General features: G+C 67.6%; 36 protein-coding genes, 1 tRNA gene and 1 pseudogene. 19 read left to right on the top strand and 19 right to left on the bottom strand.

Annotated elements, in window-relative coordinates; genetic code table 11:
• Positions 1–82: 82 nt before the first annotated feature.
• The 5 genes from dop to AC1D1W_RS10825 all read right to left on the bottom strand — a co-directional run bounded on the left by dop (position 83) and on the right by AC1D1W_RS10825 (position 6,813).
• Complete coding sequence (gene dop, locus AC1D1W_RS10805) at positions 83–1,756, bottom strand: depupylase/deamidase Dop (protein ID WP_476943663.1); 1,674 nt, start codon at positions 1,754–1,756, stop codon at positions 83–85.
• Positions 1,753–3,564 (bottom strand): proteasome ATPase, encoded by a 1,812-nt coding sequence (gene arc, locus AC1D1W_RS10810; RefSeq protein WP_476943664.1) that lies wholly within the window; start codon positions 3,562–3,564, stop codon positions 1,753–1,755. The genes dop and arc overlap by 4 nt, the downstream gene beginning before the upstream one ends.
• A gap of 84 nt (positions 3,565–3,648) precedes the next feature.
• Positions 3,649–4,746, bottom strand: a complete 1,098-nt coding sequence (locus tag AC1D1W_RS10815; protein WP_028275577.1) for a tRNA (adenine-N1)-methyltransferase — start codon at positions 4,744–4,746, stop codon at positions 3,649–3,651.
• Positions 4,747–4,847: 101 nt separating this feature from the next.
• Positions 4,848–6,035 carry a site-2 protease family protein gene (locus tag AC1D1W_RS10820; protein ID WP_028275576.1) on the bottom strand — a complete coding sequence of 396 codons (1,188 nt, stop codon included), beginning with the start codon at positions 6,033–6,035 and terminating at the stop codon, positions 4,848–4,850.
• On the bottom strand, positions 6,028–6,813 hold the full coding sequence (locus AC1D1W_RS10825; RefSeq protein WP_476943665.1) for an HAD family hydrolase: 786 nt from the start codon (positions 6,811–6,813) through the stop codon (positions 6,028–6,030). Before AC1D1W_RS10825 ends, AC1D1W_RS10820 begins: the two co-directional genes overlap by 8 nt.
• 153 nt (positions 6,814–6,966) lie before the next feature.
• Here AC1D1W_RS10825 and AC1D1W_RS10830 point away from each other — a divergent pair, with 153 nt between their 5' ends.
• Complete coding sequence (locus AC1D1W_RS10830; RefSeq protein ID WP_018772914.1) at positions 6,967–7,872, top strand: PAC2 family protein; 906 nt, start codon at positions 6,967–6,969, stop codon at positions 7,870–7,872.
• A gap of 113 nt (positions 7,873–7,985) precedes the next feature.
• Positions 7,986–8,504, top strand: coding sequence for a DUF1269 domain-containing protein (locus AC1D1W_RS10835; protein WP_476943666.1), 519 nt, complete (start codon positions 7,986–7,988; stop codon positions 8,502–8,504).
• Positions 8,505–8,579: 75 nt separating this feature from the next.
• Here AC1D1W_RS10835 and mshC read toward each other — a convergent pair whose 3' ends face one another.
• A complete protein-coding gene (mshC, locus tag AC1D1W_RS10840) occupies positions 8,580–9,860 on the bottom strand; it encodes a cysteine--1-D-myo-inosityl 2-amino-2-deoxy-alpha-D-glucopyranoside ligase (protein WP_476943667.1) in 1,281 nt (426 codons plus the stop codon).
• Between the two features lie 15 nt (positions 9,861–9,875).
• A complete protein-coding gene (locus AC1D1W_RS10845) occupies positions 9,876–10,709 on the bottom strand; it encodes an undecaprenyl-diphosphate phosphatase (RefSeq protein ID WP_476943668.1) in 834 nt (277 codons plus the stop codon).
• Positions 10,710–10,759: 50 nt separating this feature from the next.
• Here AC1D1W_RS10845 and AC1D1W_RS10850 point away from each other — a divergent pair, with 50 nt between their 5' ends.
• Positions 10,760–11,695 carry an aldo/keto reductase gene (locus AC1D1W_RS10850; RefSeq protein ID WP_243177614.1) on the top strand — a complete coding sequence of 312 codons (936 nt, stop codon included), beginning with the start codon at positions 10,760–10,762 and terminating at the stop codon, positions 11,693–11,695.
• A gap of 24 nt (positions 11,696–11,719) precedes the next feature.
• Here AC1D1W_RS10850 and AC1D1W_RS10855 read toward each other — a convergent pair whose 3' ends face one another.
• Positions 11,720–11,992, bottom strand: a complete 273-nt coding sequence (locus tag AC1D1W_RS10855; RefSeq protein WP_223916379.1) for a hypothetical protein — start codon at positions 11,990–11,992, stop codon at positions 11,720–11,722.
• A 39-nt stretch (positions 11,993–12,031) separates the two neighbouring features.
• Between AC1D1W_RS10855 and AC1D1W_RS10860 the strand changes: the two genes are divergently transcribed.
• A complete protein-coding gene (locus AC1D1W_RS10860; RefSeq protein WP_018772920.1) occupies positions 12,032–12,265 on the top strand; it encodes a DUF5703 family protein in 234 nt (77 codons plus the stop codon).
• A 71-nt stretch (positions 12,266–12,336) separates the two neighbouring features.
• Here AC1D1W_RS10860 and AC1D1W_RS10865 read toward each other — a convergent pair whose 3' ends face one another.
• Together AC1D1W_RS10865 and AC1D1W_RS10870 are read right to left on the bottom strand one after the other, a co-directional pair.
• Entirely contained in the window at positions 12,337–13,500 is a 1,164-nt protein-coding gene (locus AC1D1W_RS10865; RefSeq protein ID WP_476943669.1) for an acyl-CoA dehydrogenase family protein, read from the bottom strand.
• A 16-nt stretch (positions 13,501–13,516) separates the two neighbouring features.
• A complete protein-coding gene (locus AC1D1W_RS10870) occupies positions 13,517–14,833 on the bottom strand; it encodes a M20/M25/M40 family metallo-hydrolase (protein WP_028275570.1) in 1,317 nt (438 codons plus the stop codon).
• A gap of 164 nt (positions 14,834–14,997) precedes the next feature.
• Here AC1D1W_RS10870 and AC1D1W_RS10875 point away from each other — a divergent pair.
• The 5 genes from AC1D1W_RS10875 (at position 14,998) to AC1D1W_RS10895 (ending at position 18,639) form a co-directional block, all read left to right on the top strand.
• Positions 14,998–15,080 (top strand) — tRNA-Leu (locus AC1D1W_RS10875).
• A gap of 690 nt (positions 15,081–15,770) precedes the next feature.
• Positions 15,771–16,244, top strand: a complete 474-nt coding sequence (locus AC1D1W_RS10880; RefSeq protein WP_476943670.1) for a hypothetical protein — start codon at positions 15,771–15,773, stop codon at positions 16,242–16,244.
• A gap of 64 nt (positions 16,245–16,308) precedes the next feature.
• Positions 16,309–16,794, top strand: coding sequence for a hypothetical protein (locus AC1D1W_RS10885; protein ID WP_476943671.1), 486 nt, complete (start codon positions 16,309–16,311; stop codon positions 16,792–16,794).
• Complete coding sequence (locus AC1D1W_RS10890) at positions 16,791–17,756, top strand: hypothetical protein (protein WP_476943672.1); 966 nt, start codon at positions 16,791–16,793, stop codon at positions 17,754–17,756. The genes AC1D1W_RS10885 and AC1D1W_RS10890 overlap by 4 nt, the downstream gene beginning before the upstream one ends.
• 25 nt (positions 17,757–17,781) lie before the next feature.
• The gene (locus tag AC1D1W_RS10895; protein ID WP_243177624.1) at positions 17,782–18,639 is read left to right on the top strand and encodes an oxygenase MpaB family protein; all 858 of its coding nucleotides are present in this window, start codon (positions 17,782–17,784) and stop codon (positions 18,637–18,639) included.
• 116 nt (positions 18,640–18,755) lie between these two features.
• Here AC1D1W_RS10895 and AC1D1W_RS10900 read toward each other — a convergent pair whose 3' ends face one another.
• The 3 genes from AC1D1W_RS10900 to AC1D1W_RS10910 all read right to left on the bottom strand — a co-directional run bounded on the left by AC1D1W_RS10900 (position 18,756) and on the right by AC1D1W_RS10910 (position 23,544).
• The gene (locus AC1D1W_RS10900) at positions 18,756–20,735 is read right to left on the bottom strand and encodes an APC family permease (protein WP_476943673.1); all 1,980 of its coding nucleotides are present in this window, start codon (positions 20,733–20,735) and stop codon (positions 18,756–18,758) included.
• A 121-nt stretch (positions 20,736–20,856) separates the two neighbouring features.
• Positions 20,857–21,996 (bottom strand): AI-2E family transporter, encoded by a 1,140-nt coding sequence (locus tag AC1D1W_RS10905; RefSeq protein ID WP_476943674.1) that lies wholly within the window; start codon positions 21,994–21,996, stop codon positions 20,857–20,859.
• Between the two features lie 30 nt (positions 21,997–22,026).
• Positions 22,027–23,544 (bottom strand): CYTH and CHAD domain-containing protein, encoded by a 1,518-nt coding sequence (locus AC1D1W_RS10910; protein WP_476943675.1) that lies wholly within the window; start codon positions 23,542–23,544, stop codon positions 22,027–22,029.
• A gap of 240 nt (positions 23,545–23,784) precedes the next feature.
• Between AC1D1W_RS10910 and AC1D1W_RS10915 the strand changes: the two genes are divergently transcribed.
• On the top strand, positions 23,785–24,054 hold the full coding sequence (locus AC1D1W_RS10915; protein ID WP_476943676.1) for a hypothetical protein: 270 nt from the start codon (positions 23,785–23,787) through the stop codon (positions 24,052–24,054).
• 130 nt (positions 24,055–24,184) lie between these two features.
• Here AC1D1W_RS10915 and AC1D1W_RS10920 read toward each other — a convergent pair whose 3' ends face one another.
• The gene (locus tag AC1D1W_RS10920; RefSeq protein WP_476943677.1) at positions 24,185–25,243 is read right to left on the bottom strand and encodes an alkaline phosphatase family protein; all 1,059 of its coding nucleotides are present in this window, start codon (positions 25,241–25,243) and stop codon (positions 24,185–24,187) included.
• A gap of 120 nt (positions 25,244–25,363) precedes the next feature.
• Positions 25,364–27,607, bottom strand: a complete 2,244-nt coding sequence (gene malQ, locus AC1D1W_RS10925) for a 4-alpha-glucanotransferase (protein ID WP_476943678.1) — start codon at positions 27,605–27,607, stop codon at positions 25,364–25,366.
• A gap of 156 nt (positions 27,608–27,763) precedes the next feature.
• Between malQ and AC1D1W_RS10930 the strand changes: the two genes are divergently transcribed.
• The 5 genes and pseudogenes from AC1D1W_RS10930 to AC1D1W_RS10950 all read left to right on the top strand — a co-directional run bounded on the left by AC1D1W_RS10930 (position 27,764) and on the right by AC1D1W_RS10950 (position 32,322).
• Positions 27,764–28,117, top strand: a complete 354-nt coding sequence (locus AC1D1W_RS10930) for a TraR/DksA family transcriptional regulator (RefSeq protein WP_476943679.1) — start codon at positions 27,764–27,766, stop codon at positions 28,115–28,117.
• A complete protein-coding gene (locus tag AC1D1W_RS10935) occupies positions 28,114–28,902 on the top strand; it encodes a M50 family metallopeptidase (protein ID WP_476943680.1) in 789 nt (262 codons plus the stop codon). Before AC1D1W_RS10930 ends, AC1D1W_RS10935 begins: the two co-directional genes overlap by 4 nt.
• Positions 28,903–28,911: 9 nt before the next feature.
• A pseudogene (locus AC1D1W_RS10940) lies at positions 28,912–29,971 on the top strand (glutathione S-transferase family protein).
• Positions 29,971–31,089, top strand: a complete 1,119-nt coding sequence (locus AC1D1W_RS10945) for a serine hydrolase domain-containing protein (RefSeq protein WP_476943681.1) — start codon at positions 29,971–29,973, stop codon at positions 31,087–31,089. Before AC1D1W_RS10940 ends, AC1D1W_RS10945 begins: the two are co-directional and overlap by 1 nt.
• 81 nt (positions 31,090–31,170) lie before the next feature.
• The gene (locus tag AC1D1W_RS10950; protein WP_253906684.1) at positions 31,171–32,322 is read left to right on the top strand and encodes an FUSC family protein; all 1,152 of its coding nucleotides are present in this window, start codon (positions 31,171–31,173) and stop codon (positions 32,320–32,322) included.
• Positions 32,323–32,403: 81 nt separating this feature from the next.
• On the opposite strand, the gene AC1D1W_RS10955 is transcribed toward AC1D1W_RS10950, so the two are convergent.
• The 3 genes from AC1D1W_RS10955 to AC1D1W_RS10965 are packed head-to-tail and all read right to left on the bottom strand — an operon-like array spanning position 32,404 to position 36,051.
• Entirely contained in the window at positions 32,404–33,318 is a 915-nt protein-coding gene (locus tag AC1D1W_RS10955) for a MaoC/PaaZ C-terminal domain-containing protein (RefSeq protein ID WP_476943682.1), read from the bottom strand.
• Positions 33,315–34,655, bottom strand: a complete 1,341-nt coding sequence (locus AC1D1W_RS10960) for a 3-oxoacyl-ACP reductase (protein ID WP_476943683.1) — start codon at positions 34,653–34,655, stop codon at positions 33,315–33,317. Before AC1D1W_RS10960 ends, AC1D1W_RS10955 begins: the two co-directional genes overlap by 4 nt.
• A gap of 10 nt (positions 34,656–34,665) precedes the next feature.
• Positions 34,666–36,051: an acetyl-CoA C-acetyltransferase gene (locus tag AC1D1W_RS10965; RefSeq protein ID WP_028275556.1), complete on the bottom strand. Its 1,386-nt coding sequence runs from the start codon at positions 36,049–36,051 to the stop codon at positions 34,666–34,668.
• Positions 36,052–36,112: 61 nt separating this feature from the next.
• Here AC1D1W_RS10965 and AC1D1W_RS10970 point away from each other — a divergent pair, with 61 nt between their 5' ends.
• Both AC1D1W_RS10970 and AC1D1W_RS10975 read left to right on the top strand, forming a co-directional pair.
• Positions 36,113–36,856 (top strand): TetR family transcriptional regulator, encoded by a 744-nt coding sequence (locus tag AC1D1W_RS10970; RefSeq protein WP_476943684.1) that lies wholly within the window; start codon positions 36,113–36,115, stop codon positions 36,854–36,856.
• A 75-nt stretch (positions 36,857–36,931) separates the two neighbouring features.
• Positions 36,932–39,109 (top strand): acyl-CoA dehydrogenase family protein, encoded by a 2,178-nt coding sequence (locus tag AC1D1W_RS10975; protein ID WP_476943685.1) that lies wholly within the window; start codon positions 36,932–36,934, stop codon positions 39,107–39,109.
• 125 nt (positions 39,110–39,234) lie between these two features.
• On the opposite strand, the gene glgA is transcribed toward AC1D1W_RS10975, so the two are convergent.
• On the bottom strand, positions 39,235–40,440 hold the full coding sequence (gene glgA / locus AC1D1W_RS10980) for a glycogen synthase (protein WP_243177650.1): 1,206 nt from the start codon (positions 40,438–40,440) through the stop codon (positions 39,235–39,237).
• 102 nt (positions 40,441–40,542) lie between these two features.
• Between glgA and glgC the strand changes: the two genes are divergently transcribed.
• Positions 40,543–41,958, top strand: coding sequence for a glucose-1-phosphate adenylyltransferase (gene glgC / locus AC1D1W_RS10985; RefSeq protein ID WP_476943686.1), 1,416 nt, complete (start codon positions 40,543–40,545; stop codon positions 41,956–41,958).
• 61 nt (positions 41,959–42,019) lie between these two features.
• Complete coding sequence (locus AC1D1W_RS10990; protein WP_243177652.1) at positions 42,020–43,528, top strand: SDR family NAD(P)-dependent oxidoreductase; 1,509 nt, start codon at positions 42,020–42,022, stop codon at positions 43,526–43,528.
• Positions 43,529–43,710: the final 182 nt, after the last annotated feature.

The following is a 43,710-nucleotide window of genomic DNA, read 5'->3' on the forward strand; positions in this document are numbered from 1 at the left end:
CCTTCATGTCCGTCCCTTTTCTCCTAAGGGACATCCTGTAGCAATAGTGCCACGCCCGGGGCGCCCGCGGGGGGCTTTGTTTTCAGGAACCGGGGCTGAGTCCGAGCAGTTCTGCCAGGAACGTCCCGGCCTCCCGGTGCCGGGCAAACAGGCCGCCGGTGAGGGCTTCGGTCCCGCGCAGCGGCTCGCGGGTTGGGACCCGCTGGAGCCTGCCGCGGCCGGGGACATCGAAGATCACCGAGTCCCAGCTGGCCCCCGCGAGGTCTGCACCGAACCTGCTGACGCAGCGCCCGCGGAAGTACGCCCGCGTGTCCGACGGCGGTTCGGTCACCGCACGGGCGATCGCGGCGTCGTCGACGATCCGGCGCATCCGGTCGCGGGCCAGCAGCCGGTAGTAGAGCCCTTTTTCGGGGCGGATGTCGGCCCACTGCAGGTCCACGAGGCCCAGCCGTGCGTTGTCCCAGCCCAGGCCGTCACGCTGGCGGTAGCCCTCGAGTAGGGACAGTTTGGCGAGCCACTCGACTGAAGAAGCGGCCGCTGCCCGGTCACCGCCGAGTTCGCTCAGCGTGGCGGACCACCGCTCCAGGACCTCGTGGGTGTGGCCGTCACCGTCCACGGCGTCCGCGACGCCGGTGTCCTGCGCGTGCTTGGAGGCGGCCTCGAAATAGATCCACTGGAGGTCCAGGGCGCTGATCCGCCGGCCGTCGCCCAGGCGCAGCAGCCCGGTGAGCGAGGTGTCGTGGCTGACGGCCTGCAGCGCGGCGACGGGCTCATGGACTTCGATCCGCGGCGCCAGCCCGGCCTCGATCAGGCTCAGGACCATCGCGGTGGTGCCGAACTTGAGGAAGTTGGAGGCCTGGCTGAGGTTGGCGTCGCCGATGATGACGTGCAGCCTGCGGTATTTGTCCGCGGTGGCGTGGGGCTCGTCCCGGGTGTTGATGATGGGGCGGCGGATGGTGGTTTCCAGGCCCACTTCGGTTTCAAAGAAGTCAGCGCGCTGGCTGATCTGGTAGCCGGCCCGGGCGCTGTCCTGCCCGAGGCCCACCCGCCCGGCACCGCAAATGATCTGCCGGGTGACGAAAAACGGCGTGAGGCCGCGCACGATTTCGCCGAAGGGCACCGAGCGGGGCATCAGGTAGTTCTCGTGCGAGCCGTAGGAGACCGATTTGTTGTCCGTGTTGTTCTTGTACAGGTTGATCGGCGGCAGTTCGGTATCCGCGGCGAGGCGCCGGACCGCGGCCAGTGCCACGAGGTCGCCGGCGGCGTCCCACGTGACGGCGGCGCGGGGGTTGGTCACCTCGGGGCTGGAATACTCCGGATGGGCGTGGTCCACATACAACCGTGCGCCGTTGCCCAGCACCATGTTCATCAGCAGCGTGCCGGACTCGTCCTCGCCGTCGGCCTCGAGTTCCTGCCGCCCGTAGGCGAGGGCGATCGCCTCGGCGTCGAGAACGGGAGGCTGGTCGGTGAGTTGTTCCGGGTCCGCGCTGCTGCGCTCCAAGGTCCAGCCGCGGGCGTCGTGCAGCGGTTCCTCGTCCGTGTAGTCCCACCGGGTCTCGGCGCCGCCGGCGGCGCGCTGCCGGGTCACCTGGGCATACGCCTGAATGACCCGGGCTGACATCATCGTGGCGTTGGCTCCCGGGGCCGAGGGCGCGTGGATGCCGTATTCGGTCTCCGATCCCATGACCCGCATCGCCCCGCCGACCGGCAGCCCGCCCGCAGTGTCGGCGGGCTTGCCTGGGACAACAGCCGTCACAGGTACTGGCCTGTGCTGGGCATCGTCTCGATGGACTTCCCGGGCTCCTGGCCGGCCTTGCCCTGGACGATGGTGCGGATGTACGTGATGCGCTCGCCCTTCTTGCCGGAGATGCGTGCCCAATCGTCCGGGTTGGTGGTGTTGGGCATGTCCTCGTGTTCACGGAACTCGTCCACGACCGCCCGGAGCAGGTGGTCGATCCGCAGGCCCTTCTGGCCGATGGTCAACAGGTCCTTGATGGCGTACTTCTTGGCCCGGTCCACGACGTTCTGCACCACGGCGCCGGAGTTGAAGTCCTTGAAGTAGAGCATTTCGGTGTCGCCGTTGGCGTAGGTGACCTCGAGGTATTCGTTGGACTTCTCGGTGGAGTACATCGCCTCGACGGTGCGTTGGACCATGGCGTCCACGGTCGCCTGCACGTCGCCGTTGTGCTCGCCGAGGTCGGACTCGTGGAAGGGCAGGTCCGTGGTGATGTACTTGTTGAAGATGTCGGCCGCGGCCTCGGCGTCGGGGCGCTGGATCTTCACCTTCACGTCCAGGCGGCCCGGGCGCAGGATCGCCGGATCGATCATGTCTTCCCGGTTCGAGGCGCCGATCACGATCACGTTGTCCAGCCGTTCGACGCCGTCGATCTCGCTGAGCAGCTGCGGGACGATGGTGGTTTCGACGTCGGAGGAAATGCCGGTGCCACGGGTGCGGAACAGCGAGTCCATTTCGTCGAAGAACACCACCACCGGGCTGCCCTCGGACGCCTTTTCCCGGGCGCGCGCGAAGATCAGGCGGATGTGGCGTTCGGTCTCGCCGACGTACTTATCGAGCAGCTCGGGTCCCTTGATGTTCAGGAAGTAGCTCTTCATGTCCGTCTTGCCGGCGCGCTCGGCGGCCCGGGCGGCCAGCGAGTTGGCCACGGCCTTCGCGATCAGGGTCTTGCCGCAGCCGGGCGGGCCGTACAGCAGGATGCCCTTGGGCGCCTTGAGCCCGTGCTCCCGGTACAGGTCCGGGTGCAGGAAGGGCAGTTCGACGGCGTCGCGGATCTGTTCGATCTGCGGGCCCAGTCCGCCGATGTCCTGGTAGGTGATGTCCGGGACTTCCTCGAGCACGAGGTTCTCCACCTCGGAGCGCGGGATCTTTTCCAGCGCGTACCCGGTCCGGGAATCAATCGAGAGCGCGTCGCCGACCCGGAGCCGCTGGGCGAGCAGGGCGCCGGAGAGCCGGATGACCCGCTCCTCGTCGGCGCGGCCCACTACCAGGGCACGGTCGGGCCCCAGCATTTCCTTGAGCGTGACGAGGTCGCCGGCCCGCTCGTAGCCGAGTCCGGCGACCACCATCAGGGCCTCGTTGAGCAGGACTTCCTGCCCGACGGCGAGCTGGCTGATGTTGACCAGCGGGCTGATTCCCACGCGCATCTTGCGGCCGGCGTTGAAGATGTCCACGGATTCCTCCGTGGCCGCCTGGCCGCTGTTCCCGGCCGTCGGCTGCCGTTTCGGGTTGAGCTGGAGGATGGTGCCGAAGCTGTACGGCGGCTGTCCTTCCTGGTCGAGGGCGTTTTTCAGCCGCAGGATCTCGGCCTTGGCCGTTTCCAGCATGCTGACCAGTTTGGAGTTGTTCTGCGTCGCGGCGGCGAGCTGGCGGTCAATGTGGCGGAGCTTGTCCCGGAGGATGTTGACCTGCCGCTCGGCGACGGACAGTTCATTGGTGGCATACCGGTCACCCTCGCCGGCTGCGGCGCGGGCCGCATCCGTGCGGGCGGCAGCATCCGCTGCGTCCTCGGCCGGTGTGCGGCCCGGGTCAGTATTCGGAGTCTCCATCGTGCATCAGCCCCTTCCTGCTCTTCTGTTAAGACCATAGCCCTAAGAAGGCGGGTGCCGCTGGAGACATCCGAAATATGCTGCCTAGTTCGTTATCTCCGGGGCGTCGACGACGTTCGTTCCGGCGATTGCGTCGCGGGCGGCGCGGCGCAGCTTTTTGTCCGAGACCGCACGCTCGCCCACAGCGCCCGGGGTCCAGGCGTTGACGTCTTCTTCGTTAAAGTCGGTCTTGGAGGGGCGGCGCTTTACCGAAATTCCCGTGACGCCGTCGGCGAGGCGGCGGGTTACCAGCAGGAAGCCCGTGTGGGCGACCATGCGGTGGTCCGGGCGGACGGCCAGGCCTTCGAGATGCCAGCCGCGGACCATGGATTCCCACGCGTCGGGTTCGGTGAAGCGTCCGTCCGCGCGGATGGCTTCGGCTGTCCGCGAAAGCTGCGTCACAGTCGCGACATAATTGATCCACACGCCGCCGGGGGCCAGGACGGTGGCGACGGCGTCGAGGCACTCCCACGGCGCGAGCATGTCCAGGACCACGCGGTCCACGGAGCCTGGTTCCTCGGTGCGCACCACTTCCTCCTGGAAGTCGCCAAGGGAGATCTTCCAGGCCGGGTGCGGTCCGCCGAAGATGGTCTCGACGTTGCCGCGGGCGATGTCCGCGAACTCCTGGCGGCGTTCGAAGGAATGCAGGTAGCCGTTGTCCCCCACCGCGCGCAGCAGGGAGATGGACAGGGCGCCCGAGCCGACGCCGGCTTCGACGACGCGTGCGCCCGGGAAGATGTCCGCCATGGTCACGATCTGGCCGGCGTCCTTCGGGTAGACCACGGCCGCGCCGCGGGGCATCGAGAGCACGAAGTCCGAGAGCAGCGGACGCAGGGTCTGGTATTGCTGTCCGACGTTGTTGACCACGACTGAGCCGTCGGGCTTGCCGATGATCTCGTCATGGTTCAGGAAGCCCCGGTGGGTGTGGAAGGCCCCGCCGACTTCGAGGGTGATCGTGTTCATGCGGCCGCGCTCGTCCGTGAGCTGGACGCGTTCGCCTTCGCGGAAGGGTCCGCGGCGGCGCGCCGCGCCGGTGGCACCATTCGCGCCGGCGGCACTGCTGGCCCCGGCGGTGGGAGTGTCGGTGCCTGCGGCGGCGGTGGTGTTGGCAGTGTTAGTGCCTGCGGCGGTGTCGCTGCTCATGAAGATGTTCCTCGCTCCTGTAAAGCTGTGTGGCCGCGGACATGCCGGCGGGCACCGGTCCTTGCGCGTGGGGGCCGGAAATTCACGACCGCCCAGTAACTCTACCGGTTCTGCCCCTGGTTCTGGCGTTCGTTCCGGTACTTGCCCGTTATGGCCCGGACGACGGCGGACTGGCGCAGCAGCCCGGTGACGGCGCCCTCGCGGTTCACCACCGCGTACTCCTGGCCCTCAAGCTGGGCCAGGTACTGGACGAGCTCCTGGCCCTTGGACCATTCGGGGACATAGGCGCCCGCGCCAAGGGGGTAGGAGACCGCGGTAAGGGCGGTCGCTGCGGCCAGTCCGGCAGGCACGCTGGCGGCGGCGCCGGCGTCGACGATGGCCACCGGACGGCCGTCCCGGTCGCACAGCACCACGGCGGGCTTTCCGCCCGGCGCCCGGTCCAGGAGGTCCGCGACCGTCGCGGTTTCCGGAAGGCCGAGGGCGGGTTCGGCGAGGGCCGCGGCGTCGACGAGGTGCAGCCGGCCCCGCAGGCGGGCCTGCTGGATCGAGGCAGACGCCCCCATCCACAGGAAGCTGCCCACGAGGGCGGTGATGAGGGTGAAGGAAATATCCGGCCGCGCGCCGCTGACCAGCGGCAGGACAATGAACCACAGGGCGAGGGCGATCACGATGATGCGGCCCGCCCAGCCTGCCGCAATTGTGCCCTTCTCCTGGCTGCCGGTGGCTTTCCACACGGCGGATTCGACCAGCCGGCCGCCGTCCAGCGGCAGGCCGGGAAGGACGTTGAAGATGCCGATCAGCAGGTTGGCCCAGACGAAGATGTTGGCCAGGATGTCGGCCACGCCGTTCAGGTCGCCGTAGGCAAGCGGGAGCCAGCCTGCGCCGGCAAGGACGAAGTTCGCGGCCGGGCCGGCCATCGCCACCAGGACGGAGCGGCCGGGTGAGGCCGTGAAGCTCTGGAACTGGGTGTGGCCGCCCCAGAGGTTGAGGACAATTTTCTCCGTGGGCCAGTGGAACAGCTTCGCGGTCAGCGCGTGAGCGAGTTCATGGGCCAGCACGGAAATCAGGAGCAGCAGCGCGTAGGCGAAGGCGACGAAGAAGGCGGTGACGCCGAGGCGCGGATTGTTGCTCTGCAGGACCGGCCCGTAGGCGATCACAGTGAAGGCCGCGATGATGAACCAGGAATACGCCAGAAATACCGGAATGCCGGCGATCCGGCCCAGCGGGATCCCTTCCCGGCGGTTAGCCGGAGTCTTTCCGCGTTGCCCCTGGCTGCCGGTGTCAGCCACGGGAGTGGCCCGCGGTCGAGAGCGTGGTCGAGAGCGTACTTAAGCGGCCGGTTGGGTCCGCGGCGGCGCCGAAGGTGGCGTCGGGGAAGTCGTGCCGCAGGGCCACGAGCTCCTCCAGGTCAGCGACTGTCCGGCCTTCCAGGGTGTTCCAGGTGGCGCGGCGGGGATCGTGCGGGAGGGGCAGGATGTGCGGGATGGCGACCGTGACGACGCCGGAGGCCACGGCGGCGGCGACGCCCGGCACAGAATCTTCCAGGGCCACGCAGTGATGCAGGCCCAGCTCGGGATCCTGCTGCTGCAGGAGCTCGACGGCCGTGAGGTAAGCCTCCGGGTGGGGCTTGCCCTGGGTCACAGTGTCTCCCGTGACGAGGAACTCGAAGTAGGGCTCGGGCAGGCTCGCAACGATCTCCCGGGCCAGCGGGGCCTCGGACATGGTGACGAGGGCGCAACGGACGCCGGCGTTGTAGAGTTCGTCGAGCAGTTCGCGGGCCCCGGGGCGCCAGGGAATGGAACTCCGGACCTGGCTGATCACGTGGCCCGTGAGGGTGTCAATGATCTCGCGCCGTTCCAGGGCCACGCCGGCTTCCTGCAGGATTCCCGCGGAAAACATCAGGGACTGTCCCACGAGCTGCATGGCCTGTTCGTGGGACCATTGTCCGCCGTGGGCTTCGACGAGTGCGTGTTCGGCTGCGATCCAGTAGGGCTCGGTGTCGACAATGGTGCCATCCATGTCCCAGAGCGCTGCTTTAAGGAGGGGCCGGGAAGCTGAGGATCGCATGCCTTCCAGTCTACGGGGAAGCCCGCGGCCGGGCGCCCGCGCTACGCCTACGGCGAATTCCACGCGCCCGACCGTGGGATTCCGGGCGGAAATTGCGGTTCCTTGGCGCGCGATTGCCTGCGCTCGGCGGGTTCTTGGACGTAGGGTGATGGCATGAACAGCTTCGAGGCAGACCCCACCGAACCAGGCGCCGTCTCCGAGCCGGAGCGGCTGCTGCAGCCAGTCCCCGAGGGCCGGCGCATCACCGTCATGCTCGCGGCCTTCGAAGGCTGGAACGACGCCGGAGAGGCCGCCAGCGATGCCCTGCGCTACCTGAACAAGCTCTGGGGCGGCAAGAAGGTCGGGGCGATCGACGCCGACGAGTACTACGACTTCCAGTTCACCCGGCCCACGATCCGGCGGACAGCGGCCGGTGAGCGGAAGATCAAGTGGCCGTCCACGCGGATCTTCAAGGCCAGCGTCCCCGACTCGAACGTGGACGTCATCTTCGTCCAGGGCACCGAGCCGTCCTACAAGTGGCGTGCCTACACCGCGGAACTGCTGGTGCACGCCGAGGCCCTGCATGTCGACTACGTCATCCTGGTCGGTGCGCTGCTGGCTGACGTGCCGCACAGCCGGCCCATTCCGGTCAGCACCTCCACGGACGACGCCGCACTGCGTGAGCGGATGGACCTGGAGGCCTCGCAGTACGAGGGCCCGGTAGGGATTGTGGGCGTGCTCGGCGAGGTGGCCCTGCTGGCCGGGCTCCCGACCGTGTCGCTCTGGGCGGCCGTGCCGCACTATGTAGCCCAGGCCCCGTCGCCGAAGGCTCAGCTGGCCCTGCTGCACCGGGTCGAGGAGCTGCTCCAGGTCCCGCTGGACACCACGGAACTCGTGGAGGAGGCCGACGCGTGGGAACGCGGCGTGGACGAGCTCGCTACAGAGGATCCGGAAATTGCGGCGTATGTGCGCCAGCTCGAGGAGGCCAAGGACACCGCCGACCTCCCGGAGGCCAGCGGCGAATCGATAGCCCGAGAATTTGAGCGCTACCTCAAGCGCCGGGGCAAGGACAAGCCCTAGCCCGCGTCCCGCTTTCCCCGGACCAGAGTCTTATGACCCTGACGGCGGGCGCCTGTCGCGGCGAGAGTTGGACCTGGCCGCGACGCCGGCCAACACCGAGTGGAGGGCACACCATGACAGATCACAACTACATCTTGTTCGTGTCGTCGTACGCCGACGAGGGCTCGGCGGCAGAGGATTTCCAGGCGATCAAGGGCATGGACGACGCGGCCGTCGCGGCTGCCGTCGTCCTGTCGCGAGACTCCTCGGGCAAGACCGAGGTCAAGGAGCACGGCGGCGGACTGGTCGCCGGCGGCACGAAGGCCGGCGCAGTCGGCGGCCTGGTGGTCGGACTGTTCGCTCCGCCACTGCTGCTGTCCGGCGTGATCGGTGCCGGGATCGGCGCTGGTGTGGGTGCCATCAGGAAGCGGCATGAGGAAAAGTCCATCGGCGTCAACGCGGAGGAGTTTCTGCCGCCGGGCTCCTCGGCGATCGTTGCCATCGTCGATGACCTCTACCTCGACCGCGTCGACAAGGCGATCAGCAAGGCCACCAAAAAGGTCAGCAAGGCTGTCGAAAGTGGTGACTACGACGCCGTCGTCAAAGCCGTGAACGAGGGCGACGAGAAAATCATCGAGGCCGCTTCGTCCTGACCGGCCGACGCTCCCACCGTGGAGACGGCAGCTGGGTTTTGGGATCTTCTCCGGCCGGGGCCGATCGAAATCCGGTTAGAGTTCGACGCCGAGCAGGGCGTCGACCGCGTCGCTGACCAGCGCGGCGTCCGCGGCCGAGGCCTCCCCCGGGGCGGCCAGGGCGGCCTTGGCCCAGGCATCGACAGCGGCGAGTGCGCCGGGCGCGTTCAGGTCGTTGGCGAGTTCGGTCCGCAGCCCGCCAAGCAGGGCCGCGGCGGAGCCTTCCGGCGCCACGGCGAGGGCCTCGCGCCACGTGCGGAGCCGGTCTTTGGCCTCGGCGAATCCGGCGGCGGTCCAGGACCAGTCCGTGCGGTAGTGGTGGGCCAGGATCGCGAGGCGGATCGCGGCAGGTTCTTCCCCGTCAGCCCGGAGCCTGGAAACCAGGACAAGGTTGCCCTTGGACTTGCTCATCTTTTCCCCGTCGAGGCCCACCATGCCCGCGTGCGCGAAGTGGCGGGCCAGCGGCACGCCCGCCAGCGAGTACGCGTGGCCGGCGCCCATTTCGTGGTGCGGGAAAATAAGGTCCGAGCCGCCGCCCTGAACGGTAAACGGCCTGGGCAGGTACTCCTGGGCGATCACGGTGCATTCGACGTGCCAGCCGGGCCGGCCCTCCCCCAGCTCGCCACCGGGCCAGCTGGGCTCGCCTTCGCGGGCAACCCGCCAGAGCAGCGGATCCAGCGCCTGGCGCTTCCCGGCCCGGCCAGGGTCGCCGCCGCGTTCGGCGAAGAGTTCCAGCATTTCGGCGTCGGAGAGTCCGGAAATGGATCCCAGGGTCCAGGCGTCGACGTCGTCCGTCGAGTGCTTCCCGGCGGCTTCGACGTCGTAGTAGACGTCGCCGTCGGGCTCGCCGCCGGTGCCGGGGACGCGGTACGCGAGTCCGTTGCGCAGCAGGCGTTCGATGGCGGGAACGATCAGGGCAACGGCCTCGACGGCACCGATGTAGTGGTCCGGGGCGAGGACGTTCAGGGCCTCCATGTCGGTCTGGAACAGCTCGATTTGGCTCGCGGCGAGGTCGCGCCAGTCGACGCCGGTGGCCGTGGCGCGCTCCAGGAGGGGATCGTCGACGTCGGTCACGTTCTGGACGTAGGCGACGTGCTGCCCGCCGTCCCGCCACGCGCGGTTGAGGAGGTCGAAGGCGATATAGCTGGCCGCGTGGCCCATGTGCGTGGCGTCATAAGGGGTGATGCCGCAGACATACATGGACTGCTCACCCGTGGCCTCCAGGGTGACAATTCCGCCCTTGGCGGTATCGAAGAGGCTCAGGGCGGGCATGCTGCCGGGGAGCTGGGCAACAGGGCGGGAGGTCCAGGATTTCACAGACCAAGCCTAGTGCTAGGCGCTGATGACATTGAAACCGAGCAGCAGGAACAGCGACATTCCCAGGATGATCCGGTACCAGACGAAGAGCCGGTAGCCGCGGGTGGAGACGTATTTCAGGAACCAGCCGATGATGACGTAACCCACAATGAAGGCGATCACGGTGGCCAGGGCAGTTTCCGGGAGCCCGTACGGGCCGGTGATGCCGTCCTTGGAGACCACTTTGTACAACTGGTAAAGGCCGCTGCCGAACACGGCGGGGATGGCCAGCAGGAAGGAGTAGCGGGCCGCCGCCTCACGGGTGTAGCCCATCAGGAGCCCGGCGCTGATCGTGCCGCCGGAGCGGGACACACCGGGGAACAGCGCCAGGGCCTGCGCCAGTCCGTAAAAGAGGCCATGTTTGTAGGTCAGCTGCGTCAGTTCACGGTCCTGCCGGCCGATGGTGTCGGCAACCGCGAGGACCATGCCGAAGATAATCAGCATGGTCGCGACGCCCCACAGGCTGCGGAGTACCGATTCGATCTGGTCCTGGAACAGCAGGCCCAGGACGATGATCGGGATGCTGCCCAGGATCACCAGCCAGCCCATGCGCGCATCCGGGTCCTGCCGGGAGACTTTGCCGGTCAGCGAACCGGACCAGGCACGGATGATCCGCAGGATGTCGCGCCAGAAATAGACGATCACCGCCGTCTCGGTGCCCAGCTGCGTGATGGCCGTGAAGGCGGCGCCGGGATCGGACGCTTCCGGGAGGAAGGCGCCGACAATCCGCAGATGGGCGCTCGAGGAAATCGGGAGGAACTCGGTCAGCCCCTGTACCAGGCCCAACAGAGCCGCTTGTATCCAGTTCACGTTTATAGACCCTACGTTACGAAGCAGCCCGACCCCGTAAGCTAGCTGACATGCAGCAGCGTTATGTCGGCAACAGTGGGTTGCGCGTGTCCGCCCTATCCCTCGGCACCATGTCCTGGGCCAGGGAAACTGAGGAACAGGATGCCGCCGCCCTGGTGCGCACCTTCGTCGATGCCGGCGGAACCCTGATCGATACGGCGGCGTCCTACGCCGACGGGCAGGCCGAGGCGATGCTCGGCGGAATACTGGGCGACGTTGTGGCGCGCTCCGAAGTGGTGATCTCCACGAAGGCCGGACTGACGACGGCGGACGGTCGCCGCAGCGTCGACACATCCCGCAACGGCATGCTCTCCGGGCTGGACGCGAGCCTGGCCCGGATGGGAACCGATTACGTGGATCTCTGGTTCGCGCACGCCTGGGATCCGAATGTTCCGCTGGAGGAAACCCTGTCAGCGCTGGACCACGCGGTGCGGTCCGGCCGGGCGCGTTACGCCGGCGTCTCCAATTTCAACGGCTGGCAGACTGCAAAGGCCGCCGCAATCGCGGGCTTCCCCCTCGTGGCCAACCAGTCCGAATACTCGCTCCTGCAGCGCAACGCGGAGATTGAGCTCATTCCGGCCATCGAGGACGCGGGGCTGGGCCTGATGGCGTGGGCTCCGATGGGACGCGGCGTCCTGAGCGGCAAATACCGCGGCCACATCCCGGCTGATTCCCGGGCCGCCAACCAGCGGTTGGCGACGTACGTGGAACCCTATCTCGAGGGACCGGCGTCCAGCGTGGTGGAAGCCGTCGCCATGGCGGCGAAGGGGCTCGGCCGGACTGCCCTGGATGTGTCGCTGAGCTGGCTGTTGTCCCAACAGGGGGTGGCAACCGCCGTCGTCGGCCCCCGGACACCGGTTCAGCTCAAGGAGATCCTGGATTCGGCGCTCGCGCCGCTGCCGCCGGAGATCGCGCAGGCGCTCGAAGACGTGTCCGACCCCGGCTGAGGCCGCGGAGATCCGCAGGTCCCCCTAGTTCTCGGAATTCTCGAGGATCTCGAGGTCCTCTTCGTCGTCGACATCGTCTTCGTCGCCGTCTTCGTCGCCGTCGATCACTTCGAGCGGCGTCACTTCCCCGTACGCCTCATACAGGGCATCGTCGTAGACTTCAAAGGCATCGGCAACGGCGAAGAACGCCGCCTCGACCGCGGGATCCCCGTCACTTCTGCGGGCGGAGGCCGCCGCCAGGTGTTCTTCCAGTGCAGAGGTCAGGGACTGAAGCGCGACACGCGGATCGATGCTCATGACTTCACGTTAGTCGGAAAAAGACGAAAATGGAGAGCAATGAAAGAACATTTTCTGAGCAGCTCGGTCCGGCGGGAACGGGACTATGTCAAGCAGTACGAGTACCTCGTTCTGACGGTCGGTCCTGAGGATTCGCTCCCCGAGGCCCGCCGCCGGCTCGTGGAGCATTCCGAGTACGGCAAATGGGAACTGGAACGCAGCCGCCTCTACGTGGGCGGTGGGCGGCGTTTCTGGCTGCGCCGGAAAGTCATCCAGGTCCAGCGCACCGTCTAGGCCGCACACGGATCCCGGCCGCGCATCGGCCGGGATCGGCAGCCGCGAACGCCGCGGGGAGTCCTGGGCCCCTAGGCTGTCTCCAGCGGGCCCAGCCAGGCGTTCGCCACGGTATTGTGCGCCGATTCGTCATCTGATGGGTGGAACATGCCGGCGAGCACGTCCCGGTACAGCCGCTCGAGCTCGGAGCCGCGGAAGTAGCTGGAGCCGCCGGATACCCGGATGGCGAGGTCCACCACGATGCGGGCCGTCTCCGTGGCCCGGACTTTGAGCCCCACGAGCCGGGGGAACCATTGGCTGCCGTGGTCCGCGAGGCCGTCGACGTCGGCCGCTACGGAGGACAGCTGCGGGTAGAGCGCATCCATGGCCATCGCCGCTTCCGCCACCTTCCAGCGGATGTCCGGGTCCTGGGCGTAGCTGCGGCCGCCGTTCTTGAACGATGTCCGGCGCTGCACGGCTTCCACCCCGAGCGTGAGGGCCCGTTCGCCGATTCCGGTGTACACCGCGGCGAGGAGGGTCTCGAAGCAGGCGAAGATCGCGAAGATCAGGGGGTCGGCGTTCGGGCCCACCGGCAGTTTCCGGAAAATCCGTTCGGCCGGGACGACGGCGCCCTCCAGGAGGGTCGTGTTGGACTGGCTGGCCCGCATGCCGAGAGTGTCCCAGTCGGGCAAAATCTCGTAGCCGGGGGTATCCCGGGTGATGAACCCGTGGACCAGTTCCCCGGCGCCGTCCGCGGCGTTGGCGTCCTTCCCGAAGATGCCCAGCCGTGTCCACGCCGGTGACAGGCTGGTGAAGATCTTGCGGCCCGTGAAGCTGTAGCCGCCGCCGGGCAGCGGGACGGCCTCCGTGCGGGAATCGAACAGCACGGAGTCGTTGCCTGCCTCCGAATTGCCGAAGGCGAAGACCTCACCCTGGGCCGCTTCCTGAAGGATGAAATCCAGCGAGGAGTCACCGCGGGCGGCAAGGACGTGGGCGACGCCGGTCCACACCAGGTGCATGTTGACGGCCAGGGCCGTGGCCGGCGCCGCGGTCGCCAGCCTGCGTTGCAGCTGTGCCGCTTCCGCCAGCCCGAGTCCGAGCCCGCCGTCGATCACCGGGACGAAAATTTTCAGGTAGCCGGCCGCCGTGAGATCCGCGAGGTCCTCGTGGAAGAAGGCGTTGTCGCGGTCGTAGCCGGCGGCACGGCCGCGGATCCGTTCCAGCAGCGGCCCGCTCAGGATGTCCTCGGGCGTCATGGCAGGCGGTGTCCGCTCAGTAGTTGGTGAGCAGGGTGTCCAGCACCCGTGCGCCGAATTTCAGGGAATCCGCCGGGACCCGTTCGTCGACGCCGTGGAACATGCCGGTGAAGTCGAGCTCGTCCGGCAGCATCAACGGGGCGAAGCCGTAGCCGGTGATGCCGAGCCGGCTCAGGGACTTGTTGTCGGTCCCGCCGGAGAGCGTGTACGGCAGCACCTTGGCGCCCGGATCCTCGGAATGCAGGGCATCGATCATCGAATCGACGAGGTTGCCGGCGAACGGCACCTCCAGCGAGACGTCGTTGTGCACGTAGCTGATGTCCACTCCGGTGCCGGCGAGTTCGCGCACGATTTCCAGCACCTGCTGTTCCTGCCCGGGCAGGGTCCGGCAGTCGATGAGGGCCTCGGCCGATTCCGGAATGACGTTGTGCTTGTAGCCGCCTTTGAGCAGGGTGGGGTTGGTGGTGTTCTGCAGTGTGGCGCCAACAAAGCGGGCTACGGTGCCGAGTTCCTTCAGGATCTTCTCCGGGTCATCGGGGTCGAATTCGACCCCGGTGAGTTCGGTGACGCCGTCGAGGAACTGCCGGGTGGTCGGCGTGAGCTCGATCGGCCAGTTGTAGGCACCAATCCGGGAGACCGCGCCGGCAAGCCTGGTCACGGCGTTGTCGGTGTTGATCTGGGAGCCGTGGCCCGCGCGGCCGTGGGCCACCAGGCGGAGCCAGGAGAGGCCCTTTTCCGCCGTCTGGAGCAGATAGGTGCGCTGGCCGCCGATGGTGGCGGAGAAGCCGCCGACTTCGGAGATCGCCTCCGTGGCGCCCTCAAAGAGTTCGGGCCGCTTCTCGACGGCGTAGCGGGCGCCGTAGGTGCCGCCGGCTTCCTCATCGGCGAAGAACGCGAAGATGAGGTCGCGCTTGGGTTTGCGTCCCGTGCGGGCGAAATTGCGCAGCACGGACAGGATCATGGCGTCCATGTCTTTCATGTCCACGGCGCCGCGTCCCCAGATCAGGCCGTCCTTTAGTTCGGCGCCGAAGGGGTCAACCGACCACTGTTCGCGCAGGGCCGGGACGACGTCCAGGTGGCCGTGGACCACCAGGGCGCTGGCGGAGGGGTCCTCCCCCGCCAGCCGGGTGACTACGCTGGCTCGGCCGGGTGCTGCTTCGAAAATTTCGGCGTCCAGCCCGACTTCGGCCATGAGCCCGGCGGTGTATTCGGCGGCCGCGCGTTCACCGGGGCCGGAGCCGTCGCCGTAGTTGGACGTGTCGATCCGGATCAGCTCCTGGCAGATCCTGACGACCTCATCCTCTGGCCTGGTTTCGGTCCGGTTGTCAGTCATAGCGGCTCCTCGTGGCGGGTGGCTCAATTGCTTGCTTCAGCCTACCCACACCACCCCCGCGGACCCCGATTATTTGTTTCCGGAAAAGTCGTGCTAGAGTCTTTCTCGCTGCTTCCGAGAAAAGCAAAACGCTGAAAGGCGAAACGAACTCGGAATTATCACCTGCGCGGGTGGCGGAATGGCAGACGCGCTAGCTTGAGGTGCTAGTCCTCGAAAGGGGGTGGGGGTTCAAGTCCCCCTCCGCGCACAAGGGAAAACCCCTGGAATCCACGGATTCCAGGGGTTTTTTTCTGCTTCCCCRCAGACGGGCTACGGCGTCGCCCCCGCTGCCGCTGAGTAGCAATACCCGCTGCCCCGGCCAGGAGCCCACCGGACGTTCCCGCCAAAGGATGGCCGCACAGCGTTCTCGCCTCGTGGTCGCCGGCGTAGAGTCTGCGCAAAAGACTTGCAAGCGGATCGAGGGATGACAAATGACAGTTAAAGGCTGGAACCCGCTGGTGCTTTTGCCCGTCGCGTTCATCGTCGTCTTCGTGGTTTGGGCAGCTCGACGGGCCCGAGGCCGGACGCCCAAGGACTAACCACCCGCAGACCGGGGAGCGCATCGTCTCCCGTGGCGGCCGCCGTCGACAGTAACACTGGGACCTCACCCCGCGGCCGGGCCACCAAAAGACCGCATCCCTGCCGGCCCCCCAAAAGCTCCTGCAGGAATGCGGCCGTCGTGGCGTCAGCCGGAGCGCGGCTCCCCTGACGGGCAACCCTTAGGCTGCGTGCCTCCACTATGGAGGCGGTACCGGAGGCGTGGCCCGGTACCCCTCCGGTGCAGAAATAGACATGTCCAATTCTGTTTTCAGAGGGTAATGCAAAATTATTGGACATGTCCAATCGGATGATATCGTCTTCTGGATCCACCCTTCGACCGCAGAAAAGGAGCCGCGCGATGAACGACGCGTCAGTCGATTCCGGGCCGGGCGCTGCACTCGCAAGGAAGCTGAACCTTCTCCTTGATTCCTCGGAAGCCGCCGGGAAGAAGATCACCTTCAACGACGTCAGCGCCGCCATGAAGACGGCCGGCACCCCGATCTCCCGCGCCCGCTGGCACGACATGCGCACCGGGTCCGGGCCCGAGGTGAAGAAGACCGAGCTCCTGCAGAACCTCGCAACGTTTTTCGGCGTGAACCGCGACTACCTGCTGCACGACCAGGACGAGCTGCCCCAGAAAGTCGAAGCCCAGCTCGACCTCCTGGCCAGCATGCGGGCCAACAAGGTCCGCAATTTCGCTGCCCGGCAGCTCGGCGGCCTGTCACCCGAGACGCTCCTTCAGATCCGGGACCTCATCGACGAGCAGCTGGCGGAGACGAACGTCACTTCTTCCGACACGCCGGGCGCCGGAAAGGCCCCTGAACAGGGCTGATACGCTCCTCCTTGGAGTCGGAGGGACTCCGGCCCCTTATCGGACCATCCCAAGGACCAGCTCCATGGATTACAGCGACGCCCGAGCGCGGGCCCGGACCGCGGAAGAAGGCCTGCGGGTGCAGGAACCGGTCTCCATGAGTTCCATCCAGACCCACCTTGAGACCGCGAGCGGGCGTCCGATTGTCATCAAGCCGATCGACAACACCCCCACCGACAAGGTCTGTGGCCTGTGGTTCGGCCTGGACGGCCTGGACCTCATCCTCCACGCCAAGGCGGCGTCAGAGGTGCACCGCCAGCAGATCGTCCTGCACGAGTTCGCCCACATGATCCTCCGGCACGAGCAGGAAGTCCTCTCGCACGACTACGCCCAGGTCTTCTTCCCGGACCTCGACCCGGAGCGCGTCGTCTCGGCCCTGAAACGCACCGATTTCGCCGACGAGCTCGAGGTAACGGCCGAACTCCTTGCCGACCGGCTTGCCTCCCGCATCCGCCGCTCCTACCGGCAGCCGGACGCGGAGCCGGGCAACTTCGGGGCGGTCTTCGGATGATGCAGTTCCTGATGGCCGCGGCGCTGTTCCTGTTGGCCGGTGCCCGCATTCCCGCCCTGCTTCGCAGCCGGAGCGACCTGGTGTTCACCTGTGCCGTGTACGGAGGCGTGGGCTCTTTGCTCATGTCCCCGGTTGTCTACGTCCCCGTCGATACGGCCCTGGGCGGCATGAACCTGGTCAAACTGGTCCTGAACTCCCTGATGATTGTCTCTCTCTGGTATCTGCGCCTCGCCGCATACGCCGCCATCGCCCCGGAAGCCGGCGGCCGCCGGTCCTGGTGGACACGCACACTTCCGTTGACGCTCACGCTGAGCCTGCAGACCGCGTTCTTCCTCCTCACAGGACCCACCGTCACGACCCCCGCCTGGGGCATCTACGAGGACCGTTTCCCGGCTCTCCTGTTCTCACTGATGCTCACCCTCTTCATCTGTTCGATGAGCGCGGAAATTGCCGTGATCTGCTTCCGCTACGTCCCGCGGATGAGCCGCCCGTTCCGCGTCGGTTTCTCCATGCTGGGCGCCGGCTGCATCATGGGCTTCCTGGTGATGGCCGAGATGTGTCTGTCCCTCTTGGCCCGGCACCTGACATTCCTGGCCGTACTGGTCAGACCTGACTTCCCGTACCATCAGCTGGAACTGGTCGCGACCGTCCTGGCCGGCGCCGGACTCACGATCCCGGCGGTTGCCGGCAGGGCTGCCCGCAAAAACCTGCACCGCCTGAACACCGAAACCCTCGCACGCGTCGAGGCCATCTGGTCCAAGGCGCTGCAGAGCACGTCGCTTGACCGGACCCTTGAGGCCGACCCCCAGGCGCCGGTACAGGACAGGCTGCACCGGATGGTTGTCGAAATCCGGGACGCTGAACTCGCTGCGGGCACTTCGGCGGCCTTCCTGACCGCGGAGGAGCGCAGCTACCTGCTCTGCGTTGAAGCAAAGCTCCATAACTCCCCTGCCCCGGCATAGCCTGCGACAGCTACGGAAAGCCCCCATGCAACTCCTCACGCACCCGACCCGCCGAACACGCCCGAGCGGTACGGACATGTACGGGATCTACCGGAACATGGTCCTCTTCGATTTCAAGTCTGAAATCCATTCGGGCTTCTTCGTCGCCTACTACCGCAACTTCGCCATCCCCTCCACAGCAAGGACCCTGGCGGCGACCGGGGAGATGAAATCCCGGCCGATGAAGCGCTCCTACGACACCGGCATCGTCCTCCACGAGATCATCGCCAACGGGTTCGAGCACGAACGCAGCCAGGCCATGATCAACCTGCTCCGCCGGGTCCACAAGGGGGTGCCCGGTACCCCGGACGACTTCGTCTACGTCCTCATGACCTTGCTTGTGCTGCCGCTGCGCTGGACCGAACGTCACGGCTGGCGCCGGCTGACGGAGCTGGAGAAGCGGGCCGCCACGGACTTCTACGCCGAACTGGGCCGGCAGATGGGGCTCGAGGGCATCCCGGCCACCTTCGCGGAGGCGGAGCGGTTCCTGGACGAATACGAGGACCGGAACATGGGCCCGAGCCCCGAGGGTTCGATGCTGTTCAATGCGACCGTCGCGGCCTTCGCCAGCCGTATCCCCGCCCTGCTTCGCCGGTTCACCCCGACCATCCTGGCGCTGATGATGGACAAAACCCAGGTCGCTGTGGCCCTGGGCCTGAAACCTGCCCCGGCAGTGCTGCGCGTGCCGTTCAATGCGGTGCTGCGGTTCCGCTCCCTCAAGGCCAGGCTGCGTCCGTTGCCGACGGAGCCCATATTTGTGCCGGGAAAGATGAACGTCGTGGCATACCCGGACGGATACACCCTGGACCAGATCGGCCCGTGGGGGAAATCAGCCAACGTCTGAGGCCCGGGTACCGGGTGTGAGAGCAGATACGGGTCGCAGGACACGGAGAGCCCCGCCGGAATCTGAACTGCTCAAATCCCGGCGGGGCTGATTGTTGTGGTGAGAGTTCGCCTTGCCTAGCCCACGTGGATGGCGGGCCGGAGTGCCTGGTCGGGCTCTGTCTCGCGGAGGATTTCGCGCACCAGCGGCGCGGTGTCGCCCTCACCCAGGAACAGGTACCGCATGAGGTGGCCGACGGGGTTGCCCTCGGACCACTCGAAGTAGCACTGGGGCTTCGTGCCGGTCGAGTCGCGCATGGCCAGCAGGACCGCCGCGATCGCGTTCGGCACGGCCGGGGACTTCACCCGCAGGACCCGGTAGCCCTCCACTTCGATGCCTTCGACCCGGAGCGTGTGGCTGAACGCCGAAGGATCGGAGATTTCCACTTCCAGGAAGATGACATCCGCCGGGCCCGGAACGGGATTCAGCCCGCGCTGTTCGTACTCTTTGTCCGCGTACTCAGCCTTGTCACCGGCCTGGCGTTTGTTGGCGATGACGTTCAGTTGCCCGTCGAAGGCAATCGAATCGGTGATGAACTTCCGGGCCGCCTCGTCGAACTCGATGGTTTCCAGCCGCAGTTCGGTGGTGCGCTGGACCMGGGAGATGAGCGAGACGACGATGATGCCGGCGATGAAGAAAGCCGAGATCGCAATGCCGTCGGGCTTTTCGATGACATTGGCGGCCAGYGCGTACAGCAGGACCAGGGTCAGCGCACCGAAGCCGATGGTGCCGGCGCGGCTGTGCCGGCGGATCGCGGAGACTGTCACGGCGACGGCTCCGGAAACCATCATGGCCAGGATGCCGGTGGCGTAGGCACCTGCCTGGGCGTTGACGTCGGCGTTGAAGGCGATGGTGATGCCGACGCTCAGCACGGTGTAGACGATCACGACCGGGCGGACGGCCCGGCCCCATTCCGGCGCCATGCCGTAGGCCGGCAGGTACCGGGGCACGATGTTGATGAGCCCGGCCATGGCGGAGGCTCCGGCGAACCAGAGGATCAGGGCGCTGGAAATGTCGTATACGGTGCCGAACCCGGCGCCGAACAGGTCGTGGGCGAGGAACGCCAGGGCGCGGCCGTTGGCCTGTCCGCCCTCCTCGAACTCCTTGGCCGGGATCATGACCGTGGTGAGGAAGCTGGTGGACATCAGGTAGACGCTCATGATGGCCGCCGCCGTGGTGAGCAGCTTGCGGGTGTTCCTGACCCGGGACGCCATGACCTGCTCGGGGCTGTCGCCGGTGGCCTTGATCAGCGGCATCATCGAGACGCCGGTCTCGAACCCGGACAGGCCCAGGACCAGCAAGGGGAAGGCGATGACGGCCGGGCCGATCAGGTCCATGGGGCCGCCGCCGGCGCTGGCGAGCAGCCGGTCGGTCCAGCCGGCGATCAGGGACGGATCGGAGAAGACGTGCATGAACCCGGCGGCGACGACGACGGCGTTCAGGAGCAGGTAGACGGCCACAAGCGGAATGGCGACGCCCACGGCCTCATTGAAGCCGAGCAGGAACACCCCGCCCAGGATCAGCAGCAGGATCACCGTGATGATCACGGCACTGCCTTTCAATCCCGCCGGGACGATCGGGTTCTCGAGCAGGTGCACCGTCGCGTCGGCTCCGGAGAGGGTGATGGTGATGATCCACGAGGTCGCCACGAACCCGAGCAGCAGCAGCACGAAGAACTTGCCGCGCCAGAACGGAAGCAGCTTCTCCAGCATGGCAACCGAGCCCTGCCCGTGCGGGCTCTCCTGCGCGACCCGGCGGTACATGGGCAGCATGCCCAGCAGGGTCAGGGCCACAATGAGCAGGGTGGCCAGCGGCGACAGGGCACCGGCGGCCAGGGCGGCGATACCGGGAAGGTAGGACAGGGTTGAGAAATAGTCGACGCCGGTCAGGCACATGACTTTCCACCAGGCGTTGGGCTTGTGATCTTCCTCGGCTTCGGGGCCGGCGGGTGCGACCTGGTTGGCCAGTAGCCAGCGGACCAGGGGCTTGCGGTCCGGGCGGTCGGCCTGCTTCAGGTCAACTTGCGCCGGGACGGCGTGGTCAGAAGTGGTCTGCATCGGATCTTTCTGTTGGTGGCCGGGCGTGTGCCGGGCAGGAGCAAGTCCTGGGAACCGGTCAATTGTAGTGCCGGGCCCCCTTTGCGGCGGCCAGCTGCAGGCCGCGTCCGGAACGGCGAGCCTACCGCGGCTCCGGTCCGGGCAGCTCCGGTCCGGACATCTCAGGTCCGGCCAGCTCCGGACCGGGCGGCTCAAGTCCGGGCAGCGGGTCCTTGCCGGTCCATGTCTTCACGACCGTCCACGTGACGGCGGTGATCGGCACGGCCAGCAGCGCGCCGACAATGCCGGCCAGTATGGTGCCGGCAGCCAGGACGAGCAGTATCGCCAGGCCGTGGATGCTGAGGACCCTGCCCATCAGGACCGGCTGCAGGAAGTGGTGTTCGAGCTGGTTCACGCCGATGACCACGGCCACAACAATGAGCGCCTGGACCAGTCCGTTGGAGACCAGCGCGACGACAATGGCGAGGGTGCCAGCGACGGTAGCGCCGACGATCGGGATGAATCCGCCGATGAAGATGAACACTCCCAGCGGCAGGGCCAGCGGCACTCCCATGATGGCGAGGGTGATCCCGACGACGAGACCGTCAACCGCGGCCACCATGGCCGTGCCGCGGACATACCCGCCCAGGACGACGGTACTGCGATCCGCCGCCAGCCGTGCCTTGGCGCGCTGGTCGGCCGGCAGCATGCCAATGAGAAAGGCCCGGATTTCGGGCCCGTCCTTGAGGAAGAAGAACAGGGTGACGGCCATCAGCACCGCGCCGGTGAAGATTTCCACCGCGGTGCGGGCACCGGTGAGGGCTTCTGCACTGAACGTGCTCGAGGTGAAGAACTCCCGCACCGAGTCCATGACGGCGGTGATCTGTTGGTCGCTGACAGGGACAGGTCCGTGGTTCAGGAATGAGTGCAGTTGTTCGACTCCCGCAGCGGCCCGGGCCGTGAGCTCGCCCCACTGGTTGGAGACCAGAATGACGATGCCGGCGATGACGCTGCCGAAAACGGCGAGAATGGCCACGAACGAGGCAACCACCGCGAGGGCGCGCGGCCACGCGTGCCCGGTGAGCCAGCGGACCAGCGGGGAGATCGCTGCGGCCAGGATAACGGCGATGAGGACGGGGATGATGACGAGCGGGATGCGGCTGGCGGCCCAGATGATCGCCCATGCGAGGGCGGACACGGCGAGGACCTGCACGGAGCGGATGCTGGCGCGGCCCAGTCCGTCCGACCAGATGGCCGGCATTGCGCTGCGGGGTTCGATCATAGGGGTTCTCCCGGCGTTCGGACGCGGTGGCTAGGCCCAGCGCAGGGGTTTCGGCCTGGACTGTTGCCACGCATAGTAGAACCGCAAGCGGGCTTCGTTGCCGCGCTGCTGCTCAAGGGCGTGCAGGCGCCCGAAGGTAAATCCGGCGCCGGGGCCAGCCGCGGCCTGCCCCGCCAGCACCAGTAGGGTTTCCCGGGTGACGACGCTGTCCTGGAAGTCTCCGAGGATCTCCTGGATGCCCTCCGCGGCCCGGGCAACGTTCGTTGCTTGAGTGCCGAAAATGGGGGCAGCCGCCTCTGCGGCATAGCGCAGCCGCTTCGCAGCCTTCCGAACTTCATGCAATGCGGCATCTTGCGGTGTCCCGCCTGCGCCGCCGTCAAGGGACCGGACCGCCGCCTTGAGGCGTTTTCGTTCCGCGGAGACGAGCCGTCCAACCGTCCCCGGCGCATCGTTGCCTGCCCCGCCGCTCAGCGGAGGTACCGCAAGGAAGGCATCGAGGGCATCGAGGAGGCGGAAGTAGCGGGTGCTGTCCAGCGCGGCCAGGCCGGTGGCAAGGCCCTGTTGCTGGACGGTGCCGAGGTGCTCCTGGATCTGCTGCGCGACTGGTCCGATTAACAGCTCCGGAGGTTCGGCACTGATCATGTCCTTTAGCCGGGCACGGATGACCTCGGCGTCCCGGGCCCGGCCCACGTTGCCGGCGAGCCACTGGAGCTCGCCCCTAAGAAATCTGGCCGACGTCGTATCTGTGAGCGTTCGAAAGGTTGCCAGTGCCGACCGCAACCGGCGGGCGGCCACCCGGAATTGATGCACGGCATCGGGCGCATTGACCCGGACGCGAGGATCATTCAGCTTCACGGCGCGTACCTGTTGGGATACGTATGAGAGCATGACGTCCGAGGCCGGACCGTCCCGGCTCGGCTTTGGAGCCGTGGCCGGATTCTCCGGATAGTCCGGTCCGAGCGCCCGGGCGAGCTTGGACGGGTGCGTGGCGATGGTGACTCCCTCTGCGGCGCACAGAGCGTCAGCGTCCTGGAGCAGCCGACGGGGGCCGTCGGCGAGTTCCAGTTCCCATTCCCGCCACCGCGACGGTCCCGCGCAGGTTAGCAGGGATTGGGCCTCGACACGGTCGTCACTGAAGTTGGGAAGGACTGCGCCGTCGGCGGCGTATAACGGCGTCAACCTCCGGCTGGTCCGGATGTGTGCAACCGGAATCAGCGCGTGGCAGCGGCTGTGGACGAGGACCAGCTGCCGCAAATTTTCCGGCACGGCATCCTGATCGCCGCCAAGCGGCTCCTGTATAGCCCGGCGCTCCCCCACGGCGACCGGCAGTTTGAGGTGCCATCCTGGATCCGGACCGGCGGACCGCCGGCACAGGGTGATCCGTTGCCTGGCCAATGACAGTGCTTTGGTATCAAAGTAGACGGCGTCCAGCATTTCGTTGACGGGCTGCCCGGCGCGATCCACCCCTGGGATTGATGCCAGTGGCGGGAGGGCGTCGGATTCCGAAGGGCTGTACTTGCGTTCCACCTCGATCGCGTCGGCGGCCATGCTTCATTTTAGGAACTCCTGCACGCGCCGGGCGTGTGCCCAAAGGCCCCTATCGGAGGAGATTGTCACGGGAACCGGGTGCTGGGGACGGGTGGCCGCCCAGTTCAGGCCACGGCCCCGCGGAAGGCGCACAGACGCGGCGGTATGAGGCTGGAAAAATGACTTGCCCGGGCATGCGGCGGCGAGTAACTTTCGGAGCAGTGGGCCGGCGGACCGCTGGCCCCCTGCGAGAGGACCGCCATGCCAACCATAATCGGCCACCACGATGTCAAGGACAAGGATCACTGGCTTGCCTCGCCGAAGCGCGAAGAGGTGTTCGGCCCACTGGGGATCACCAACATTCGTACGTTCGTCAACCCCCAGAACCCGACGCAAGTCGCAGTGATGATGGATGTCCCTGACGTGGATGCCCTCATGGCCGCGATGCAAAATGACGTAATGGGCGAGGCGATGGCCTACGACGGCGTACTGCCCGAGACCCTGGTCATCCTGGTCGAGGCCAAGCCCTAGCTTCACCCGGGCGGACACCGCCGGCGGTGCAGGCGGATGTGGCGAAGCTCCGGTCAAATAGCGGTTGACCGGAGCTTCGGGTCCATTATGGGCAGTGGTTCCTGTGTATTGGCCGGGAATAGGCTGACCGCTAGTGGTTCAGCAATTCGCCCATGAGGGGCGCATTGCGGACATCGTCGGTCAGGGGGCTCAGCCCCCACACGTCCTCGATGGTGTGCAGCAAGGAATAGTGCGAGTAGGCGGCGTTGGATGTGAAGTGCTTCCGCGCTGCCGGGCCGGCAAAAACCGTAGCCACCCGGTTGTCGTCTTTGCTGCCTTCATCCCACGTGAGCACCAGCAGGGAGTTCTGCGTCGTGAAGGCCGGGGATCCCAGGATCCTGGGCACTTCGCGGGCGAGCCAGTCGTCTCCGGTGCCGATGGAGCAGTCGTGGGTGTCGTGGCACATGTCCGGGCTGATGAAAGCGTAGTCCGGCAGGGTCGACGGCGACTGCAGGTCCTGCCCCAGCCGGTCATACGGAACAACATGGTCCGAGCAGGAGGCCACGTCGTCCGTCACGGCAGGGTAATACATGAACGGATTATGCTTCACCGCATACCGGCGGGAGTCATGCGCGGCGCAGGGCGCGGGCATGCCCTCGGCATACATTTTCCAGGTCCGTCCGGATTGGGTGATCTCATCGGCGATCGAACGCACATCGGCGGTGCACGAGTCCGGTTTGCAGTCGCTGGTGATCCCCGCGCTCGTTCCGCTCGTGAGGGCGAGATAGTTGGGCAGGCTCGGGTGGGTGATGGCCCGGTAGTTGGCGGCCACCGAGAATTCCGCCGCAAGCTTGTTGAAGTAGCCCGCTTCGCTGGCGCCCATGATCTGCGAGGCCGCCTTGTTCTCCTGGACGATGACCACAATGTGCGCGATTCCGCTGCTGGCCTGCCCGCCCGGGGCGGGGTGCGGGGCCGGCTGCGCGAAATACGGGGATGGTGGTGGGGCCGCGGCGGTCGGGTCCTGGCCGGGGGACGCGGGCGGCGATTCGGTCCCGGCCGGCCCGGCAGGCAGGGACCCGGCCGGTGGGGACTCGGCAGATGGGGACTGAGAAGGCGGGCCGGCCTGGAAGGGGTGCACCGACGTGCACCCCGCCAGCAGCATCGCCAGCGCCCATCCGCCGGCCAGGGAGAGTCGGCCGATCCGCGTCATCGGTCCATGCTAGCGGCCGGTATTGGTGCGGCCAATGCTGTCTGCATTCCCGGCCTCAGGCCAGGCTCAGGTCAAGAAACTGCCCGCACCCGGTCCAGGGCCCGGCTCCCCCGTGTCCGGTCACCCTCCGGGATGCAGCGCGCCGCGGACGGTGCCCAGCAGGGACAGGAACCGCTCGTTGTCCGGCAGGTCATCGATCAGCACCACACCCTCGGGAGCGGCCAGCGGAATGCGCCAGTTCGGGTATTCGGTGCTGGTGCCCGGCTGGTTCTGGGTCCGGGTCTCCCCCACGGCGTCGACCAGCGCCACCCCCAGCAGCGCTGACGGGGCCAGCGCCGTGTAGGCGTACAGCGCCTCCACCGTGGTCCGGACGTCCGTGCCGTTTTCTGCCAGCAGGCCGCGTGCCCGGACCCGGGCCAGCACGGCCTCCTGCTCGGCCGCGGCCTCGGCGCGTTCTTCCGCCACGGGCCGCCGCAACAGCCCGAGCGATTCGCGCAAGGTGACGTGTTCACCGGCGAGGTAGCCCGCCGTCGGGGGGAGATCGTGGGTGTTGACGCTGGTCAGGCACTGCTCGCGGTAGTGCTCCGGCGGAATCGGGCCATCGGCGTCGTGTTCGAACCAGAGAATCGACGTGCCGAATATCCCCCGCTCGGCCAGGTAGCCGCGGACCCACGGCTCGAACACCCCCAGGTCTTCGCCAATCACGATCGCCCCGGCCCGTTGCGCCTCGAGGGCAAGGATGCCGATGAGCGCCTCGTGGTCGTAGTGCACATAGGTGCCGCTCTCCGGCCCCCCGCCCTCGGGGATCCACCACAACCGGAACAGGCCGAGGATATGGTCCACCCGGATGCCGCCGGCGTGCCGCAACACGGTGCGGAGCATGTCCCGGTAGGCGGCATAGCCGGATTCGGCGAGCCGGCCCGGATGCCATGGCGGCTGCGACCAGTTCTGGCCCAGCTGGTTGAACATGTCCGGGGGCRCACCAACGCTCACGCCCCGGGCAAGAACGCCGGAGAGAGTCCAGGCGTCGGCACCGCCGGGTTTTACCCCGACAGCGAGGTCATGGACGGCTCCGATCCCCATCCCCGACTGGCGTGCCGAACGCTGGGCCGCCTCGAGCTGCTGGTCGCAGAGCCACTGCAGCCAGCAGTGGAATTCGATCCGGGCTGCCAGCCTCGGCCGCTGCTCGACACAGTACGGCGACGCCGGGGATGCAGCCGCTCCGGCCCATTCCGGCGCCGACGGCGGCAGCTCTTCGGCGAGCGCAGACCACAGCGCAAAGTCCTCTAGCCCCTGCCCCTGCTCGGCGCGGAAGTCGGCGAACTGCCGGGTGCGCGCCGGCCCGCGGCGGACCGCAAACACGCGTTCCAGCGCCGAGAGCTTTGCCGCGTAACTGGCGTTGCGGTCCAGGAGGTCCCGGGAACGGTTGGCCGCCTGCTGGCCTTCGGCCAGGCGTGCCACCTCGGCCCGGCCGGCTGCGTCCAGGTAACCGTATTCCGGGATTTCCTCCACCCGCAGGTAGAGCGGGTTGAAGAAGCGCCGTGTGGTGGGCAGGTACGGGGAGTCCTCGACCGGCGGCACTGGTTCGGCGGCATGCAGCGGATTGACCAGCACAAAGCCGGCCCCCTGCTCCCCGGCAACCTCGGCGAGGTCCCCGAGATCGGCGAAGTCGCCAATCCCCCAGGACCGGGAGGACCGCACGGAGTACAGCTGGGCCGTCAGTCCCCAGGTGCGGCGTTCCTTGAGCAGGGCCGAGGCCCGGAGCCGGCCGGGCGTAACTACCAGCGGACACTGCGCCGCCGTGCCCGCGGCGTCGGCTCTCAACGTGTGCCAGCCGAGACCGAGGCTGCCGGGTATGGCGAACGTGGCACGTCCCGTGAGGACGCCGTCGACGTCGACCGGCTGGTCCCAGTTCTCCCGCTGGGCGGCCTCATAGCTGCTGCCGTCTTCGGCGTCGATCCAGACGCGGACTTCGCTTCCGTGCGGGACGTGGACCTCGACGCGGGACTCCTGTCCCTCCCTCACTACAAGGACCGGGGGCAGGATGCGCCGCCAGTGTGCCAGCCGGGACTCGGCCAGGGAGCGTTGCTGCTCCTGGGGCCCGTTGGCGGGGACCCCGAGGGCCGACAGCACGTCCTGCAGGGTCCCGGCGGCCACGGAACGCTGCACTCCGTCCCAGCCCCAGTAGCTGGTGTCGACGCCATAGGCTGCGGCGAGTTCGCGCAGGAGCGTGTCGGCCGTATCAGTGTCCCCGGTCTGCCCGGGACTTCCGGGGGCCGCGGCGTTGCCGGCGTCTGCAGGATGATTGGGGTTTGGACGGTCCTCGGGGTTTGCGGGGGTCTCGGGGTGCGTCTGGTCCACCATGCGCCCACTCTAGACGCTGCCCCTACCGCCCGCCGCCCTTTCCGTGGATGTGGGAGTCATCTACCAGTTCGTTGAGTCCTTGGCCGGTTCCCGGCGCGGACGGCTCCTTCGGCCCGTTTAGGCGCCGCTACAGCGGCCGCGCTAGCCTTGAAGCCTATGGTTGACATCGAACGGTTCCGGATCCTCCTGCGCGAGGAACGTGACCGGAAGCTTGCCCTCCTRCCCGCCCTCCGCCGGGACATCACCTCGGTCAATGCCGCCCGCCTCGACTCCAACGTCGACGACGAACACGACCCCGAGGGCACGACGATCGCCTTCGAACTATCCCAGGCCTCCGCGCTCCTGGAACAGAGCAGGGCTTCCCTGCTGCAGATCGATGCCGCCCTTGCGCGGATGGACGAGGGCACCTACGGAATCTGCGCTGTATGCGCCACCCCGGTCCCCGAGGACCGGCTGGAGGCCAGGCCCTGGACCGCGTACTGCATCGCGCATGCCTCGGGCAAGGCATGAGTCCGCCCGGCCTGCTGGGGGAACCKAACCTCGCCCTGACATGGTGGGAGCGGATCGTTGCCGGATTCACCCACGCCCCCAGCCCGCACGTGAGCAGTATTGAGCTCGTGGCGGTGATCCTGCTGGCAGTGGCCGTCTCCCTGCCCCGCCTGTCCTGGCGCTACTTTGGCCTGCTCGCCACCGTGACCCACGAACTCGGCCACGCGTTTGCCGCCCTCACCACCGGCCAGCGGCTCGGCGGCATCCGGCTGGGCCTGGACCACTCCGGCACCACCACGACGTACAGCAGGAGCCGCCTCTCCGCCGCCTGGTCGACGTTCTGGGGCTACCCCGTGCCCGCCGTCGTCGGGGCGGCGATGGTCTGGTGCGGTTTCAACGGCTGGGGGCCGGCCGCGATGTCGGTGGGCACGCTCATCCTCCTGGCGTCCTTCCTGTTCCTCCGCAACGGCGTGGGCCTCCTCATCACGGCCGCCGCCGTACTGGCCGCGGCGCTCCTGGTGCTGTTCGTGCCGCCGGTGTTCAACGGCCACGTGATGATCGTGCTGGGCCTGGCGCTGCTGGTCGCTGCCGTCAGGGACCTCGGCAAACTGGCCAACGTCCATTTGCGGCACCGGGACAGGCTCCCGACGTCGGACGCGTACCTGCTGGCCAGGGCCACCTCCATCCCCGCCGCGGTGTGGATTGCCCTCTTCGCCGTGGTTGTGGCCGGGGCATGGTGGTTTGCCTGGCAGCCGATGGCCCCTGTGTTCGCGGCCGCGTTGGGGCCGTTCCCTTCCCGGCCTTAGGCTGGGACCATGAGCCTGAGTACCCACACCGACGATCCGGGATTCAGCACCAAGGGCGCGTATGTGACCGGCGGCGAGGAATTCACCCGGGATACCAACTACATTGAGGACCGGATCACCCGGGACGGTGCCACGGGCGCCCACGGCGAGCCCGGCTGGCCCGTGGAACCTGGCCGCTACCGCCTCATCGCAGCGCGCGCCTGCCCGTGGGCCAACCGCACGGTGATCGTGCGCCGGCTCCTCGGCCTGGAGGCGGTCATCTCGCTCGGCCAGCCCGGCCCCACCCATGACGCCAGGTCCTGGACGTTCGATCTCGACCCGGACGGCAGGGATCCCGTCCTCGGAATCGAACGCATCCAGGACGCCTACTTCCGCCGCTTCCCCGACTACCCCCGCGGGATTACCGTCCCGGCAATCGTGGACGTCCCCAGCGGGCAGGTAGTCACCAACAATTTCCCCCAGATCACGCTCGACTTTTCCACGGAGTGGACCCAGTACCACCGCGCCGGAGCTGTACCCGGAGCACCTCAGGGAAGAAATCGACGCCGTCAACAGGCGTGTCTTCACCGAGGTGAACAACGGCGTCTATCGCTGCGGCTTTGCCGGTTCCCAGGAGGCCTACAACGCTGCCTACGATCGGCTCTGGACTGCCCTGGACTGGCTCGAGGAACGCCTGGCGGGCCAGCGGTACCTGGTGGGCGACACGATCACGGAGGCCGACGTCCGCCTGTTCACCACACTGGCCCGCTTCGACGCCGTGTACCACGGCCATTTCAAATGCAACCGGCAAAAGCTCAGCGAGATGCCGGTCCTGTGGGCCTACGCGCGCGACTTGTTCCAGACGCCAGGGTTCGGCGACACCACCGACTTTGTGCAGATCAAGCAGCACTACTACATCGTGCATGAGGACATCAATCCCACCGGAGTGGTCCCGCGCGGACCGGAACTGGGCAACTGGCTCTCGGAGCACGGCCGCGAATCCCTCGGCGGCCGGCCGTTCGGCGTCGGAACGCCGCCCGGACCGGTCCGGGCCGGCGAAGAGGTCGCCCCGGGACACGGCGCAGCCTGATGCCGACAGCGGCCGGTGCGGCCGGGTTTGCCGCGCCCGGATTTGCGGGTGTGCGTGAGCTCTTCGACTCTTTCCTTTCCGAGGATCCGGGCTACAGCGCTCAGCTGTCGGCCTACCACCACGGCACCAAGGTGCTGGACCTCTGCGGCGGACCGGGATTCGTCCCCGGCGACATCACGGGCACCTACTCCTGTTCCAAGGGAGTCGCCGCCTTCGTCATCGCCCTCCTCGTCCAGGACGGCCGGCTCGACCTTGACCGGACCGTCGCGTCCTACTGGCCCGAGTTCGGCGTCCACGGCAAGGACCGGCTCACGGTGCGGCAGGCCCTATCCCATCAGGCGGGGCTGCCCGGCGTCGCCGGCGGGTTTCCCCTGGCGGAGTTCGCCACCCCGGCCGCGGCGCGGCGTCTCGCGGCCTCGGCGCCGTTGTGGCGCCCGGGCACGGCCTTCGGCTACCACGCCCTGACCATAGGGATCCTGATGGAGGAGCTCTGCCGCCGCGTCACGGGGATGACGCTGCAGGGGCTCTACGACGAACGCATCCGCCGCCCGTGGGGCATCGACTTCTTCCTGGGCCTGCCCGAGGACCAGGAACCCCGGTACCGCGAGGTGCTCTACGACCCTGACCCGGCCCAGCCGTGGCTGGACCCGCTCAGCCTCGACGGGCTGAACAGCAACGCGCCGGTCAGCACCATCATGGAACTGCCCAACCACCGCTTGGTGCGCGCCTCGGGTATGAGCAGCTCAGGTGGTGTGGGGTCAGCCGAGGGGCTGGCCAGGCTCTACGCCGCCGCCACCACCGGAGTGGACGGCGTTCCCGCTTTCCTGAACCCCGCCACCATCGAGGTCATGGCCGCTGAGCAGGTCTGGGGACTGGACCGGTGCTCCGGGCAGGACAACGCCTTTGCCGTCGTGTTCATGAAACCCCAGCCTGGGCGGAACTTCGGCAGCCAGCTGGCCTTCGGGCACGAGGGAGCGAACGCGGCCCTCGGCTTCGCGGATCCCGGCTACGGCCTCGGGTTCGGGTATGTGCCCCGCCGCAGCGAGGAAGGCCGGACCGAGGGGCGGGCCCAGCGGCTGTCCGCGGCGGTGCGGCGGGCCGCCCACGCGGCGTCCTGACCGGCCCCGTTTCGGCTTGGGCGGCCCGCTCCGGGGTTCGTCCAGTTGTCGCACGAGCCTCCCGGCCATAGGGTGAGCCGAATGGCCATTCCCGAAAAGCAAGCCGGCAGCCCGCCCTCCCTGTTGCGCCGATGGACCCGCACCGCGGGCAGCGCTGTCGCCGCGGCGGTGCTGTGGCCCCGGCTGCAGCTGGCCCTGAAAGCCGGGCTGGCCGCGGGCGTCGCCTTCGCGATCGCACCCTTCATGCCGGGCTCAGCGGCCGACTATCCGTACTACGCCCCGCTGGGCGCCTTGGTGGCCATGTACGAGAACGTTGCCGGCTCCATGCGGCAGGGCGTCCAGACGCTCGTCGGACTGGCGATCGGGGTGGGCCTTGCGTTCATGCTGTTCAGCCTCGGCTCGCCGTCGCCGTGGACGGTCGCGGTGGTCATGGGACTGGGCGTTATCCTCGCCGGCCTGCCCAAGATCGGTTCGGGCCGGGACTGGATCCCGACGGCGGCGCTCCTGGTGCTGTTGGTCGGCGGGCATAATCCGGACACGTTCTCCTTCGGATACCTGTTCCAGATGGGCGTCGGCGTCACGGTGGGCATCGTCGTGAACCTGCTGGTCTTCCCGCCGCTGCACTTCCGGGCGGCAGAGCTAAGTATCGCGGAACTGCGCCAGGCCCTCGCCCAGCAACTCTGGGACATGGGAAAGGCGCTGAAGGAAAGCTGGCCGCCGGAGCATGTTGACTGGTCTCGCCGCTCGGAAGCGCTCGCAGCCCACGCCCGCTCCGTGCGGCTCGCCGTCGAAAAAGCCGACGCCAGCCGCCAGGCAAATCCCCGACGCCACCTGCATCCGCGCGACCTGAACCTCGACTACCGGAACCTGCGGGATCTCGAGCGCCTGACCTTCCACGTCCAGGACGTGACCCAAGTGCTCTCGGATGTCATCTGGGCCGAGGACACCCCCTTTGTGGTGCCCGACGAATACGCAGTGCCCCTCGGGGACGCCATGGCTTCCGTCGGCGACGTGCTGCGGGCTCTGGAAGAGGAACAGCCCGAACGCCAGACCGAGCTGGCGGCTGCCGCCGATGCGGCGATCAGCGAACTGACCGCCCGGATTGGCTCCGAGCAGCACAGCACGGACGCCCCGAGCGCGGTCGAATCCATCCTCTTGAGCCTGCACCGCATGCTGCGCGTGGCCACGCCCGGGCGGCCGGAGGCCAAACCGGCCACGGCGCCGGCAGACTAGGAAATACTTTCCGTCTGCCGGCGGGGCGGGCCGGTCTGACCCGGTCGGTCTGTCTGTCCTGCCCGGCTGTGGCAGCGCCGGCTATGGCAGCGCCGCGACAGAGCCGCTGAAGTGCCGGCGCCCGGACAGCGGGTTCCATGCCACGTAGGCCGAGCGCTCCCACCCGCCGCCGTCCGCCTGCACGGTGCTGATGTCGAGCGCCACGCGGGCCGGCAGGAACACGGGGGCCTCGAAGGCCACCTCCCAGGTGAACGAATCCCCCCGGACGGCACCGACGTCGGCCAGCGCCCGGGACGCCAGGTACATGCCGTGGGCAAGGGACCGCCGCTGCCCGAGGGCCTTGGCGGTCAGGACGCTCAGGTGGATGGGGTTGAAGTCCCCGGACACAGCCGCGTAGGCACGCCCGGTATCGACGCCCAGCTGCCACAGGGCCGTGGGATCCGGCACGGAGAACGGCGGCGGCGGCACGGCCACCGAGGCCTTGTCGATCCCCGGAAGGAACACCCCCTTGGCCAGGTAGGTCGAGACCCCACGCCAGCGGACTTCATCTTGGCCGGCGGCACGGACCTCCGCGACGACATCGAGCTGCGTGCCGGCGCGGTGCCCGCGCAGGTTCTCCACCCGGGCCCGGATATCCAGGGCCTGGGTGAACAGGACCGGCGTGGACTGCACCACGGTGTTCGTCAGATGGATCATGCCCAGCAGGGGCAGCGGAAAATCGTCCCGGTTCATCACGCTCATGGCCAGCGGAAACGCCAGGGCATGGATGAAGCCGGCGGGCAGGACGTCGCTCGCGCTCTCGCCGATCAGGTGCTGGAAGGCCGTCAGGTTGGCGACGTCGGCCTTCACGCCACGGACCTCGTGGGTGTAGGCCGGCAGTTCGGTGCCGCCGTGGGTGCCCAGGACCCGGCGCCGTGCCGCGGCGGCCGCTGCGTTGACGTAGAGCTTGGACAGTGCGGGCATCTCGCCCAGGATGACGGTCTGGGGTCCGCTCATGCGCCGACCAGGTTCTGCCCGCAGACGCGCAGCACCTCCCCGGAAATCCCACCCGCGGCGTCGCTGGCCAGGAACGCGATGGCCTCGGCGACGTCGCCCGGCCGGCCGCCCTGCTGCAGGGAGTTGAGCCGGCGCGCCACTTCGCGGGTGGCGAACGGGATCCTGGCGGTCATCTCCGTTTCAATGAAGCCGGGCGCAACGGCGTTGATGGACCCCCCGCGTTCGCCGATCAGCGCCGCCGTGGCGCGGACCATGCCTATCACGCCGGCCTTGGACGCGGCATAGTTGGTCTGGCCGCGGTTCCCGGCGATCCCGCTGGTGGAGGCCACGGACACGATCCTGGGCGAGTCGCGGAAGTGCTCCGAGGCCAGCAGGGCCTCATTGATCCGCAGCTGCGCGGCGATGTTGACCGCGAGCACGGAGTTCCAGCGGCCGGCGTCCATGTTGGCCAGGAGCTTGTCCCGGGTGATCCCTGCGTTGTGGATCATGATGTCCAGCCGGCCATGCCGTGCCGCGGCGTGGTCGATGATCCGCTGGCCGGCGTCGTCGCGGCTGATATCCAGCTGCAGGGCCGTCCCATGGACCTCGTTGGCCACTGCCGCCAGATGCTCTCCCGCCGCCGGAATGTCCACGAGGATGAGTGTGGCGCCGTCGCGGTAGAGGGTGCGGGCAATTGCGGCCCCGATGCCGCGCGCTGCGCCGGTCACCACGGCCACCTTGCCGGCCAGCGGCTTCTCGACGTCGTCGGGCAGCTGGCCGGCGCCGGAGCTGACGGTCAGGAACTGCCCGTCTACGAACGCCGAGCGGCCCGAGAGGAAGAACCTCAGCGCCCCCAGTGCTGCCGGGCTCGTGGTCCGGGCGCCGTCGGCGAGCAGGATGCCGTTGCCGGTGGCGCCGGCACGGAGTTCCTTCGCCAAAGACCGCAGGAGACCGTCCACGCCCTGCCTGGCAGCCGCCGTTGCCGGTTCCGTGGCCGAGCCCGCCGTGCGGGACATAGTGATGACGCGGGCGTTCGGGGCGAGGTCACGCAGCGACGCGGCGGCGGTGAGGACCGGCTTCTCAAGATCGCCGGGGTGGGCCAGCTCGTCCAGCACCAGGATGATGGCGCCGAGCTTCTCCTTGGGTATCGCGTGTCGACGGACATCGAGGTCCCAGTCCAGCAGGGTGGCGGCGAGCTCGTCGGCGCCGCCGGTTGATCCCTGGACCAGGACCGGTCCGTCGATGAGGGGGCGGCCGGGCTCGTGCCGCCGGAGGACCACTGGCTGCGGGAGGCCGAGCCGCTTGGCGAGGTCTTTGCCGATTCCGTGGCTGACCAGCCGGGTGTACTTGTCGCTCATCCGGTTCTCCCTAGAGTGCTTCGAGGATTGCGACGACGCCCTGGCCGCCGGCGGCGCAAATGGACACGAGGCCGCGGGCCGGACGCCCGTTGACGTCTCCCTTTTCGTGCAGCATTTTGGCCAGCGAGGCCACGATCCTGCCGCCCGTGGCCGCAAACGGGTGTCCGGCGGCCAGCGAGGAGCCGTTGACGTTCAACTTGGCCCGGTCGATGCTGCCGAAGGCGCCGTCCAGGCCCAGGCGGGTGCGGCCGAATTCGTCGTCCTCCCACGCCGCGAGGGTACTGAGCACCGTGCCGGCGAAAGCCTCGTGGATCTCGAAGAAGTCGATGTCCGCGAGGCTGAGATTGTGGCGTGCGAGAAGCCGCGGCACCGCGAAGGCCGGGGCCATGAGCAGCCCGTCTTTGCCGTGGACAAAGTCGACGGCGGCAGCCTCGCCGTCGATCACCGCGGCGAGCTTGGGGAGGTCGTGGGCGTCGGCCCATTCCTCGGACGCCAGCAGAACGGTGGAGGCGCCATCGGTCAGCGGGGTGGAATTGCCGGCCGTCATGGTCGCCTCGGCGCCCAGGTTCTTGCCGAAAACGGGCTTGAGGGTGGCCAGTTTCTCCGGGCTCGTGTCGGCGCGCAGGTTGGAGTCGCGGCTCAGTCCCCGGTAGGGGGTCAGGAGGTCATCGAAGAAGCCTGCGTCGTAGGCCGCGGCCAGGTTCCGGTGGCTGTTGAAGGCCAGTTCGTCCTGGGCCTCGCGGGTGATCTTCCACTGCGCCGTGGTCAGCGCCTGGTGCTCGCCCATCGACAGGCCGGTGCGCGGCTCCCCCGTGTTCGGGGCGTCGGGCGCCAGATCCTTGGGACGGAGCCGGCTGAGGACCTGCAGTTTCCGGGACATCGTCTTGGCGCGGTTGAGGTCAAGGAGCACCTCGCGGAGTCCCTCGCTGACGGCGATGGGGGCGTCAGAGGCGGAGTCGACGCCGCCGGCGATCGCGGAATCGATCTGGCCCAGCTTGATCTTGTTCGCCAGGCCGAGCACCGTTTCCAGGCCGGTGGCGCAGGCCTGCTGGAGGTCATACGCCGGGGTCTCGGCGGAGAGGGCCGAGCCGAGCACCGCTTCCCGGGTGAGGTTGAAATCCCGGGAGTGCTTGAGGACCGCCCCCGCAGCCACTTCCCCGATCCGTTCGTCCTGCAGGCCGAAGCGGGCGATCAGGCCATCAAGGGCGGCCGTGAGCATGTCCTGGTTGGAGGACTTCGTGTACGCGCCTCCGGTCCGGGCGAACGGGATGCGGTTGCCGCCCACGACCACGGCCTTGCGGAGTTGTGCCGGGCCTGCGCCGGCGTGCTGTGTCTTCCCGGCGGCGGATGCGGCGGCTGGCTGGGGGCGGGGCACTGACTGTCCGTTGACGGACATGGGCTGTCTCCTTCGATCAAAGCGATTACCGATACCCAGCGTACCTGATACGCTGGGTATCGTGAACATCCCCAAAGCCACCGTGCCCGCCGGGCAGGCCGCCGTCGACGGCCGCGCTTCCCGCTGGCAGTCCCACCGCGAGGAACGGCGGCGGGAGCTGATCAAGTCGGCCCGGAAAGCGGTGCATGCCCTCGGCAGCGATGCGTCCATGGAGGACATTGCCGCAGCCGCGGGAACGTCGAAGTCCGTGTTTTACCGCTATTTCGGCGACAAAGCCGGACTCCAGCAGGCCGTGGGCGAGGTGGTCCTGAGCCAGATGCAGCGGCGCATCCAGGAGGCGGCCCAGAGCGCCCAGACGCCCCGCGAAGGCCTGTTCGCCATGGTGTCCGCGTACCTCCAAATGGCCGAGACCAGCCCGAATGTCTACACGTTCGTCACGCGCCATGCTTCCGGCGAGCCCGAAACGGCCGGCCCGTCCATGTCCACTGCGGGAGCCTTGAGCCACTTCTTCGCCGCCATCAGCGACATGATTGCCCGGCCGATGCGCAGCCATCTGGGCGGCGGCCAGGACAAGGAAGCCGTGATCGGCTACTGGCCCAACGCCGCGATCGGGCTGGTCCGGAATGCCGGCGAACAGTGGCTCGCCAGCCCGCCCGGACCGGCGAAGCCCGGCCAGGAGGCCATGGCGCGGCAGATCACGGATTGGCTCTGCTTCGGCATCGCCCCCGAGCTGCAGGCACGTCGTCCCGAAGAAGAAGCAGCACAAACGGAAGCAACAGACCCGGCAGGCCAGGGCGCGCCGTAGCAGCGGCACACCGGCCCACGTCCGCGACCTGAACTGTCAGCACCAAAGATTGTCAGAACCACAGAAGGAAACGACATGACTGAACTAGCCGACCGCACTACCGGCAACGCACTCCGCCGGCCGCAACCACAACAGCCGGCGGCAACCACGGCAGCCGGCCGTTCCGGCCAGCCCGGTTCCCCTGGGGCCCCCGCCGTCGACGTCGCGGCCCTTGGCGAACAGCTGCTCGGCAAGTGGGCCGACATCCGGCTGAAGTCCAGGGGCCTCGCCGGCCGCCCGGAACTGCACAAGATCGAGGGCCAGACCCACACAGAACACCGCCAACGCGTCTTCGGGCAGCTCAGGATCCTGGTGGACAATGGCGCCGTCCACCGCGCATTTCCGGAGTCCGTGGGCGGCTCCGATGACCACGGCGGCAACGTGGCCGGCTTCCAGGAACTGGTCATCGCCGACCCGTCGCTGCAGATCAAGGCCGGCGTGCAGTGGGGCCTGTTCGGCTCCGCAGTGAACCACCTCGGCACCGCGGAACACCACGAGAAATGGCTGCCCGGCATCATGAGCCTGGAGATCCCAGGCTGCTTCGCCATGACCGAGACCGGGCACGGCTCGGACGTGGCCAGCATTGCCACCACCGCCACCTACGACCCCGCCGCCGGAGAGTTCGTGGTCCACACACCGTTCCGGGCAGCGTGGAAGGACTACATCGGCAACGCCGCCACCGATGGCCTGGCCGCCGTCGTGTTCGCCCAACTGGTGACAAAGGGCGTCAACCACGGCGTGCACGCGTTCTACATGGACCTCCGGGACCCCGGGACCAAGGAGTTCCTGCCGGGCATCGGGGGCGAGGACGATGGTGTCAAGGGCGGCCTGAACGGCATCGACAACGGCCGGCTGCACTTCACGAACGTCCGGATCCCCCGCACCAACCTCCTGAACCGCTATGGCGACGTCGACCCCGAGGGCAACTACACGTCCCCCATCGCCAGCCCGGGCCGCCGCTTCTTCACCATGCTCGGCACGCTGGTCCAGGGCCGGGTCTCCCTCGACGGCGCCGCCGTGACGGCGTCGAAGCTGGCCCTGAAAACCGCCATCCAGTACGCCACCGAACGCCGGCAGTTCAATGCCTCCTCGCAGACCGACGAGGAAGTGCTGCTGGACTACCAGCGGCACCAGCGCCGGCTCTTCACCCGGCTGGCCACCACGTACGCCGCCAGCTTCGCCAGCGAGCAGCTGCTGCAGAAATTCGACGACGTCTTCTCCGGCCGCCACGACACCGACCAGGACCGCCAGGACCTCGAAACCCTGGCCGCGGCCCTGAAGCCGCTGAGCACCTGGCACGCCCTGGATACGCTGCAGGAATGCCGCGAGGCCTGCGGTGGTGCGGGATTCCTGATCGAAAACCGGTTCGCCTCCCTCCGCGCCGACCTCGACGTGTACGCCACGTTCGAAGGCGACAACACGGTCCTGCTGCAGCTGGTCGCCAAGCGCCTGCTGGCGGACTACGCCAAGGAATTCCGCACCGTCAACGTCGGCGTGCTGGCCCGCTATGTCGTGGGCCAGGCCACCGGTGCTGCGATCCACCGCACCGGACTGCGCGGCGTCGCCCAGTTCGTGGCCGACACCGGATCAGTACAGAAGGCAGCGCTGGCGATCAAGGACGAAGCAAGCCAGCGGACTCTGCTCACGGACCGCGTCCAGACCATGGTCGCGGAGGTGGCCACGGCCCTCAAGGGCGCGAACAAGCTCCCGCAGCAGCAGGGCGCCGCCTTGTTCAACGCCCACCAGCACGAACTCATCGAAGCCGCCCAGGCCCATGCGGAACTGCTGCAGTGGGAGGCCTTTACCGAGGCCCTCGGCAAGGTGACAGACCCGGGCACGCACAAAGTCCTGACGTGGCTGCGCGATCTCTTCGGCCTGTCCCTGATCGAGAAGAACCTGTCCTGGTACCTCATGAACGGCAGGCTGTCGATGCAGCGCGGACGCACTGTGGGCGAATACATCAACCGCCTGCTCGTGAAGATCCGCCCGCACGCCCTGGACCTGGTGGACGCGTTCGGGTATGGCCCGGAGCACCTCCGCGCTGAGATCTCCACCGGCGCGGAGAAGGTCCGCCAGGACGAGGCCCGGGACTACTTCCGCAAGCAGCGGGCCAGCGGCCAGGCGCCCCTGGACGAAAAGATCCTGCTTGCCCGCGCCGTTCACGGCACAAAAGCTCACGGCACCAAGGCCCAGGGCACCAAAGCCCGCAGCTGACCCAGCCGAAATGCGACGACGGCGCCGCCCCCTCAGCCGGGGCGGCGCCGTCGTCGAAGTGCAGTGACGCTGAAGTGCAGTGACGCTGAAGTGCAGTGACGCTGTGGTGCTGTTCCGTCGCGGGGTCAGGAGCCCTGCTGGAGCACCGCGCGGTAGACCTCGAGCGTGGTCTCCGTGATGGATTCCCAGGAGAAGTGCTCCTCGGCCCTGCGCCGGCCGGCTTCGCCCATGGCGCGCGCCCGGGCAGGATCAGACACCACTTCGATGAGGGCCTCGGCAAAGTCGGTGACGAACTTCTCCGGGTCCAGAGGGATTCCCGTGCCGTCCGTGACCTGCTCGATCGGAACAAGCAGTCCGGTCTTGCCGTGCTCGACGACCTCCGGGATACCGCCGGTGGCGCTGGCCACCACAGCGGCACCGCACGCCATCGCCTCAAGGTTGACGATGCCCAGCGGTTCGTAGATGGACGGGCACGCGAACGCCGTCGCGTGGCTGAGCACCTGGATGACCTCGTTGCGGGGCAGCATCCGCTCGATCAGGATCACGCCGCTGCGCTGGCTCTGCAGCTCCTCGATCAGGCGTGCCGTCTCGGCCGCCAGTTCCGGGGTGTCCGCGGCACCGAGGCACAGCACCAGCTGGACGTCGGCCGGGAGCTTGGCGGCGGCCCGCAACAGGTACGGCACGCCCTTCTGCCGGGTGTTCCGGCCCACAAAAACAACGCTGGGGCGCTCCGGATCGATTCCGAGCGGACGGATGATGTCATCAGCCTCGTCCCGGTTCCACTGGCTGACGTCAATGCCGTTGTGGACCACCTTGACCTTGGTCGGGTCAACGTCCGGATAGCTGCGCAGGATGTCCTGGCGCATGCCTTCCGAAACGGCGATGATGGCGGCGGCGGCCTCGTAGGCGGTCTTTTCCACCCAGGAGGACACCGCGTAGCCGCCACCAAGCTGCTCGGCCTTCCACGGGCGCAGCGGCTCCAGGCTGTGCGCGCTCAGTACATGCGGGATGCCGTGAAGCAGCGACGCGATGTGTCCGGCCATGTTGGCGTACCAGGTGTGGGAGTGGACCAGGTCCGCGCCGGCGATGTCCGGAACGATCCTCAGGTCCACCCCGAGGGTCTGGATGGCGGCGTTTGCGGAGCCCAGGTCTTCGGGCACGGAATACGACGTGACAGTCGCTCCGTGGTACCCGGGCTCGCGGGGCGCGCCGAAGGCACGCACCTGAAGGTCCACGCGTTGGGCCAGCACTCGGCTGAGCTCGGCCACATGGACACCGGCGCCGCCATAAATTTCCGGCGGGAATTCTTTGGTCACAATATCTATTCGCACATGCACCAAGGTAGTCGTTACGGTGGAACTGATCTAGTGTGAAGACGTTCGGGCATGCCGGACTGTATTGGGGAGTAACGAAGGCGTTCAGGAGCTATCACCATGCCGCATCAAAAGAGAGTTTTGGCAATTGTCCTCGCAGGTGGCGAGGGAAACCGGCTCATGCCGTTGACGGCGGACCGGGCCAAGCCTGGTGTCCCGTTTGCCGGAAGCTACCGGCTCATTGACTTTGCCCTTTCAAATCTTGTGAATTCCCGCTATCTGCAAATTGTGGTGTTGACGCAATACAAGTCCCACAGCCTTGACCGGCACATTTCCGAAACGTGGCGGATGTCCACCCAGCTGGGCAACTATGTGGCCTCGGTTCCGGCTCAGCAGCGCGTCGGCAAGAGCTGGTTCCTCGGCAGCGCCAACGCCATTTATCAGTCGCTGAATCTCATTCACGACGCCAACCCCGACATCGTGGTCGTGGTCGGCGCAGACCACGTCTACCGGATGGACTTCTCCCAGATGGTGGAGCAGCACGTCGCGAGCGGGGCCAAGGCCACGGTCGCCGCGGTCCGCCAGCCGCTGCACATGGCGGACCAGTTCGGCGTGATCGAAACCGATGCGGACAACCCGGAGAAGATTGCCGCGTTCGTGGAGAAGCCGTCGTCAACACCGGGCCTCGCGGCCGACCCCAGCCAGTTCCTGGCCTCCATGGGCAACTACGTCTTCGACGCCGATGCCCTTATCGAAGCCCTCCACGTTGACGCCGAGCGCCTCGATACCAAGCACGACATGGGCGGGGACATCATCCCGTACTTCGTCAACCAGGGCGAGGCCGGCGTCTACGACTTCACCCTTAACGACATTCCGGGCTCCACCGAACGGGACCGCACCTACTGGCGCGACGTCGGCACCATCGATTCTTTCTACGACGCCCACATGGACCTGATCTCCCCTGTTCCGGTCTTCAACCTCTACAACTCCGAGTGGCCGATCTACACCCGCCAGACCATCTCCCCGCCGGCCAAGTTTGTCCGCGGGAAGTCCAACACCGTGGGCACGGCACTGGATTCCATCGTGGCCAGCGGCGTCGTCGTCTCCGGCGGCATCGTGGAAGGCTCCGTGCTCTCCAACGACGTCTACGTCGGCACCTCGAGCCGGGTCCTGGACTCGGTCCTGATGGACAAGGTCAACGTCGGCGAAGGCGCAGTCATCAAACGCGCCATCATCGACAAGAACGTCAAGGTGCCGGCCGGGGCCGCGATCGGACTCGACCCCGAACTGGACCGCGCCCGCGGCTTCAAGGTCACGGACTCCGGAATCACGGTCCTGTCCAAGGGCCAGCACGTCCCGGACCCCAGCGATGCGGAACGGGCGCTCTCCGCGGCCAACCTGCGCCTGGTGCCCGACGCCGTCCGCACCGCCACTGAGAACTGGCCCGAACTGCGCGACTCCGTGGACAAGGTGGCCGACGTCCAGGCCGCCGCTGTGGGCGCGGACGCACCGGTCAAGCAATCACCCACGGCATAGGCAGGCGGGGGCCCGGCAGGCACGTCCGGCCGGGCTCCCCGCACCCTGTAAAATTAGGGCAATGAGCTCCCCCGATCTGTCCTCCGACTTTCCCTCTGCCGAGCTTGGTCTTGCCGATCTTGGTCTCGCCGAGCTGACCCCGGAGGAAATCCAGGCCTGCCTGAAGGTACTGAACACGATCCACGCCTATGACGAGGAGCACCCGGACTACGTCTCAGTGCGCCGCGCCACCGGGAAAATGTTCAAGGCCGTCAAGCGCCACCGGCGGGTCAGCAAGCGTGATGAGATCGCCGAGGCGGACCGCGCCGTGATCGCACAGACGGCGACGGCGGCCCCCGACAGGATCGACGACGAGACGCGCGGCAACAAGCTCGCCACGTCCGCCACCGGGGAAATCGCCGGCCACCTGATCAGGTCCCGGCCGTGCTACATCTGCAAGCAGCACTACACCCAGGTGGATGCCTTCTACCACCAGCTGTGCCCCGAGTGCGCCCTGTTCAGCCACAGCAAGCGCGACGCCCGCACCGATCTGACCGGCCGCAGGGCCTTGCTGACCGGCGGCCGGGCGAAGATCGGCATGTACATCGCGCTCCGGCTCCTCCGGGACGGCGCGCACACCACCATCACCACCCGGTTCCCGAAGGACGCCGCCCGCCGCTTCGCTGCGATGGAGGACAGCGCCGACTGGCTGCACCGGCTCCGGATCGTGGGCATCGACCTCCGCGACCCGTCCCAGGTGATGGCCCTGACGGATTCCCTGGATGCCGCAGGACCGCTGGACATCATCATCAACAACGCGGCCCAGACGGTGCGGCGCTCCGGCAACGCCTACAAGCCGCTCGTGGACGCCGAGGACGAGCCGCTGCCCGCCGCCCTTCAGGCTGCCAATGGGGGCCCGGAGCTCGTCACGTTCGGCCACGCCCACGACAAGCACCCGCTTGCCCTCGCCAGCAGCGTGCTCGACCATCCAGTGCTGGCCGGTGACGCGATCACGTCCCTGGCCCTGTCCACCGGGTCGGCGTCGCTGGAGCGGATTGCCTCCGGCACCGCGATCGATGCGGGCGGACTGGTCCCGGACCTCGCCAGCATCAACAGCTGGACCCAGGTGCTGGACGAGGTGGACCCGCTGGAGATGCTCGAAGTGCAGTTGTGCAACGTGACGGCTCCGTTCCTGCTGGTCAGCCGGCTGCGTGGCGCCATGAAACGCTCCACCGCGCGGCGGAAGTACATCGTCAATGTCAGTGCCATGGAAGGCCAGTTCTCCCGCGCCTACAAGGGCCCCGGACACCCGCACACGAACATGGCCAAGGCTGCGCTGAACATGATGACGCGAACGAGCGCCCAGGAAATGCTCGACGCCGACGGCATCCTCATGACGGCCGTGGACACCGGCTGGATCACGGACGAGCGCCCGCACTACACCAAAGTCCGCCTCATGGAAGAGGGCTTCCACGCGCCCCTGGACCTAGTTGACGGCGCCGCCCGCGTGTACGACCCCATCGTGATGGGCGAATCCGGCGAGGACCAGTACGGAGTGTTCCTCAAGGACTACAAGCCCAGTCCGTGGTGACCCCCAGTCCCTGGTGACCGGCGCCGGCGGGCCGCGGCATCCGTCACATACGTGTCCGCCGCGGGACCTATGGCCCTAATGGGGGTTACGGGGCGGCCCGTATCGTGGCTCGACATGGACTCAACCACGCCCTCGCCGGAATACTCGCTGACCATGGACCAGTGCTGGGCGCTGCTCGATAC

Source organism: Arthrobacter sp. P1_B4, from assembly GCF_056406555.1.

Bases quoted from the DNA above. Each gene is read 5' to 3' on its own strand.
- AC1D1W_RS10905 (WP_476943674.1), bottom strand. From the start codon at position 21,996: ATGATCGAACCCCGCAGCGCAATGCCGGCCATCTGGTCGGACGGACTG.
- AC1D1W_RS10855 (WP_223916379.1), bottom strand. From the start codon at position 11,992: ATGAGCATCGATCCGCGTGTCGCGCTTCAGTCCCTGACCTCTGCACTG.
- AC1D1W_RS10910 (WP_476943675.1), bottom strand. From the start codon at position 23,544: ATGGCCGCCGACGCGATCGAGGTGGAACGCAAGTACAGCCCTTCGGAA.
- AC1D1W_RS10965 (WP_028275556.1), bottom strand. From the start codon at position 36,051: ATGTCCGTCAACGGACAGTCAGTGCCCCGCCCCCAGCCAGCCGCCGCA.
- AC1D1W_RS10945 (WP_476943681.1), top strand. From the start codon at position 29,971: ATGCCGACAGCGGCCGGTGCGGCCGGGTTTGCCGCGCCCGGATTTGCG.
- AC1D1W_RS10825 (WP_476943665.1), bottom strand. From the start codon at position 6,813: ATGCGATCCTCAGCTTCCCGGCCCCTCCTTAAAGCAGCGCTCTGGGAC.
- AC1D1W_RS10880 (WP_476943670.1), top strand. From the start codon at position 15,771: ATGAACGACGCGTCAGTCGATTCCGGGCCGGGCGCTGCACTCGCAAGG.
- AC1D1W_RS10830 (WP_018772914.1), top strand. From the start codon at position 6,967: ATGAACAGCTTCGAGGCAGACCCCACCGAACCAGGCGCCGTCTCCGAG.
- AC1D1W_RS10920 (WP_476943677.1), bottom strand. From the start codon at position 25,243: ATGACGCGGATCGGCCGACTCTCCCTGGCCGGCGGATGGGCGCTGGCG.
- AC1D1W_RS10870 (WP_028275570.1), bottom strand. From the start codon at position 14,833: ATGACTGACAACCGGACCGAAACCAGGCCAGAGGATGAGGTCGTCAGG.
- AC1D1W_RS10895 (WP_243177624.1), top strand. From the start codon at position 17,782: ATGCAACTCCTCACGCACCCGACCCGCCGAACACGCCCGAGCGGTACG.
- AC1D1W_RS10835 (WP_476943666.1), top strand. From the start codon at position 7,986: ATGACAGATCACAACTACATCTTGTTCGTGTCGTCGTACGCCGACGAG.
- AC1D1W_RS10890 (WP_476943672.1), top strand. From the start codon at position 16,791: ATGATGCAGTTCCTGATGGCCGCGGCGCTGTTCCTGTTGGCCGGTGCC.
- AC1D1W_RS10975 (WP_476943685.1), top strand. From the start codon at position 36,932: ATGACTGAACTAGCCGACCGCACTACCGGCAACGCACTCCGCCGGCCG.
- AC1D1W_RS10815 (WP_028275577.1), bottom strand. From the start codon at position 4,746: ATGAGCAGCGACACCGCCGCAGGCACTAACACTGCCAACACCACCGCC.
- AC1D1W_RS10915 (WP_476943676.1), top strand. From the start codon at position 23,785: ATGCCAACCATAATCGGCCACCACGATGTCAAGGACAAGGATCACTGG.
- AC1D1W_RS10950 (WP_253906684.1), top strand. From the start codon at position 31,171: ATGGCCATTCCCGAAAAGCAAGCCGGCAGCCCGCCCTCCCTGTTGCGC.
- glgC (WP_476943686.1), top strand. From the start codon at position 40,543: ATGCCGCATCAAAAGAGAGTTTTGGCAATTGTCCTCGCAGGTGGCGAG.
- AC1D1W_RS10860 (WP_018772920.1), top strand. From the start codon at position 12,032: ATGAAAGAACATTTTCTGAGCAGCTCGGTCCGGCGGGAACGGGACTAT.
- AC1D1W_RS10865 (WP_476943669.1), bottom strand. From the start codon at position 13,500: ATGACGCCCGAGGACATCCTGAGCGGGCCGCTGCTGGAACGGATCCGC.
- AC1D1W_RS10885 (WP_476943671.1), top strand. From the start codon at position 16,309: ATGGATTACAGCGACGCCCGAGCGCGGGCCCGGACCGCGGAAGAAGGC.
- arc (WP_476943664.1), bottom strand. From the start codon at position 3,564: ATGGAGACTCCGAATACTGACCCGGGCCGCACACCGGCCGAGGACGCA.
- AC1D1W_RS10990 (WP_243177652.1), top strand. From the start codon at position 42,020: ATGAGCTCCCCCGATCTGTCCTCCGACTTTCCCTCTGCCGAGCTTGGT.
- AC1D1W_RS10955 (WP_476943682.1), bottom strand. From the start codon at position 33,318: ATGAGCGGACCCCAGACCGTCATCCTGGGCGAGATGCCCGCACTGTCC.
- AC1D1W_RS10960 (WP_476943683.1), bottom strand. From the start codon at position 34,655: ATGAGCGACAAGTACACCCGGCTGGTCAGCCACGGAATCGGCAAAGAC.
- AC1D1W_RS10850 (WP_243177614.1), top strand. From the start codon at position 10,760: ATGCAGCAGCGTTATGTCGGCAACAGTGGGTTGCGCGTGTCCGCCCTA.